Origin of the sequence: Comamonas sp. JUb58 (genome assembly GCF_004364775.1) — a bacterium.
Lineage (GTDB): Bacteria > Pseudomonadota > Gammaproteobacteria > Burkholderiales > Burkholderiaceae_C > Comamonas.
On sequence record NZ_SOAL01000020.1, the window covers coordinates 56686 to 113353 of the forward strand.

Annotated in this window: 51 protein-coding genes, 8 tRNA genes and 1 pseudogene (2 of these 60 running past the window's edge); 19 read left to right on the forward strand and 41 right to left on the reverse strand. The window is 62.5% G+C overall.

Annotated elements, in window-relative coordinates; genetic code table 11:
- Positions 1-684 carry the beginning of a ligand-gated channel protein gene (locus tag EDF71_RS19745; protein WP_243854371.1) on the reverse strand. 1398 nt of this gene lie to the left of the window's left edge, so only the first 684 of its 2082 coding nucleotides appear in the window; the start codon lies at positions 682-684; its stop codon lies off the left edge, out of view.
- Between the two features lie 363 nt (positions 685-1047).
- Positions 1048-2373, reverse strand: a complete 1326-nt coding sequence (locus EDF71_RS19750; protein WP_133858264.1) for a DUF445 domain-containing protein — start codon at positions 2371-2373, stop codon at positions 1048-1050.
- 139 nt (positions 2374-2512) lie between these two features.
- On the opposite strand from EDF71_RS19750, the gene EDF71_RS19755 reads away from it, so the two are divergent.
- Positions 2513-2764 (forward strand): DUF3297 family protein, encoded by a 252-nt coding sequence (locus tag EDF71_RS19755; protein ID WP_133858265.1) that lies wholly within the window; start codon positions 2513-2515, stop codon positions 2762-2764.
- Positions 2765-2916: 152 nt separating this feature from the next.
- Here the strand turns inward: EDF71_RS19755 and hmpA are convergent, their stop codons facing one another.
- Positions 2917-4092, reverse strand: a complete 1176-nt coding sequence (hmpA, locus tag EDF71_RS19760) for an NO-inducible flavohemoprotein (RefSeq protein ID WP_133858266.1) — start codon at positions 4090-4092, stop codon at positions 2917-2919.
- Positions 4093-4233: 141 nt separating this feature from the next.
- Between hmpA and norR the strand changes: the two genes are divergently transcribed.
- A complete protein-coding gene (norR, locus tag EDF71_RS19765; RefSeq protein ID WP_133858267.1) occupies positions 4234-5841 on the forward strand; it encodes a nitric oxide reductase transcriptional regulator NorR in 1608 nt (535 codons plus the stop codon).
- Between the two features lie 86 nt (positions 5842-5927).
- On the opposite strand, the gene EDF71_RS19770 is transcribed toward norR, so the two are convergent.
- The 3 genes from EDF71_RS19770 to EDF71_RS19780 form a co-directional block, all read right to left on the reverse strand.
- A complete protein-coding gene (locus tag EDF71_RS19770) occupies positions 5928-6344 on the reverse strand; it encodes an FKBP-type peptidyl-prolyl cis-trans isomerase (RefSeq protein ID WP_116927672.1) in 417 nt (138 codons plus the stop codon).
- An 83-nt stretch (positions 6345-6427) separates the two neighbouring features.
- Positions 6428-7564, reverse strand: coding sequence for an aminotransferase class V-fold PLP-dependent enzyme (locus EDF71_RS19775; RefSeq protein ID WP_133858268.1), 1137 nt, complete (start codon positions 7562-7564; stop codon positions 6428-6430).
- 107 nt (positions 7565-7671) lie between these two features.
- Complete coding sequence (locus EDF71_RS19780) at positions 7672-8400, reverse strand: YggS family pyridoxal phosphate-dependent enzyme (protein WP_133858269.1); 729 nt, start codon at positions 8398-8400, stop codon at positions 7672-7674.
- 83 nt (positions 8401-8483) lie between these two features.
- On the opposite strand from EDF71_RS19780, the gene EDF71_RS19785 reads away from it, so the two are divergent.
- The 4 genes from EDF71_RS19785 (at position 8484) to EDF71_RS19800 (ending at position 12489) form a co-directional block, all read left to right on the forward strand.
- The gene (locus EDF71_RS19785; RefSeq protein ID WP_133858270.1) at positions 8484-9527 is read left to right on the forward strand and encodes a type IV pilus twitching motility protein PilT; all 1044 of its coding nucleotides are present in this window, start codon (positions 8484-8486) and stop codon (positions 9525-9527) included.
- Between the two features lie 141 nt (positions 9528-9668).
- Positions 9669-10277 carry a cyclic nucleotide-binding domain-containing protein gene (locus tag EDF71_RS19790; RefSeq protein WP_166656591.1) on the forward strand — a complete coding sequence of 203 codons (609 nt, stop codon included), beginning with the start codon at positions 9669-9671 and terminating at the stop codon, positions 10275-10277.
- Between the two features lie 72 nt (positions 10278-10349).
- Entirely contained in the window at positions 10350-11486 is a 1137-nt protein-coding gene (locus tag EDF71_RS19795) for a PilT/PilU family type 4a pilus ATPase (RefSeq protein ID WP_133858272.1), read from the forward strand.
- Positions 11487-11562: 76 nt separating this feature from the next.
- Positions 11563-12489: an NAD(P)-dependent oxidoreductase gene (locus EDF71_RS19800; protein WP_133858273.1), complete on the forward strand. Its 927-nt coding sequence runs from the start codon at positions 11563-11565 to the stop codon at positions 12487-12489.
- A gap of 282 nt (positions 12490-12771) precedes the next feature.
- Here the strand turns inward: EDF71_RS19800 and EDF71_RS19805 are convergent.
- From EDF71_RS19805 to EDF71_RS19815, 3 genes and pseudogenes are all read right to left on the reverse strand, one after another.
- Positions 12772-13368, reverse strand: a pseudogene (locus tag EDF71_RS19805) (BON domain-containing protein); the annotation flags it as partial.
- Positions 13368-13967 (reverse strand): SIS domain-containing protein, encoded by a 600-nt coding sequence (locus EDF71_RS19810; protein ID WP_133858274.1) that lies wholly within the window; start codon positions 13965-13967, stop codon positions 13368-13370. The gene EDF71_RS19810 and the pseudogene EDF71_RS19805, both read right to left, overlap by 1 nt.
- 187 nt (positions 13968-14154) lie before the next feature.
- Positions 14155-14601 carry a YraN family protein gene (locus EDF71_RS19815; protein WP_133858275.1) on the reverse strand — a complete coding sequence of 149 codons (447 nt, stop codon included), beginning with the start codon at positions 14599-14601 and terminating at the stop codon, positions 14155-14157.
- Between EDF71_RS19815 and rsmI the strand changes: the two genes are divergently transcribed.
- A complete protein-coding gene (gene rsmI / locus EDF71_RS19820; protein ID WP_133858276.1) occupies positions 14592-15524 on the forward strand; it encodes a 16S rRNA (cytidine(1402)-2'-O)-methyltransferase in 933 nt (310 codons plus the stop codon). The genes EDF71_RS19815 and rsmI overlap by 10 nt on opposite strands.
- Before the next feature lie 21 nt (positions 15525-15545).
- On the opposite strand, the gene EDF71_RS19825 is transcribed toward rsmI, so the two are convergent.
- Positions 15546-16811: an Hsp70 family protein gene (locus tag EDF71_RS19825; protein ID WP_133858277.1), complete on the reverse strand. Its 1266-nt coding sequence runs from the start codon at positions 16809-16811 to the stop codon at positions 15546-15548.
- A gap of 343 nt (positions 16812-17154) precedes the next feature.
- On the opposite strand from EDF71_RS19825, the gene panC reads away from it, so the two are divergent.
- Positions 17155-18003 (forward strand): pantoate--beta-alanine ligase, encoded by an 849-nt coding sequence (panC, locus tag EDF71_RS19830; RefSeq protein ID WP_133858278.1) that lies wholly within the window; start codon positions 17155-17157, stop codon positions 18001-18003.
- Positions 18004-18064: 61 nt separating this feature from the next.
- On the opposite strand, the gene EDF71_RS19835 is transcribed toward panC, so the two are convergent.
- From EDF71_RS19835 to EDF71_RS19845, 3 genes are all read right to left on the reverse strand, one after another.
- On the reverse strand, positions 18065-18454 hold the full coding sequence (locus tag EDF71_RS19835; protein WP_133858279.1) for a hypothetical protein: 390 nt from the start codon (positions 18452-18454) through the stop codon (positions 18065-18067).
- Positions 18455-18530: 76 nt separating this feature from the next.
- Positions 18531-19013 (reverse strand): DNA-directed RNA polymerase subunit alpha C-terminal domain-containing protein, encoded by a 483-nt coding sequence (locus tag EDF71_RS19840; RefSeq protein ID WP_133858280.1) that lies wholly within the window; start codon positions 19011-19013, stop codon positions 18531-18533.
- 157 nt (positions 19014-19170) lie between these two features.
- Complete coding sequence (locus tag EDF71_RS19845; RefSeq protein WP_133858281.1) at positions 19171-19461, reverse strand: hypothetical protein; 291 nt, start codon at positions 19459-19461, stop codon at positions 19171-19173.
- 166 nt (positions 19462-19627) lie between these two features.
- Between EDF71_RS19845 and EDF71_RS19850 the strand changes: the two genes are divergently transcribed.
- The 3 genes from EDF71_RS19850 (at position 19628) to EDF71_RS19860 (ending at position 21046) form a co-directional block, all read left to right on the forward strand.
- Positions 19628-19957, forward strand: coding sequence for a helix-turn-helix transcriptional regulator (locus tag EDF71_RS19850; protein WP_208301097.1), 330 nt, complete (start codon positions 19628-19630; stop codon positions 19955-19957).
- Between the two features lie 179 nt (positions 19958-20136).
- Positions 20137-20463 (forward strand): helix-turn-helix transcriptional regulator, encoded by a 327-nt coding sequence (locus tag EDF71_RS19855; protein WP_133858283.1) that lies wholly within the window; start codon positions 20137-20139, stop codon positions 20461-20463.
- 91 nt (positions 20464-20554) lie between these two features.
- Complete coding sequence (locus EDF71_RS19860; RefSeq protein ID WP_133858284.1) at positions 20555-21046, forward strand: NUDIX hydrolase; 492 nt, start codon at positions 20555-20557, stop codon at positions 21044-21046.
- A gap of 49 nt (positions 21047-21095) precedes the next feature.
- On the opposite strand, the gene EDF71_RS19865 is transcribed toward EDF71_RS19860, so the two are convergent.
- The 22 genes from EDF71_RS19865 to EDF71_RS19970 all read right to left on the reverse strand — a co-directional run bounded on the left by EDF71_RS19865 (position 21096) and on the right by EDF71_RS19970 (position 41901).
- Positions 21096-21171 (reverse strand) — tRNA-Phe (locus EDF71_RS19865).
- A gap of 127 nt (positions 21172-21298) precedes the next feature.
- Positions 21299-21374, reverse strand: a tRNA-Phe gene (locus tag EDF71_RS19870).
- A gap of 52 nt (positions 21375-21426) precedes the next feature.
- Positions 21427-22122 carry a response regulator gene (locus EDF71_RS19875; protein ID WP_133858285.1) on the reverse strand — a complete coding sequence of 232 codons (696 nt, stop codon included), beginning with the start codon at positions 22120-22122 and terminating at the stop codon, positions 21427-21429.
- A gap of 39 nt (positions 22123-22161) precedes the next feature.
- The gene (locus tag EDF71_RS19880; RefSeq protein ID WP_133858312.1) at positions 22162-24429 is read right to left on the reverse strand and encodes an ATP-binding protein; all 2268 of its coding nucleotides are present in this window, start codon (positions 24427-24429) and stop codon (positions 22162-22164) included.
- A 20-nt stretch (positions 24430-24449) separates the two neighbouring features.
- The gene (locus EDF71_RS19885) at positions 24450-25046 is read right to left on the reverse strand and encodes a DUF4390 domain-containing protein (RefSeq protein ID WP_133858286.1); all 597 of its coding nucleotides are present in this window, start codon (positions 25044-25046) and stop codon (positions 24450-24452) included.
- 10 nt (positions 25047-25056) lie between these two features.
- Entirely contained in the window at positions 25057-26466 is a 1410-nt protein-coding gene (rsmB, locus tag EDF71_RS19890) for a 16S rRNA (cytosine(967)-C(5))-methyltransferase RsmB (RefSeq protein ID WP_133858287.1), read from the reverse strand.
- Positions 26467-26745: 279 nt separating this feature from the next.
- On the reverse strand, positions 26746-30963 hold the full coding sequence (gene rpoC, locus EDF71_RS19895) for a DNA-directed RNA polymerase subunit beta' (protein WP_133858288.1): 4218 nt from the start codon (positions 30961-30963) through the stop codon (positions 26746-26748).
- 19 nt (positions 30964-30982) lie between these two features.
- A complete protein-coding gene (rpoB, locus tag EDF71_RS19900; RefSeq protein ID WP_021025385.1) occupies positions 30983-35095 on the reverse strand; it encodes a DNA-directed RNA polymerase subunit beta in 4113 nt (1370 codons plus the stop codon).
- Between the two features lie 270 nt (positions 35096-35365).
- Positions 35366-35737: a 50S ribosomal protein L7/L12 gene (gene rplL, locus EDF71_RS19905; protein ID WP_133858289.1), complete on the reverse strand. Its 372-nt coding sequence runs from the start codon at positions 35735-35737 to the stop codon at positions 35366-35368.
- Between the two features lie 37 nt (positions 35738-35774).
- Positions 35775-36293 carry a 50S ribosomal protein L10 gene (rplJ, locus tag EDF71_RS19910; RefSeq protein ID WP_021025387.1) on the reverse strand — a complete coding sequence of 173 codons (519 nt, stop codon included), beginning with the start codon at positions 36291-36293 and terminating at the stop codon, positions 35775-35777.
- Between the two features lie 242 nt (positions 36294-36535).
- A complete protein-coding gene (gene rplA / locus EDF71_RS19915; RefSeq protein WP_133858290.1) occupies positions 36536-37231 on the reverse strand; it encodes a 50S ribosomal protein L1 in 696 nt (231 codons plus the stop codon).
- Between the two features lies 1 nt (position 37232).
- Positions 37233-37664 (reverse strand): 50S ribosomal protein L11, encoded by a 432-nt coding sequence (gene rplK / locus EDF71_RS19920; protein ID WP_021025389.1) that lies wholly within the window; start codon positions 37662-37664, stop codon positions 37233-37235.
- Positions 37665-37766: 102 nt separating this feature from the next.
- On the reverse strand, positions 37767-38360 hold the full coding sequence (gene nusG, locus EDF71_RS19925) for a transcription termination/antitermination protein NusG (RefSeq protein ID WP_021025390.1): 594 nt from the start codon (positions 38358-38360) through the stop codon (positions 37767-37769).
- On the reverse strand, positions 38360-38743 hold the full coding sequence (secE, locus tag EDF71_RS19930; RefSeq protein WP_021025391.1) for a preprotein translocase subunit SecE: 384 nt from the start codon (positions 38741-38743) through the stop codon (positions 38360-38362). The genes nusG and secE overlap by 1 nt, the downstream gene beginning before the upstream one ends.
- Before the next feature lie 88 nt (positions 38744-38831).
- Positions 38832-38907: transfer RNA gene (locus EDF71_RS19935), tRNA-Trp, on the reverse strand.
- Positions 38908-38920: 13 nt separating this feature from the next.
- Complete coding sequence (tuf, locus tag EDF71_RS19940; RefSeq protein WP_116926819.1) at positions 38921-40111, reverse strand: elongation factor Tu; 1191 nt, start codon at positions 40109-40111, stop codon at positions 38921-38923.
- 66 nt (positions 40112-40177) lie between these two features.
- Positions 40178-40252: transfer RNA gene (locus EDF71_RS19945), tRNA-Thr, on the reverse strand.
- Positions 40253-40291: 39 nt separating this feature from the next.
- Positions 40292-40365: transfer RNA gene (locus EDF71_RS19950), tRNA-Gly, on the reverse strand.
- Between the two features lie 53 nt (positions 40366-40418).
- Positions 40419-40504: transfer RNA gene (locus tag EDF71_RS19955), tRNA-Tyr, on the reverse strand.
- A gap of 153 nt (positions 40505-40657) precedes the next feature.
- A tRNA-Arg gene (locus EDF71_RS19960) sits at positions 40658-40734 on the reverse strand.
- A gap of 340 nt (positions 40735-41074) precedes the next feature.
- Positions 41075-41150: transfer RNA gene (locus EDF71_RS19965), tRNA-Arg, on the reverse strand.
- A gap of 106 nt (positions 41151-41256) precedes the next feature.
- Positions 41257-41901, reverse strand: a complete 645-nt coding sequence (locus EDF71_RS19970; RefSeq protein ID WP_133858291.1) for a TetR family transcriptional regulator — start codon at positions 41899-41901, stop codon at positions 41257-41259.
- A gap of 221 nt (positions 41902-42122) precedes the next feature.
- Between EDF71_RS19970 and EDF71_RS19975 the strand changes: the two genes are divergently transcribed.
- From EDF71_RS19975 to EDF71_RS19990, 4 genes are all read left to right on the forward strand, one after another.
- Positions 42123-43451 carry an efflux RND transporter periplasmic adaptor subunit gene (locus EDF71_RS19975; RefSeq protein ID WP_243854372.1) on the forward strand — a complete coding sequence of 443 codons (1329 nt, stop codon included), beginning with the start codon at positions 42123-42125 and terminating at the stop codon, positions 43449-43451.
- Between the two features lie 15 nt (positions 43452-43466).
- A complete protein-coding gene (locus EDF71_RS19980) occupies positions 43467-46685 on the forward strand; it encodes an efflux RND transporter permease subunit (protein WP_133858292.1) in 3219 nt (1072 codons plus the stop codon).
- Positions 46678-48117 carry an efflux transporter outer membrane subunit gene (locus tag EDF71_RS19985; protein ID WP_133858293.1) on the forward strand — a complete coding sequence of 480 codons (1440 nt, stop codon included), beginning with the start codon at positions 46678-46680 and terminating at the stop codon, positions 48115-48117. Before EDF71_RS19980 ends, EDF71_RS19985 begins: the two co-directional genes overlap by 8 nt.
- Positions 48118-48311: 194 nt before the next feature.
- Positions 48312-49205 carry a c-type cytochrome gene (locus EDF71_RS19990; protein WP_133858294.1) on the forward strand — a complete coding sequence of 298 codons (894 nt, stop codon included), beginning with the start codon at positions 48312-48314 and terminating at the stop codon, positions 49203-49205.
- Positions 49206-49234: 29 nt separating this feature from the next.
- Here the strand turns inward: EDF71_RS19990 and EDF71_RS19995 are convergent, their stop codons facing one another.
- Entirely contained in the window at positions 49235-49804 is a 570-nt protein-coding gene (locus EDF71_RS19995) for a DUF2946 family protein (RefSeq protein ID WP_133858295.1), read from the reverse strand.
- 129 nt (positions 49805-49933) lie between these two features.
- Between EDF71_RS19995 and EDF71_RS20000 the strand changes: the two genes are divergently transcribed.
- The 4 genes from EDF71_RS20000 (at position 49934) to EDF71_RS20015 (ending at position 53310) form a co-directional block, all read left to right on the forward strand.
- Positions 49934-50536, forward strand: a complete 603-nt coding sequence (locus EDF71_RS20000; RefSeq protein ID WP_133858296.1) for a LemA family protein — start codon at positions 49934-49936, stop codon at positions 50534-50536.
- A gap of 4 nt (positions 50537-50540) precedes the next feature.
- Positions 50541-51482, forward strand: a complete 942-nt coding sequence (locus EDF71_RS20005) for a TPM domain-containing protein (protein ID WP_133858297.1) — start codon at positions 50541-50543, stop codon at positions 51480-51482.
- Complete coding sequence (locus EDF71_RS20010) at positions 51482-52000, forward strand: TPM domain-containing protein (RefSeq protein ID WP_133858298.1); 519 nt, start codon at positions 51482-51484, stop codon at positions 51998-52000. Before EDF71_RS20005 ends, EDF71_RS20010 begins: the two co-directional genes overlap by 1 nt.
- Positions 52001-52119: 119 nt before the next feature.
- A complete protein-coding gene (locus EDF71_RS20015; protein WP_208301098.1) occupies positions 52120-53310 on the forward strand; it encodes a DUF1624 domain-containing protein in 1191 nt (396 codons plus the stop codon).
- A 19-nt stretch (positions 53311-53329) separates the two neighbouring features.
- On the opposite strand, the gene EDF71_RS20020 is transcribed toward EDF71_RS20015, so the two are convergent.
- The 5 genes from EDF71_RS20020 to EDF71_RS20040 form a co-directional block, all read right to left on the reverse strand.
- A complete protein-coding gene (locus EDF71_RS20020; protein ID WP_133858300.1) occupies positions 53330-53719 on the reverse strand; it encodes a transcriptional repressor in 390 nt (129 codons plus the stop codon).
- A gap of 119 nt (positions 53720-53838) precedes the next feature.
- A complete protein-coding gene (locus tag EDF71_RS20025) occupies positions 53839-55173 on the reverse strand; it encodes an OprD family outer membrane porin (protein ID WP_208301099.1) in 1335 nt (444 codons plus the stop codon).
- 32 nt (positions 55174-55205) lie between these two features.
- Entirely contained in the window at positions 55206-55616 is a 411-nt protein-coding gene (locus tag EDF71_RS20030) for a pseudoazurin (protein WP_243854373.1), read from the reverse strand.
- Between the two features lie 51 nt (positions 55617-55667).
- Positions 55668-56471, reverse strand: a complete 804-nt coding sequence (locus EDF71_RS20035; RefSeq protein ID WP_133858302.1) for an ABC transporter ATP-binding protein — start codon at positions 56469-56471, stop codon at positions 55668-55670.
- Positions 56468-56668: the 3' portion of an iron ABC transporter permease gene (locus tag EDF71_RS20040; RefSeq protein WP_243854374.1), read on the reverse strand. The gene runs 792 nt beyond the window's last position; the window shows 201 of its 993 coding nt (coding positions 793-993); its start codon lies off the right edge, out of view — the gene reads right to left on this strand; the stop codon is at positions 56468-56470. Before EDF71_RS20040 ends, EDF71_RS20035 begins: the two co-directional genes overlap by 4 nt.

Consider the following 56668-nt stretch of genomic DNA (forward strand, 5'->3'; position numbering starts at 1 on the left):
GCCGGCCAGGTAGAAGTTGCTCTGGTAAATATCGCCGGAGGACGAGGATTCCTGCTGCGTGGTCTCGGCGCTCAAGGTGCCCGTCCACTGCTTGGCCACCTTGCGCGTGATGATGTTGACCACACCGCCCATCGCGTCCGACCCGTACAGCGAGGACATGGGGCCCCGCACCACCTCGATGCGATCGATGGCGCTGAGCGGCGGCAACCAGCCTTGTTCAATGCCGGCGCCATCGCTGTTGGGCCGGGTCTCGCGCGAGTTCTGCGGCTTGCCGTCCACCAGAATCATCGTGTAGCTTGAGGCCATGCCCCGGATGCTGATGTCGCTGGAGCTGCCGCCGCCGGTGATGACCACGCCGGGCACATCGCGCAGCGCATCGGTCACATCGCGGTAGGCCTTTTTCTCCAGCTCCTGGCGCGGAATCACAGTGATCGAGGCCGGCGCGTCTTCCACCGCCTGCTCAAAGCCCGAGGCCGTCACCACCACGGTCGACAAGGTCTTGTCGGCCTCCGCCTCGGTCTGCGCCAGCGCAGGGCTGGTAGCCAGCATGGCAGCGGCCACCAGGGCCGTGGCGTGCCATGCATGGGGCACGGCAAGGCGCGGCATGAGGCCGGCTTGCAACAGCGAAGAAGGGTGGGCAGCACAGGCTGCAGCGAACGCTGCAGAAAGGGGGCGGGCGGTCATGAAAAAGCTCCAGTTCAGATCGGTGGATGGCGCATGGCTGCGCCGCCTGAACGCTCGTGACGCTCAGGCAAAGCGCAGGCCCAGGGCCGGCGTTTATTCGCGGGGTTTGGCGGTGTCAGTCACGGCGCGGCAGGCAGCAAGTGCTTGCGGCTGGGCCGTCCTGGCGTGCATGCCGGGCTGTGCGGCATGGAGATGGCGGGGAGCCATCTGGCTTGGCAACGAAAAGGGACGATGGACTATCAACAAATGCGAATGCTTCTTATTATATCTATCGATAAAGAAGTGTTGACTAATGTGAAGGCCAGGTGAAGCAATTCAGCGTCTGAACGTTGTGCTTATGCCTAAGAGGCGGTTGAACGTGGGCTACACCGAACCACCGCCCAGGTGGTTCACCAACCAGCCCAGCCAGAACAGTGCAAAGCCGATCAGCCCGCCCACCAGGGTGCCGTTGATGCGGATGTACTGCAGGTCGCGGCCGATATTCCACTCGATCAGCTCGCCCAACTCGCGCGCATCCCAGCGCTTGACGGTGTCGGCAATATGGGTGCCGAAGAACTGCGAGATCTCGGGCGCCAGCTCCTTGACCCAGAGCTCCATGCGGGTGTTGAGCGAACTGCGCAGCGCCTGGTCGGCCGCCAGCGACTTGCCCAGCCACAGGCCCATGCCCCGCACATTGCGCGCCATGGCGGAATGCTCGTTGGCCAGGTCAGCCTGCAGGCTGGCGCGCAGGCTTTGCCACAGCTCTTGCACATACTGGCCCACGGCAGGGTCGTGCTGCAAATAGCGGCGCACTTCCTCGCCCTTGGCATGCCAGGCAGGGTCCTCGGCCAGGCGCTCTACCCACTCCTGCATGGTCTGGTCAAACTTGGCGCGCAGCACATGGCTGGGGTTGTCGGCAATGGCATCGAGCAGGTGCTCCAGGCTGCTGGCGATCATCGCCGAGCCCTTGTCGCTGAGCCAGCCCGTGGGCAGCATTTTTTCTTTGAGCGGGTGCTCGGTCTTGAGCCAGTGCGCAATGGTCTGCGCAATCAGGGTGCGGGTCTCGGCCTCGTGCAGCAGCTCAACCAGCTTGTCCAGCGCCTGCGCCAGCAGCACCTGGTGGCGGCCGTTGTGCGTCAGCACCGTCAGCACCTTGGACAGCGACTGCGACAGGTCGATCTGGCCCAGCAAGGTGCGCAGCGCCAGCTTGATGAAGCGCTCCACCTGCGCATCCTGCACGGTGGCCAGCGCGGCGGCCGCCAGGCGCGCCACTTGGTGGCCCAGCAGCTCGGCATTGGCCGGCGCCTTGAGCCACTGCGCCAGCTTGTCCGCCGGCTGGTGCGTGCGCACCAGCTGCACCAGCGAGTCGCCATCGAGAAAACGCTCGCGCACAAAGACGGCCAGGTTCTCGCCAATGCGGTCCTTGTTGCGCGGGATGATGGCCGTGTGCCGCGAGATCCAGGGAATCGGGATGTGCTTGAACAGCGCCGCCACCGCAAACCAGTCGGCCAGCGCGCCGACCATGCCCGCCTCGGTCATCGCCCGCAGGCAGCGCAGCGCCAGCTGCCAATGGCGCGACTGCGCAAACGGCTGGCCCAGGCACCAGCTGGCCAGCAGAAACATGCAGGCCACCGCCAGCAGCAGCAGCAAGGGGGTGAGCTTGGCGCGGCGCAGCAGACGCTGCTGCTCATCGGTCAGTAGCAAAGGCATGGCGACCACTGTAGCGGCAAGCACCTGGGCTTGCCAAGTCAGCCAACTGCGCGGTTTCCCTCAAGCGCGCACAGTGCCCGCAAAGTGTGGACAATGTCGGCCTGTGCGGCCCAGGGCCGCGTTCTTTTCTGCACCAACCATGACCGATACCACTGCCCGCCCCGAACTGCCCGACCACCTGTCCATCGACCCCAAGAGCCCGCACTTTGTGCGCGAGGTTTTCAACCACGACATCGGCATCCGCTTCAACGGCACCGAGCGCGTGGATGTCGAGGAATACTGCGTGAGCGAAGGCTGGGTCAAGGTGCCCGCCGGCAAGACCGTGGACCGCAAGGGCAAGCCATTGCTGATCAAGCTCAAGGGTAAGGTCGAGGCCTATTACAAGGACTGAGTTCTGGCCTGATCAGCCCCGCCGTGCTGCGCTGAAGCGGCCCGGTAAAACGAAAACCCGACCCAGGCTCGCCTTGCATGGCGAGCAGGGATCGGGTTTTTTGCATGCGGCGGCCGATGCCGCAAGCGCCTTAGCGCGTCAAAGGCTTGCGATCAGGCCAGCGCTTCAGCAGGGCCAAAGAACTCATAGCGCACCTGGGCATCGGGCACGCCCAGCTTGCGCAGCGAGGCCTTGACCGAACGCATAAAGGGCTTGGGGCCCAAGAAGTACACATCCGCATCGCGCGAGGCCGGCAGCCACTGGCCCAGCAGGTCCTCGGTCAGATGGCCCTGGGCAGCAACCGCCTCGCCCTCGGCCACCTCGTCATACACATAGAGCGGCTGCAGCTGGCTGTGCGCCTGGGCCAGCGCATCAATCTGCGGACGGAAGGCATGCACGGCACGGCCCCGGGCGCAGTGGATAAAGGTGATGGAGCGGTCGGTCTGCAGCGCGGCTTCGAGCATCGGCAAGGTGGGGGTGATGCCCACGCCGCCGCTGATCAGCACCAGCGGGCGCTCGCTGGCCTGCAAGGTGAAATGGCCGGCCGGTGCAAACAGCTCCAGGGTGTCGCCCACCTGCAGATCGTGCAGGTAGTTGGAGACCTTGCCACCGGGCTCGCGCTTGACGCTGATGCGGTAGCTGCGGCCATTGCTCGGGGCCGACAGCGAGTAGTTGCGGCGCTGCTCGGTGCCACCCACGATGGCGCGCAGGCCGATGTACTGGCCCGGCTGGTGGGCGATCACGGCCTTGCCGTCCACCGGCTCCAGGTAGAAGGAGCTGATCTCGGCGCTCTCTGCCACCTTCTTCACCAGCTTGAAGCTGCGCGCACCGCGCCAGCCGCCTTCTGCGTGGGCGATGTCGTCATAGGCCTTGGCCTCGGCAGCGATCAGGATGTCAGCCAGCTGGGTGTAGGCAGCGGCCCAGGCATCGATCACCGCATCGGTGGCAATCTCGGCGCCCAGCACCTCGCGGATCGCGCGCAGCAGGCAACTGCCAACAATCTGGTACTGGTCCGGCTGCACCTGCAGCGCCACATGCTTGTTGATGATCTGTGCGGGCAGGTCGCCCAGGTTCTCCAGCTTGTCGATGTGCTTGGCGTACATCAGCACGCTATGGGCCAGTGCGCGGGGCTGGGCGCCGCTTTGCTGGTGGGCCTGGTTGAACAGCGGGCGCACCTCGGGGTACTCGCCCAGCATCATTTGGTAGAAATGCGTGGTCAGCGCTTCCCCGCCGGTCTCCAGCAGAGGTACGGTGGCCTGGATGATCTGTTTTTGGCTATCGCTCAGCATCTAACTCTCCTTGCATGTGGTTAGTCTTAACAATGCATGCAACGTGCCAACACCGTGTTTGTGGAATATCAATACCTTGCACAATGCATGCAGTCATACTGACAACTGGTAATTGCTGTGTTTTTGACACCCCGAGTCGTTTTGACATCTTCCAAAATCCTCAACGCCGTGATTCCGCTGGTGGCCGATCTGGCCCAGGAACTGCCCGAGCGCGAGCGCCTGCGCCGCCTGCTGGCCGCCTTGCGCACCCTGCTGCCAGCCGATGCGGTGGCACTGCTGCGCCTCAACGGCGAATGGCTGGAGCCGGTGGCCATTGATGGCCTGGTACCCGATACCTTGGGCCGGCGCTTCAAGGTGGCCGAGCACCCGCGCCTGGCCCAGCTGCTGGCCGCTGGCCAGGCCATGCGCTTTGCACCTGACAGCCCCCTGCCCGACCCCTATGACGGCCTGATCACCACCCCGGGCGAGCTGCATGTGCATGACTGCATGGGCTGCGTGCTGCAGACCGGCGGCCTGGCCTGGGGCTTGTTGACCCTGGATGCGCTGGAGCCCGACCGCTTTGCCGATGACAATGCGCTCGAACTGCTGCAGGCCTTCAGCAATCTGGCTGCCGCCACGGTAGCAACGGCCGAGCGGGTGCAGCAGCTGTCCCAGGCCGCGCGCAGCGCCAGTGCGCCGGCGCCGCGCAGCCCGGGCGCGGATCGCAGCCGCCAGATCCTGGGCACCAGCCCGGCTATCCGGCAATTGCAGAGCAGCATTGCGCTGGTCGCCGCCAGCGACCTCTGCGTGCTGATCACCGGCGAGACCGGCACCGGCAAGGAGCTGGTGGCCCAGGCCGTGCATGCGCAATCCCCACGCGCGGCGCAACCGCTGGTCAGCATCAACTGCGCCGCGCTGCCGGACAACCTGGTCGAGAGCGAGCTCTTCGGCCATGTGCGCGGCGCCTTTACCGGCGCTGTGAGTGAGCGGCGTGGCAAGTTTGAACAAGCCCAGCACGGCACCTTGTTCCTCGACGAGGTCGGCGAGCTGTCGCTGTCGGTGCAGGCCAAGCTGCTGCGTGTGCTGCAAAGCGGCCAGCTGCAGCGCCTGGGCTCGGACCGCGAGCACCAGGTCGATGTGCGCGTGATCGCCGCCACCAACCGCGACCTGGCCGCCGAGGTGCAGGCCGGCCGCATGCGCGCCGATTTCTACCACCGCCTCTGCGTCTACCCGGTCGTCGTGCCGCCGCTGCGTGCGCGGGACAGCGACACCCTGGTGCTCGCCGGCTGCTTTCTGGAAGAGAATCGCGCACGCCTGCAACTGGGCGGCCTGCGCTTGGATGCCGCTGCCCAGGCTGCCCTGCTGCGCTACCCCTGGCCCGGCAATGTGCGCGAGCTGGAGCACTGCATCAGCCGCGCCGTGCTCAAAGCGCTGAGCCGCACCCTGGGCCAGCGCAAGGACAGCAGCAAACCACGCATGCTGAGCATTGGCGAGGAAGACCTCTGGGACGGCGCCGCCGCCGCACCCTTGCCGCCAGGCCAGCAGGCAACCGGCCTTATCGCGCCGCTGCCCGCTGCCGACGTGGCCGAAGGGCCTGCCGCCAGCGCCGAGACATTGGGCCTGCGCGCCCAGGTGGAGCGCTACGAGCGCCAGCTGCTCAGCGCCAGCCTGGCCCGCCACCACGGCAACTGGGCCGCAGCGGCGCGCGAGCTGCAGTTGGACCGCGCAAACCTGCAGCGGCTGGCCAAGCGCCTGGGGGTGGAACGCTGAGCGGTGGGCGAACCCCGCGCCCTAAAAACAAAATAGCCTCCGCGTCAGCAAGACGCGGAGGCTTTTCAGCTTGTTGGAAGCAGGTTTTACTGGCCCTTGATGCCCAGCAGTTCCACTTCAAAGTTCAGCGTGGCATTGGGCGGGATCACGCCACCAGCGCCACGGGCGCCATAGGCGATCGAGGCCGGGCAGGTCAGCTTGGCCTTGCCGCCAACCTTCATCAGCTGCACGCCTTCGGTCCAGCAGGGGATCACGCCTTGCAGCGGGAACTCGATCGGCTCACCGCGCTTGTAGGAGCTGTCGAACTCCTTGCCGCTGTCGGGGAAGGTTCCCTTGTAGTGCACCTTGACGGTGTCGCTCGCCTTGGGGCTGGCGCCGGTGCCGTCCTTGATGCTTTCAAACACCAGGCCGCTCTTGGTCGTCACAGGCTTGCTCTGTGCCTGGGCAAAGCCGGCGGTCAGGGCGATGGCAGCGAACAGGGCGCTGGCAGTCAATGCTTTCATTGCGAAATCCAATCCAATGTTTCTCAAACAAAACCCGCATTCTGCACCTGGATGGCAGGCGCAGAACGCGTTAAAAACACAAGTTAACCCTTGATACCCAAACCATCGAGCGCCTGGCGCAAATGGCCCACGGTGCGCTCGACGTTGTGCCATTTGTCGAGGCCAAACAGGCCGATGCGGAAGGTCTTGAACTCCGGCCCTTCGTCGCACATCAGCGGCACGCCGGCAGCGGTCTGCAGGCCCACGCTGGCAAATTTCTTGCTGTTCTGGATCTCCGGGTCGGTGGTGAAGCTGACGACCACGCCGGGTGCCTCAAAACCAGGCGCCGCCACGCTGGGAAAGCCCCGCGCCTTCAGCAGTGCGCGCACCTCTTTGCCCAGCTGGGTCTGCTCCTCGCGCAGCTTGTCCAGGCCATAGGCCTCGGCCTCCTGCATCACCTTGCTCAGCTGCACCAGCGAATCGGTGGGCATGGTCGCGTGGTAGGCGTGCTGGCCCTTTTCGTAGCCTTCGGCAATCTGCATCCACTTCTTCAGATCGCAAGAGAAGCTGCTGCTCTTGGTGTCTTCGATGGCCTTGCGGGCACGCTCGGACAGCATCACCATCGCGCAGCAAGGCGGGCCGCTCCAGCCCTTTTGCGGCGCAGTGATCAGCACATCGACTCCGGTCTTTTGCATGTCCACCCAGATGGCGCCGCTGGCCACGCAGTCGAGCACCATCAGCGCGCCGACCTCATGCGCGGCGGCGCTGATGGTCTGGATGTAGTCGTCGGGCAGCACAATGCCGCTGGCGGTCTCGACATGGGGTGCAAACACCACCTGGGGCTTTTCCTTGCGGATGGTGGCCGCCACTTCTTCGGCCGGGCAAGGTGCCCAGGCATCCTGCGGGCCGCTGCCTTGGGGGCGGGCCTTGCAGATCACCGCGCTGCCGCCCAGGCCGCCTTCTTCAAAGATCTGGGTCCAGCGGTAGCTGAACCAGCCATTGCGCACAATCAGCACCTTGGCGCGGTTGGCAAACTGGCGGGCCACGGCCTCCATGCCAAAGGTGCCGCTGCCCGGCACGATCACAGCCGTGTGCGCGTGGTAGGTGGTCTTGAGGATGCGCAGCACCTCGCCCATCACACCGATGAAGCGGTGCGACATGTGGTTGAGCGCGCGGTCGGTGTAGACCACCGAAAACTCCAACAGGCCATCGGGGTCAACGTCGGGTAGCAATCCTGGCATGGGGGTCTCCTGTCTATTTGAGGGGGTACACAGAACAATCGGGGGCCAGCTTAGCACGCAGCTTCAAGCGCTGCAGCCGGGCTGGCGGCTAGGCCGATGGGTGCTGTTCAATGGGCGCTGCTGTAGTCGCGCTGGCCAAAGATGCCGCTGCCCACGCGCACCATCGTTGATCCGGCTTGCACGGCGGCCTGCAGATCGGCCGTCATGCCCAGCGAGATGGTGTCCCACTGCGCCAGCTGCGGCAGGCCCAGCGCGGCGATGTCATCGAACACGGCCTTGACCCGCTGGTGCACCGCCAACTGGGCGGCAAAATCGGCCACCACATCGGGGATGCTCATCACACCCCGCAGCTGCAGCTGCGGCAGCTGGGCCACCTGCTGCACCAGCGCCGCCACGTCGCCTGGGGCGACGCCGGACTTGGTGATGCCGCCATCGACATTGACCTGGATGCAGATCTGCAGCGGCGCCCGCTGCGCGGGCCGCTGAGCGGACAGGCGCTCGGCCGTCTTCAGCCGGTCCACCGTATGCACCCAGTCAAAGTGCTCGGCCACCAGGCGCGTCTTGTTGCTCTGGATCGGGCCGATGCAGTGCCACACCAGGCCCTGGTCCTTCCAGGCGTCCTGCTCGGCAAAGTAGCGGATCTTCTCGACCGCTTCCTGGATGTAGTTTTCGCCAAAGGCGCGCTGGCCAGCTTGGGCCGCCTCGGCGATGGCATCTACGCCAAAGGTCTTGGAGACGGCCAGCAGCTGCACGCTGCCCTCGGGCAGGCCGCAGGCCCGACAGGCGTTGTCGATTTGCAGGCGAACCTGCTGAATTTTTTCGGGAATCGTGCTCATAATGTAAAAATATGCACGGCCTTGGAACGTGTTGACAACGAGGCCTTGCACTCAAAGCGTACCAAAACAACGAGGGAACTGCAGTGGATATCACCCAATTGCTGGCATTCAGTGTCAAAAATAAAGCGTCGGACTTGCACTTGTCTGCAGGCCTGCCGCCCATGATCCGGGTCCACGGCGATGTGCGCCGCATCAATGTCGATCCGCTGGACCACAAGCAGGTCCATGCCATGGTCTACGACATCATGAGCGACGCCCAGCGCAAGCAGTATGAAGAATTCCTCGAAGTCGACTTCTCGTTCGAGATCGAGGGCCTGGCGCGTTTCCGGGTCAATGCCTTCAACCAGAACCGCGGCTCGGGCGCCGTGTTCCGGACCATTCCGAGCAAGATCCTGACCCTGGAGCAGCTCAACGCCCCCAAGATCTTTGCCGACCTGGCGCTCAAGCCGCGTGGCCTGGTGCTGGTGACTGGGCCGACCGGCTCGGGCAAGTCCACCACCTTGGCAGCCATGGTCAACTACCTCAACGAAACCGAGTACGGCCACATCCTGACGGTGGAAGACCCGATCGAATTCGTGCACGAATCCAAGAAATGCCTGATCAACCAGCGCGAAGTGGGTCCGCAGACGCTGTCGTTCAGCGCCGCACTGCGCTCGGCACTGCGTGAAGACCCGGACGCCATTCTGGTGGGCGAAATGCGCGACCTGGAAACCATCCGCCTGGCAATGACGGCCGCAGAAACCGGCCACTTGGTGTTCGGCACCCTGCACACCTCCAGCGCCGCCAAGACCATTGACCGGATCATCGACGTCTTCCCCGCCGAAGAAAAGGAAATGGTCCGCGCCATGCTGTCCGAATCGCTGCAGGCCGTCATCTCCCAGACCTTGTGCAAGACCAAGGACGGCCAGGGCCGCGTGGCTGCGCACGAGATCATGCTCGGCACCCCCGCCATCCGCAACCTGATCCGTGAGGCCAAGGTGGCGCAGATGTACTCCACCATCCAGACCAGCAACAGCATGGGCATGCAGACCCTGGACCAGAACCTGACCGACCTGGTGCGCCGCAATGTGATCAGCCCGGCCGAGGCGCGTGCGAAGGCGAAAACGCCAGAAAACTTCCCCGGTTAAGAGCCTAAACAAGGTCAAAGCTTTCCAGGTTAAGAACCTAGACAAACGGCAACTGACAAACGGTTGCACGAAGGGCACCAGCGGTCATTGCCAGTACCGCTGGCGCCCTTTATGCTTTGCGGATCAAAGGAGACATGGGCCATGAACCGCTTGCATTCCGCATCCCCGGCTGACGAGCCCGCCGAGGCTGATACGGGCTTCTTCCTCCATGGCTTCCAACAGGCCAGCACGTCTGAGGCCCCCTATGTGCTCTGGAGCCAGCGCCGCAAGGCCATCAACGCCCAATTGCTGGCCCCGGCCGACCCGGCCACCGCACTGCGCATGGTCTGGGCCCAGGATGCAGCGCTGTCCCTGCTGCAATCCCCCTTTATCGACCAGATGGTGCAGTACCTGGAGTTCTACCAGGTGCCGGCCGAGCAAACGCTGATCCAGCAAGGCGAGCTGGGCGATTACATGCTGATCGTGCTGAGCGGCCAGGTCCGCGTGGACCGGCTTTTGGCCAGCGGCCAGACCGTGCATCTGGCCGATACCCACCCCGGAGAAGTGCTGGGCGAAATGTCTCTGTTTGACAGCAGTCCCCGTTTTTCTTCGTGCACCACCACCACCGACTGTGCACTGGCTGTGCTGAAGGCCGATACACTGGATGCCATGATGGAGTTGGACGCGTCCACGGCCGCCTATTTGCTGGCCTTGTTCACGCGCAAACTCTCCACGCGGCTGCGGCAGACCAGCGCCCGGATAGAGCCCTGAGCCTTTCAGGGCGGCCGTCCCAGGGCGCTTCTGTTGCATCAGCAACAATAACGGAGCCCAGAGAGGATTGTCATGGAACGGGATCAGGCCAGTAAGTTCATCAACGACCTGTTGAAGCTGATGGTGCAGCGCAATGGCAGCGATTTGTTCATCACCGCTGACTTTCCACCAGCCATCAAGATCGATGGCAAGGTCACTAAGGTCTCCAGCCAGCCGCTGTCGCCCACCCACTCGCTGACCCTGGCCCGCTCGATCATGAGCGACAAGCAGGTGGCCGAGTTCGAAAAAACCAAGGAATGCAATTTCGCGATCTCGCCCTCGGGCATCGGGCGTTTCCGGGTCAATGCCTTCATGCAGCAAGGCCATGTCGGCCTGGTGCTGCGGACCATTCCCCTGACCCTGCCAACGATTGACGGCCTGGGCGTGCCCCAGGTGCTCAAGGACCTGGCCATGGCCAAACGCGGCCTGTGCATCATGGTCGGCGCCACCGGCTCGGGCAAGTCCACCACCCTGGCGGCCATGGTCGACTGGCGCAACGAAAACTCCTACGGCCACATCATCACCGTCGAAGACCCGGTGGAGTTTGTCCATCCGCACAAGAACTGCATCGTGACCCAGCGTGAAGTGGGCCTGGACACCGACAACTGGGAAGCGGCGCTGAAAAACACCTTGCGCCAGGCGCCTGACGTCATCCTGATGGGCGAAATCCGCGACCGCGAAACCATGGAGCACGCGGTGGCCTTTGCCGAAACCGGCCACTTGTGCCTGGCTACCTTGCACGCCAACAGCGCCAACCAGGCGCTGGACCGCATCATCAACTTCTTCCCCGAAGAGCGCCGCGCGCAGCTGCTGATGGACCTGTCGCTCAACCTGCGCGGCATCGTGTCGCAGCGCCTGCTGAGCAAGCAGGACAGCAAGGGACGCGTTGCTGCGGTCGAGGTGATGCTCAACTCGCCCCTGATCTCGGACCTGATCTTCAAGGGTGAGGTCAACGAGATCAAGGAGATCATGAAGAAGAGCCGCAACCTGGGCATGCAGACCTTCGACCAGGCGCTGTTTGACCTGTACGAGGCCAATCTGATCACCTACGAAGACGCACTGCGCAACGCCGACTCAGTCAACGACCTGCGCCTGCAGATCAAGCTGGGCAGCCAGCGCGCCAAGCGCAGTGATCTGGCCGAGGGCACGGAGCACCTGACAATCGTTTAAGCTGTCAGCGTTTTGGGTTTTCAGCTACACGGCACCCAGGCCCGCCTTGGGTGCCGCTCTTTTTGGAGTCACCGCAATGGCATCGAGTATTCAAGCGCGCAGCTATGACAGCACCCCTTCCCTGAACGTCGCCTTTTTGGGCCTGGGCGTCATGGGCTACCCCATGGCGGGCCACCTGGCCCAGGCAGGCCATGCGGTCACCGTCTACAACCGTACCGCGCAAAAGGCGCAAGCCTGGTGCGATGAATTTGCCAGCTCCAAGGCGCCCCGCCATGCAGCCACGCCGCGCGAGGCCGTCGCCGATGCGGACATCGTGTTCTGCTGCGTGGGCAATGACGACGACCTGCGCTCGGTCGTGCTGGGCGCCGATGGCGCGCTGGCCGGCATGAAGCCCGGCGCCATTTTTGTGGACCACACCACCGCCTCGGCCAATGTGGCCCGCGAGCTCTATGCCGCCGCCCAGGCCCAGGGCCTGCACTTTATCGATGCGCCCGTCTCTGGCGGCCAGGCCGGTGCGGTCAACGGCCAGCTCACCGTCATGTGCGGCGGCGATGACGCCGTGTTCAACACCGTCAAGCCGGTGGCCATGGCCTTCTCGCGCGCCTTCACCCTGCTGGGCAGCAGCGGCGCGGGTCAGCTAGCCAAGATGGTCAACCAGATCTGCATCGCTGGTGTGGTGCAAGGCCTGTCCGAAGCCATCGCCTTTGGCATGAATGCCGGCCTGGACATGCCCCAGGTGCTGGATGTGGTGAGCAAGGGCGCCGCGCAAAGCTGGCAGATGGAAAACCGGGGCAAGACCATGGTCGAGGGCAAGTTCGACTTCGGCTTTGCTGTGGACTGGATGCGCAAGGACCTGGGCCTGGTGCTGGACGAGGCCAAGCGCAATGGCTCGCGCCTGCCGCTGACCGCGCTGGTGGACCAGTTCTATGCCGATGTGCAGCAATCGGGCGGCAACCGCTGGGATACATCGAGCCTGATCACCCGCCTGGGCAAGAAGGCCTGATCGCCTGCCCCGAACGCAAAAAAGGCCGCGAATGCGGCCTTTTTGTTGTTTGATGCCCGAGTTTCAGGGCTTGGTCGTGAACCCATCGTTGAGCGGCTGCACGGGCGTGGTGCTGACAGGCGAGGTGGTCACGCCGCTGGACACAGGGGCTGCCGCAGGCGCTGCCGGTGCGGCCGCTGGCGCGGGCACCACAGTCGCAGGCTGGGTGGTGATGGCGGATGCGCTGCTGTCGTTGACGACCGGGGCGGCATTGCCGGTGCTGCGGTTGTTGCTCAGCGACTTGAGTTCTTCTTCGCTGATCACCTCGAACACGCGCACCACCTTTTGCACATTGGCCACGCCACGGGCGATTTCAGCGGCGCGCTTGGATTCGCGCTCGGTCACGCGGCCCATCAGGTAGACCACATTGCGCTCGGTTACCACCTTGATGGCGCTGGAGCTCAGGTCCTTGGCATCGATGATGCTCGCGCGAACCTTGCCGGTGATCAGGGTATCGCTGGAGCGCTGCGACAGGCTGGAGTTGAACATCACGCCCACGTCGTTGACGACGGAGCGCACGTTCTGCGCAGCCTTGGCGGCCTCTTCAGCCTTTTGCTTGAAGGCCTCGTTGGGCGCTTCACCGGTCAGCAGCACCTGGCGGTTGTAGCTGGTGACATTGATATGACCGTCATTGCCGGCACGTTCGCGGATGGCGCTGGCCACACGCATCTCAATGCTTTCGTCCTCCACCTGGATGCCAGCGGTGCGGCGGTCGATCGCCATCACCGTGCCACCAACGGCGGCGCCGCCGATCACCAGCGGAATGCAACCCGAGACGGTCGCAGCGACCGTTCCAGCAGCCACCAGACTCAGGGTCAATCGCTTCCAAGACACAGGCATCATTCCTCTTCTCCTAACAATTGGGTATCGATTCCGTCAATCAGGCAGTGCAGCACCAGCTGGTGCACCTCGCGCACGCGGGTGCTGCGGTCATGGGGCACGCGCATCAACACATCGGTTTCGCTCAAGGCATTGGCCAGCAGGCCGCCAGTACGACCGGTCAGCACCACGGCCGACATGTCGCGCTCATGCGCCGCTTCGATCGCACCCAACAGCGCACGGTCATGGCCATCGGCACTGATGACCAGCAATAGATCGCCAGGCTGGCCCAAAGTTCGCACCTGGCGCGCCAGACCTTGGGACAGGGCTTCGGCCGTCAGGCTGCTGCCCAGCTGGGCCTGCGCCAGCGCGCCGTTGTCCAGCACCAGGGCGGCCAGTTCGGGGCGCTCGCGCTCCATGCCACTGACGCACATGGCGGCAAACTGCGCCGCCTGCGCCCAGGACAGGCCATTGCCGCAGCACATCACCTTGTTGCCGCTGGTCACACAGGCGAGCAGCGCGTAGACCGCGCTGGCGACGCTTTCGCTCATCTCCTGTGACACCTGGTAGTGGAGATCGGCGCTATCGATAAAGTGCTGTTGGATGTGTTGCTCAAGCATGGAGGCCCGATGATAACCTTGGCAGGTTTCCCCCTCGGGCCGGGATGACGACTTTTCTCAGCGCCAATGGCCATGTAACGTCCAGCAACGGCGGGCTTTAGGACCCTTTGCAAGACCCTCGTACCGTGGGATGGAGCGGATCGCCCGAGTCTGGGTTCAGACCAGCCTGCGAATATTGCAGAGACCTCTAGCCCCCTTCGGGCACATCAAAGGCGGCTCGCAGCCAGACGATCTCCTGCTCGACCAGCACCGCATCAAAACGGCAGGCCGGCTGCTGGCGCAGACTGGCCAGGTAGTGCCGGGCTGCCAGGATGATGCGCCGCTGCTTGGCGCTGCCGATGCTGCCGCCCGCACCGCCAAAGCCGCTGTGCTGGCGCTGGCGCACCTCGACAAACACGACGGTGCCATCGCGCTCCTGCATCACCAGATCGATCTCGCCACCGCCGCGCCCGGGCGTGCGGTAATTGCGCGCCAGCAGGCGCAGGCCCTGTTGTTGGAGATAATGGAGCGCGGCATCTTCTGCCTGCTGGCCCCGCAGCTTGCTGTTGTCGGCCCCTTCGCTGGCAGCCCTGGGCGATGCAGCAGGCGGGCTTTGGCCGCGCCATTTTTCAAGGATCTTCCACGGTGTCTGCATCTTTCACCTCCGCTTTGCAAGCAGCCCAGGCTGCAGCCGGCACCCAGCACTACCCTGCCTCCACTTTGTATGTGGTGGCCACGCCGATCGGCAACCTGGCCGACATCACCCTGCGCGCGCTGCATGTGCTGGAGCTGGCCGATGCCGTGGCCTGCGAGGACACCCGCCACACCCACAGCATGCTACGCGCCTACGGCGTTGGCAAGTCGGGCGGCCAGCTGATTGCGGTACACCAACACAACGAGGCCGAGGCGGCCGAGCAGGTCATCAGCCGCCTGCAGCAAGGCCAGCGCATTGCCTATGTGAGCGATGCTGGCACGCCCGGCGTGAGTGACCCGGGCGCACGCCTGGCGGCGGCCGTGGCGCGCGCAGGCCTGCGCGTCAGCCCCCTGCCCGGCGCCAGCAGTGTGACCGCATTGGTCAGTGCCGCCGGCGCGGTGGCGGGTGAAGGCTCCAGCAGCGGCTTTGCATTTATCGGCTTTTTGCCCACCAAGGCGCAAGAGCGCCAGCAGGCCGTCGCCCAACTGGCGCAAGACCCGCGCACCCTCGTATTGCTGGAAGCACCCCACCGCATTGCCGACCTGGCCCAGGCGCTGGCGGTGCTGCAAGACCGGCCCGTGACCTTGGGCCGCGAGCTGACCAAGCAGTTTGAAGACATTGCCACCATGCCTGCGGCCGATGTGCCCGCCTGGCTGGCGGCCGACCCGCACCGCAGCAAGGGCGAGTTTGCGCTGCTGCTGCACCCGCAAGCGGTGCAGACCGATGGCCTGGCCGATGCCCACCGCGTGCTGGCGCTGCTGCTGGCCGAGCTGCCGACCAAGACGGCCGTGAAGCTGGCCGCCGACATCACTGGCGCACCGCGCAATGCGCTGTATGACACGGCCCTGGCCTGGAAGCGCGATGCCGAGCAAAGCGACGACTGATCGCCGCTGGTGCGCTACGGTTTAAAGCGCCTGGCCGTGCACCAGGCCTGCCGCCACACCGCCAAACAGATCACCCTCGACCTGGGGCGTATCCGGAAAAGCCTGCGCCAGTGCCGCGCGCAGCGGCTGCAAGGCCGATGAACCGCCGGTCAGGTAGATCGCATCGATCTGCCCCTGCTGCAGGCCAGCGGCCTGCACACAGTCCAGCGCGCACTGCGCCACCTGGGCCAGCAAGGCCTGCAGGCATTGCTGCAGATCGGCAGGCCAGACCTCGGGGCTGAGGCCCGGCTCCAGCCAATCGACCTCCAGCTTTTGCACGCTTTGCTGGTTGGACAGACCGATCTTGGTCTCCTCAACCGCATTGGCCAAACGGTGACCCCAGTGCTCTTGCAGCAGGCATACCAGCCGGTCATGCAAGACCGTGTCGCGGTAGCTGCTGCGCAGCGCCTGCACCTCGCGCTGGCGCTGCGGGCTGTACAGCCACTGGATCAGGTGCCAGGTCGACAAGTCATGGAACACCGCGCTGGGCACCTCGCGCCCGCTGGGCCCCACATGCTGCAGGCCCAGGAGCGGCATGGCCGCCATCAGGCTCAGGCGCCGGTCAAAGTCGGTACCGCCAATGTGTACGCCAGTGGTAGCCAGAATGTCGCCGCTGCGCTCGGGCTTGTTGCGGCGCTCGGGGCCCAGGCGCACCACGGTGAAGTCCGAGGTACCGCCGCCAATGTCGACCACCAGCACCAGCGCTTCATTCGCAATGCGCTGCTCATAGTCCAGCGCCGCGGCAATCGGCTCCAGCTGAAAGCGCACATCCTTGAAACCTGCGGCCTGCGCGGCATGCTGCAAGGCATTCTGTGCGGCCAGATCGCGGCCCGCGTCTTCATCGACAAAATGCACCGGCCGGCCCATGACCACGGTGGCCGGCAAATGGCCAATCTGGCGCTGGGCCGTGGCGGCCAGCTGCTGCACAAACAGCGCCACGATGTCCTGGTAGGCCACCATCTTGCCGTGCACCACCGTTTTCTCCTGCATCAGCGCGCTGCCCAGCAGGCTTTTAAGCGAGCGCATCAGCCGGCCTTCGGTGCCTTCCAGATAGCGCGAGACGGCATCACGCCCGTAGTGGGTGCTGTGGTCCTCGGTGTTGAAGAACACGGCCGTGGGCATCGCTTGCGATGCGCCCTCGGCTTGCAACAGCGTGGAAGGGCCGGGCGCAGCCAGGTCGGCCTTGAACGCCATGGCGGAATTGGAAGTGCCGAAATCAATGCCCAGGATGGCGGGTGCAGATGACATAAAGACCAGGTCCGACGGGGGGATCGAACGAAAAAAATCAAGGCATGCCGGTTGCAAGATGCAGACCCGGTGCCGGTATAAAAAGGGAAAAGCCTCTGTACCCTAGCGGATGCAGAGGCCCAAATGCGACTGGCCTGACACGGAGTCGGTTGACCCAGGCGTGCGCTGCAAGAACCGGTACACCGGGTTTGCGCGCCGCGACCGGAAAATTATAGGGCAAGCGCATGCAGCGACCGCAGGCAAACCATAGACACCATAAATAGCCCCATACGAAGCCCATTTGCGTGCTGCTATGCTCGGCGCTCCCTGCAGTACCGCTGGCTCTCCCGCGCCTATGCCCACCATGCACATCGTCCATACCATCGCCGAACTTCGACAAGCCCTGGCCGAACGCGGCCGGCCCGCCTTTGTGCCCACCATGGGCAATCTGCATGCCGGCCATATCTCGCTGGTGCATGAGGCCAAACGCCATGGCGCGGTGACGGTGGCGAGCATCTTCGTCAACCGCCTGCAGTTCCTGCCGACTGAAGACTTCGACAGCTATCCCCGCACCTGGGAGAACGACTGCGACCAGCTGCAAGCGGCTGGCTGCGACATTCTGTTCGCCCCGCGCGAGAAGGACCTCTACCCCGAGCCCCAGCTGTTCAAGGTGCAGCCCGACCCGGCGCTGGCCGACATTCTGGAAGGCGAGTTCCGCCCCGGCTTTTTCACCGGCGTCTGCACCGTCGTGATGAAGCTGTTCAGCTGCGTGTTTGCCAGCACCGGCGGCGGCGCAGCCATCTTTGGCTGGAAGGACTACCAGCAGCTGATGGTCATCCGCCGCATGGTGGCGCAGTTTGCGCTGCCCATCGAGATCATCGGCTGCCCCACCGCACGGGCCGACGACGGCCTGGCACTGAGCTCACGCAATGGCTACCTGAGCGCGGCAGAGCGCCAGCAGGCCATGGCCTTGTCGCAAGCGCTGCAGGCCCTAGCCGCCGCCGCCCGCAACGCTCCCGGCGACCGGGCTGCGCTGGAAGCCCAGGCCATGCAGGCCCTGCGCGCCCAAGGCTGGGAGCCCGACTACCTGACCGTGCGCCAGCGCCACAACCTGCTGGCACCGGCTGCCGGCGATCTGGCCAGCGCGCCCTTGGTGGTGCTGGGTGCAGCGCGGCTGGGCAGCACGCGGCTGATTGATAACCTGGAGTTTTGAGAACCTGTCCAAAGGTGGGGCGCATCCGCGTTAACCCAGGACGCGCGCAGCACATCCCGGCTTAGCGGATCTTGCCGTTGCCAGGCGGCTCATAGCGCTGGCCGGGAAAGAACACCCGCTCGATCTCGCGCAGCGAGCCTTCACCCAAGGAGCGTATTTTGAGCAGCTCATGCGGGTAGGCATCGCGCAACTGCTCCGGGGTGGTGATATCGCCGCGTGCCAGGGCGCGGACGATGGCTACCGGCAGCGAGCCATTGAGGCAGGAGCCCGAGACAAAGGGCAGCTCTGGCATCGCATGCGTGGGGATATAGGCCTGGCCAGGCAAAAAGGCCTTCTCAATCTTCCGCAGCCGGAGCAGGCCGATGCCCTTGATGGCCAGCAGGCCCAGCGGATAGGCCTTGCGCACCGCCTCCACCGAATCGATCCCATTGCGCAGCAGAAGCCGTACCACGGGCGCAGGCAACTTCCCTTCTAAAGAAGTGGAAGGAGATGGAGCGGAGCCATTTGCCATATTGATGAAATCATAATCATCTTTGCTTAATTGTGTTTCTAATGGTTTTTCTTGATTTCATCGGTTCAAAGCGCTGGCCATCAAAAAAAGTGGCCTCCACCTCGCGCAGCGCCTTGATACCAAACCCCGTTATTTCGACCAAGCGCCGGGGATAAGCAGCCACCAGCTGCTGCACGGTTTTGATGCCATGGCGCCGCAAAGTGATCAAAACCCGCCGAGACACCAAGCCCTCCAGCGAGATCCCGTCCAAGTCATCCGTCTCGATCGGCGCCAGCACCGGCACCTCATAACGCCGCCCGGGAAAAAGCAGCTCCTCGATCTGCCGGAACCGCACCGGCCCCAGGTAGTGGATTTTCAGCAGTTTGGCGGGATACAGCTCTTCGACCTGCGCAAGCGTCGTGATGTCGTGCCGGGCCAGCAGCTTCCACAGGTCCGGCGGCAGCAGGTCCTGCAGAGGCTTATTCGCCCTAGTAGACGGTGGGGATGGGGGTGTAGTCATCTGTAACCATCGTATCTCCTAGGGCTTGCAAAATATTACATGCGGGGCTGAGATTAGATTTGTTGACATGTCTCATATACAGTCCCTAATGCCAGCAGCTTTTTGCGCCTGCGCCCCACCTGGGATGGCTGTGTCTGCCCTGTAAAAAGCTATGGCCTCATGCCTTCGACCTGTCCGGCTGCGCGTCATGGCGCTGGGCCACCTTGGCCATGTACAGCGTCCCCAGAATGCAGAGGCTCAGTGCTGGCCAGCCCACGACGAACAGTCCCAACAGCCCCTCTACAAAAAACAGCACACAAATCCCTATCTGCACCGAGCCAAACCGGCGCCGCGCCGGGGCTGTGGGCGTGGCGGCCCCAGACGTGGCGCTGCTCGGGCCCGCGCCCTCCTGGGGCACTGGCGCATCCGTAGGTGGGCGCAGTCGTTCAGGTTGCTGGGCATGTTGCATGGCAGGGGTTCCTTTCGTTCGGTGGCGTTGCCCTCGTCTCTGTGAATAGCGAAATTACATTGGATTCCACAAATTGAATTCTGGCCCATTCCATTCCAACACACAACCATATCTGTTGGATTTCAACTAGACAGATATGATCAATAAGAAGCCTGGCGAAAAGCCCTTGACCCAACTCCTGGGGCAGCGCATTGCCGAGCTGCGCAAGTCGCGCCAGTGGACGCAGGCACAATTGGCTGAGCGGCTGCAGGTAGAGCCCGAGACCATCAGCCGCTTTGAACGCGGCGCCTCCGTCCCCTCACTCCACACGCTGGAGAGCCTCGCAGCCATCCTGCGCGTCAGCATCGCCGACCTGCTCGCCCAAAGCTCCACCGCCCCCGATGACCAGGCCATGCGGATCAGTGCATGGTTGTCGGAGCTGGATCCAGCAGACCGCGCCTTTGTCACCGGCATCGTGCAGCAGCTTTGTGAGCGGCTGCGATCGCATGGTGGGTGACGGAGCGCGTTTCCATTCACGGCGATATCGGTTTCCTCACATAGCGCAGCAGACTACCCGCTGTAGCTGAACCTCGAGCACACGCTGCCACCAGCTCCCACAAACTGCATCTCTGACAGGCTGATTGATGTCACGTATTTCGTGACGACAGCTTACCACGAAGTCACGAGACTCGTGACATGCTTTCCACCCCTTCCTCAACCGCTACCGTTCTGGGCCGCCGCATGCGCGCCCGACGTGAGGACTTGGGCTGGTCGCAGGAAAAGGTCGGCGTACTGATCGGCATTGATGAATCCGCAAGCCGTGCACGCATCAGCCGCTATGAACTGGGCACGCATGAGCCGCCGATCAAAACAGCGCGGCTGATTGCCGAAGTACTGCAGGTGCCGTTGGCCTATCTGTACTGTGAGGATGACGACTCCGCCCGGCTCTTGTTGTCCCTAGGAACGATGAGCAAAACCAAGCGGGCTAAAGCGCTGGCGCATTGGCTGGCAGAGATCGCCTGAATCGTTGAAGCCGAGCCTGGCAGGTGGCGTGCAAGCGCCAGCTTCAGCACCGACGCGCAATACACAAGCAACCCCGGATATAGAAATAAGTATGGCTACAACCCCATGGCGACCACCCCAGCACATCAAAGTCAAAGCCATCGGCCTGCACTGGCGTGACGGCCAATTGCTGGCCAGCGAAGTCTTTGATGACGCAGGCCGTTTGACAGGGGTGCGCCCCCTCGGCGGTGGCGTGGAGTTTGGCGAGCGCTGGCAACAAGCGCTCAAGCGAGAGTTCCAGGAAGAGCTGGGCGTTGAGGTGGAAGTACAAGGCCCACCCCTCGTGATGGAGAATCTCTACACGCACCAAGGCGCTACCGGCCATGAGGTGCTGTTCATCGCCAATGTCGTGTTTGATGCAGCGCCGTTTGCACACCTAGACGACATCCGCTTCCGCGAAAACAACGGCACCTGGTGCACAGCGCGCTGGTTTGATGTGGCGGCGCTGGACATGCCCGGCTGCCCTGCACTCTACCCCGCTGGCCTCAAGCAAGCGCTGCTCGCATCGGCAGAGAGGCCGGCATCGCAGCCTGCCATGAGGTAGCGCCAGACGCAAAAAAGCCCATCACAGAGGATGGGCTTCAGAATGCGTTTGGTGGCCTGGCGCGGAATCGAACCACGGACACGCGGATTTTCAATCCGCTGCTCTACCAACTGAGCTACCGGGCCAACACAAGCTAGCATTATAGCCTGCGCTGAGAGCCCTATCGGCAATTTAGGGGAATTGCGGCACATGTGATGCGTGCCAGATACAAGAAAGCCTCTGCACCATGTCTGATGCAGAGGCTTGTTGTTTTGGTGGCCTGGCGCGGAATCGAACCACGGACACGCGGATTTTCAATCCGCTGCTCTACCAACTGAGCTACCGGGCCCACGAGTGGAATTATAGCCCGAAAAAAAGGGCGCTTTTTCAAAAAACTGAAATCAGTTCTTTTTATTGCGCGTCAGGTCCACGCCCAGCTGGCGCAGCTTGCGGTACAGGTGGGTGCGCTCCAGACCGGTCTTCTCGGCCACGCGGGTCATGGAGCCGCCTTCGCGCGCCAGGTGGAACTCGAAGTAGGCTTTCTCGAAGCCATCGCGTGCTTCGCGCAGCGGACGATCCAAGTCAAAGCCCTGGTGCGCATTGGGTGCGGCATCGGGCGATGCAGAGGTGGCCACGCTGGCAACCACCGGTGCGCTGTAGCCGGATGGGGTGAATGATGGCGCCACCTTGCCTGGCGCTGCGGGCGCCGCAGGTGCGGCGGCGGGTGCCGGCACATTGCGCTGCAAGCCCTGCTCCACTGCCTTGAGCAGCTTTTGCATGGTGATGGGCTTTTCCAAAAAAGAGAACGCGCCAATGCGCGTTGCTTCGACAGCGGTATCAATGGTGGCGTGGCCACTCATCATGATCACGGGCATGGTCAGCAGACCGGTCATCGACCACTCTTTGAGCAGCGACACGCCATCGGTGTCGGGCATCCAGATGTCGAGCAGCACCAGGTCGTAGCCGCTTTCGTTGCGCGCCAGGCGCGCCTGGGTGGCGTTCTCTGCCACGTCCACGCTGTGGCCCTCATCGTTCAGGATCTCAGACAGGAGATCCCGAATTCCCAATTCGTCATCGACAACCAGAATATTTGCCATATTTTTTGAAAATCAAGTGCAGCAGGTGTGAGAGAAATTCTAAATCATCAACTCTTTTTCGATAGAGAATGATAACGACACTTGGGCACCTAAGATTTTTTCCCCCTCGACTCGATTAGAGATTTCTACGCGAGCGCCATGCTCGTCCGCAATTTTTTTGACGACGGCCAGGCCCAGGCCGGTACCCCGGGGCTTGGTCGTCACGTAGGGCTCAAATGCCTTTTGTAATATATGTTCTGGAAAACCGCAACCGCAGTCAGCAATTGTCAAACGCACCCGCTTGCTGGTTCCGCTGAAGCGGGTGGAGATCCGCACCGCCGGTGCCGAGGCCTCCTTGCCCACCCAGGCCTGTTGCGTGGCATCCTGCGCATTTTGCAGCAAGTTGTGGATGACCTGCCGCAACTGCTGCGCATCGCCCATGATACGTGGGGCTGCACTGTCCAGCTCTGCCTCCACCGGTATCACAGCATTTTCCGCGCCATATAAATGCAGCACATCCATCACCAGCGCATTGAGGTCCACGGCCTGCAGCTCGGCCGCCGGTAGGCGGGCATAGTCGCGGAACTCGTTGACCAGGCGCTTCATCGCATCGACCTGGTCAACGATGGTGGTGACAGACTTTTTCAAAATCGCCTGGTCCTGGCCTTCGAGCTTGTTGCCCAGCTTGATCTCCAGCCGCTCGGCCGACAGCTGGATCGGTGTCAGCGGGTTCTTGATCTCATGGGCCAGGCGGCGTGCCACCTCGCCCCAGGCCTGGGCGCGCTGCGCCGAGACGATCTCGGAGATGTCGTCGAACACCAGCAGGCGGCGGTTGTCGGGCAAGGTAGCACCGCGCGCCACCAGGTTGATGCTGTTCTGGTTGGGCAGTTGGCTGTCGCCATGCAGTTCATAGGGCTGCTGCCAGTGGTCCAGGTAGTGATCGTCGGTCACATCGTGCAGGCGGGCAAACTGCTGGTCAACCTCTTGCGCAAAGGCTTGCAGGCCAGGCAGATCGCGCAGCGGGCGGCCTTCAAACGCGGCCAGTGGCGCACGCAGAATGCGGGTGGCGCCGGGGTTGCTGGAGCGGATGACGCCCTCGGCATCGAGCACGATGACGCCGGCGGTGAGGTTGTCCAGAATGGTCTGCAGACTCTGGCGCGCCTCGTCGGTCTGGCGCATGCCGCGCTCCACCGCACGGCGGGCATCCAGCAGCTGCTGGGTCATCTCGGCAAAGGAGCGGGTCAGGCCGCTCAGCTCGTCCTTGCTGGGCAGCACCGGTTTGGGTCGCAGATTGCCCGATGCCACCTCGCGCACCCCTTCGGCCAGCACCAAAAGCGGGCGCACCAGCTGGTTGCCCAACAAGGCCGCCAGCACCACGGCGCCGAACACGGCGAGGAACAGGCTCAAGGTGAGCGTGCCGATGTACATGCGGCGCAGGCCATCACGCGCCAGCGCGCGCTCCTGGTATTCGCGGTTGGCCTCCTGCACCTTGAGGGCGTTGATCACTAGCGCGGCTGGCAACGGCATGGTGGCCTGCAGAAAGCGGCCATCGGGGATCACGCCCACATCGCCATTGGCGACCTGCACCAGGGTCTTGACGCGCACCTTGGAGGGGTCGCCGGTGATGGCGCCATTGATGTCGGAGACCTCTTCCAGGCCATCGATCTGAAAGGCGCGCTGCTGCTGGGTGGCGGTGCGCAGCAAGGCGGCCGAGGGCTTGTCGGGGTTGAGCACAAAGCGTGACTGGCCGGTGCTGGCAATGGCCTGCGACGTGGCCGACCACAGCACCACGTCATCGGCACCGAGCTGGTCCTTGATGCGTTCGAGCACCAGGCCGGAGGCGGCATCCGAGATCTGCGACAGCTGGCTGCTGGCAGTGCGGGTGCGCTCGGCCATGGCGTTGGAGGTGGTGTCGAGCGTGATGCGCGCAAGGTTGACGCCGGCATCCAGCGCGCCTTCAACCTTCACATCGAACCAGCTCTCGATCGAGCGCGAGACGAACTGGTAGGAGACGAAATAGATCACCACACCGGGCAGCACGCCGACCAGCGCAAAGGTGGCCGCCAGCTTGAGCAGCAGCTTGCTGCCAAAGCGCCGGGCCATCAGGCGCCGCACCAGGATGGCCACGCCCCAGAGCACCACCATGCTGAGCACGCAGGCCACACCGATGTTGACACCCAGCAGCACGCCGTAATAGCGCTCGTACAGCACGCGGTTGTTGGTGGCGAAAGACAGCAAGAAGAGCAGCACCAGGCCAATGCCGATCATGGCCGACAGGCCCACGATCACCGACCAGCGCGCACGGCTGGGCGTGTAGGCCACGCGCATGGACGATGATTTTTCGATTTTCACTGCGCGCTCGCCTCGGGCAGCGGCAGCTGGCTTCTGAGCTGCAGGTTCAGGCCACCATTGCTGAATGGCGCAAACTGGAAGATGCGCGGCAGCTGGGTGCTGTCGAGCCGGAAGTTGAACTTGACGAGGTACTCCCCATCGTTGGAGAGCTCATCGGCGCTGGCGATCTTCCAGTTGCGCACGCGCTTGACCACAAGCATCACCTCGTCGAGGCTGTCAAAGCTCTGGCCCAGCGAGGTCACTGCGCCGGCATCGGTCAGCGGCATGCTGGAGACATGCAGGCGCCAGCGGCGCGTCAGCGGTTGGTAGCTCACGCGCAGGTAGCGGGCGGTTTTCTTGACGGTCTTGTCGCGCCAGTACCAGCGCTCGGAGATGATCTCGGCCTCTTGCACAAAGTACAGGGCCACGCCTTTGTTCAGTGCGTCTTCGATCTGGTCGGGCAGCGCAAACTGCAGAGCCACGGTGGCAAAGGCACCATCGGCATTGCGCACCAGCTGCAGCTCGACCTTTTTCTCATTCTCCGACGCCATGCCCGGTGCCGCTGCGGCAAAGCACAGCATCAGCGCAAGGAGGAAATGGTGGATCAATCGCATACAGACGGGCTCAACGAAGCGGCTTGTGCAGCAGCGCGTAGTAGAAACCGTCGTGGTCGCGCGCCAGGCTGCCCAGGCTATTGTGACCGGCCTCGCGCAGCTGTGGCAACAAATGCCCTGGCGCAGGCAGGCGTTGGGCATCGGGGTGGCGGCCCAGGAACTGCGTCACCTGGCCCTCGCCCTCTTCATGGAAGACCGAGCAGGTGCAGTACAGCAGGCGGCCGCCGGGTACGACCAGCGGCCACAGGGCCTCCAGCAGCTGCCGCTGAATGGCGGCGAGTTGTGCGATGTCGGTGGCGCGGCGCAGCCAGCGCACATCGGGCTGACGGCGCACGATGCCGGAGGCCGAGCAAGGTGCGTCCAACAAAATTGCATCAAATTGCTGCATACCGTGGCGTGCTTGCACCGCCGGCAGCCAACTGGCCACTTCGCTGCCGCTGGCCACCACCACATCGGCCTGCAGCGACAGCCGCGCCAAGGTATCGCCAATGCGTTCGGCGCGCTTGGCATCGATCTCCAGCGCCACCATGTCGATGGGGCGCTGGGCTGTGGCGGTCTCCAACAGATGCGCGGTCTTGCCGCCGGGCGCGGCGCAGGCATCGAGCACATGCAGCGCGCGGCCATCGTGCGGCTGCAAGCCATCGAGCAGCAGCGGCGCGGCCATCTGCGCGGCGCTGTCTTGCACCGACACCCAGCCTTGCGCAAACTGCGGCAGCTGATCCACCGGCACGCCACGCGTCAACACCAGGCCGGCCTCGCCCACACCGACCACCGCCTCGATGCCCGCTTCATCGAGCAGCGCCAGGTAATCGGCGCGGCTGCAGCGCTGCAGGTTCACGCGCAAGGCCATCGGCGCCTGCGCATTGTTGGCCGCCACGATGGCCTGCCAATCTTGCGGATAGTCTTGCTGCAGGCGTTTGAGCCACCACTGCGGGTGGTTGTACTGCGCGACAGGCTCCTGGGCCACGGCGCGCAGCAGGTCATCGCGCTCGCGCAAAAAGCTGCGCAGGCAGCCGTTGATGAAGGCCGATTGGGACTTGGTGGCCGAGCGCTTCTTGGCCGCATCCACCGCCTGGTTCACCACGGTGAAGGCGTCGTAGCGCGGCACCTCGGGCAGCAGCAAGGCCAGCGATGTGCACAGCAAGGCATCGACGGCGCTGGCAGGCTTGCGCGGTGCCAGCTCGGCACGCACGGCTTCTGCGGTGCCCAGCACGCGCAGCACATCCATCAGCAAGGCCTGCACGCCGGCGCGCAGCGCGGGCTCCACACCGCCCAACACGGCGCGGGCGGATTGGCCCTGGCGCACTTCCTGCAAGGCGCGCGCCACTGCCACCAGCTGGGCGGACAGGCTGGGGCCCGTGTTGTTGGAGGCTGCCGTGGCGGCCCGGGAGGGTTGTCGTGGACGGGAAGGAAGATTCATGCCGAAGGAGTGCAGCGGCCTGGGTGCCGCTGCGGTTCAAAAGGAATACTAATCGATATGCCCCAGGAGGCCTCTGCGCTTGCAGAGCCTGCCTGGTAAAGACGCTGTGCAAAGCGCCCTGCTCCCAACGCGGGATGGATCAGAGAGCTTTGCACAGAGCCATCATCAAGGCCAGTCAGCAGCCGAACTGCCATTAAAAAACCCGTAATTCCGCGGCGCGAAATTACGGGTCTTGCTCAGCCCAACCTGACCGGTTGGCACCGGTCAGGGATTGGCGGCTTAGTCAGCAGCAGGGTCGGCAGCGGCTTCGGCTTCTTCCGACACACCGGCCAGGTCGGCCGCTTCTGCATCGGCGATGGCGCGGCGCTCGGCCTCGTCCATCTCGTCCTTGGCCTTGCGTGCCTGGTGGTAAGCCAGACCGGTACCAGCGGGGATCAGACGACCCACGATGACGTTTTCCTTCAGACCACGCAGCTCGTCGCGCTTGCCCATGATGGCAGCCTCGGTCAGCACGCGGGTCGTTTCCTGGAAGGAAGCGGCCGAGATGAAGGAGTCGGTCGACAGCGAAGCCTTGGTAATACCCAGCAACACGTTGGAGTAAACCGCTGGGATCTTGCCATCGCGCTGTGCAGCTTCGTTGGTGTTGAGCACTTCGGAGCGCTCAACCTGCTCACCCTGGATGTAGGTGGTATCGCCTGGGGCTTCGATGACCACGCGGCGCAGCATCTGGCGAACGATCACCTCGATGTGCTTGTCGTTGATCTTCACGCCTTGCAAGCGGTACACGTCCTGCACTTCGTCCACGATGTAGCGCGACAGCTCTTCGATACCCAGCAGGCGCAGGATGTCCTGCGGATCGGCTGGGCCGTCGACGATCAGCTCGCCCTTGTTGACCACTTGGCCTTCGTGCACCAGGATGTTGCGTTCCTTCGGAACCAGCTCTTCCCAGACCTTGCCTTCCAGATCGGTGATCTGCAGGCGCACCTTGCCCTTGGTTTCCTTACCGTAGGACACGGTACCGGTCATCTCGGCCAGCGCGCCCTTGTCCTTCGGCGTACGAGCTTCGAACAGTTCGGCCACACGTGGCAGACCACCGGTAATGTCGCGGGTCTTCTGGCCTTCCATAGGAATACGGGCCAGCACTTCGCCGGGGCCCACTTCCTGGCCATCACGCACCTGCAGCAGAGCGCCGACCTGGAAGCCGATCGTCACCGCGTGGTCGGTACCAGGAATCTTGACTTCCTGGCCGTTGGCATCTGCCAGCTTGACCTGCGGACGCACGACCTTGGCAGAACCACGGTGCTTCGGATCGATCACCACCAGGGTGGACAGACCGGTCACTTCGTCGACCTGCTTGGCCACGGTCAGACCTTCTTCCACATTCTCGAATTTCACCTGACCGGCGTATTCGGTAATGATGGGTCGGGTCAGCGGATCCCAGTTGGCCAACACGGTACCAGCCTTGATCTGTTGATCAGGCTTGATCGACAAGATAGCGCCGTAAGGCATCTTGTGACGCTCACGCTCGCGGCCGTACTCGTCCTGGATGACGATTTCGCCGGAACGGGAAATCACCACCAGTTCGCCCTTGTTGTTGGTCACATAGCGCATCTGTGGGTTGAAGCCCACGATACCGTTGGACTTGGCTTCCACGCTGGAGGCCACTGCCGCACGCGAAGCCGCACCACCGATGTGGAACGTACGCATGGTCAGCTGCGTGCCAGGCTCACCGATCGACTGTGCAGCGATCACACCCACGGCTTCGCCGAGGTTGATCATGCCGCCACGGCCCAAGTCGCGGCCGTAGCAGGTGGCGCACAGACCAAAGCGGGTTTCGCAGGTCAGTGCAGTGCGCACCTTCACTTCGTCCACGCCAGCGGCTTCCAGATCTTCGATCAGGTCTTCGTCCAGCAGGTCGCCAGCCTTGGCCAGCACAGCACGGGTCTCGGGGTGCAGCACTTCGTCCGCAGCGGTGCGGCCGAGGATACGGTCGCGCAGCGATTCGATCACTTCACCACCTTCAACCACAGCGCGCATCAAGGTGCCGTTGTGCGTGCCGCAGTCGAGCTCGGTGATCACCAAGTCCTGCGTCACGTCCACCAGACGACGCGTCAGATAGCCGGAGTTAGCCGTCTTCAACGCCGTATCCGCCAGACCCTTACGGGCACCGTGGGTGGAGATGAAGTACTGCAGCACGTTGAGGCCTTCGCGGAAGTTCGCGGTAATAGGCGTCTCAATGATCGAGCCGTCAGGCTTGGCCATCAGACCACGCATACCTGCCAGCTGGCGGATCTGTGCGGCCGAGCCACGGGCGCCGGAGTCGGCCATCATGTAAATCGCGTTGAACGATTCCTGATCGACTTCCTTGCCATGGCGGTCAATGACCTTTTCCTTGGCCAGCTGGGCCATCATGACCTTGGAGACTTCGTCACCGGCCTTGCCCCAGATGTCCACCACCTTGTTGTAGCGCTCGCCAGCGGTCACCAGACCGGAGACGTACTGCTGCTCGATTTCCTTCACTTCCGCTTCGGAGCGGGCGATGATCTCGGCCTTTTGCGGTGGCACCAGCATGTCGCCGATGGCGATCGAGATACCGGAGCGCGTTGCCAGACGGAAGCCGTTTTGCAGCAGCTTGTCGGCGAACACCACGGTTTCCTTCAGACCGCACTTGCGGAACGAGATGTTGATCAGCTTGGAGATTTCCTTCTTCTTCAACGTCTTGTTGATCGAAGAGAAAGGCATACCCTTGGGCAGAATCTCGGACAGCAGGGCACGGCCAACGGTGGTTTCCACCAGCTTGGTCGTAGGCTCGAACTCACCCGAAGCCTTGTTCTTGTTCCACTCGGTCAGACGCACGCTGATCTTGGTGGCGCGCTCGACTTGCTCGGCATCCAGTGCGCGTTGCACTTCGCCGATGTCGGAGAACACCATGCCTTCGCCCTTGCCGTTGATCTTCTCGCGGGTGGCCTGGTACAAGCCCAGCACCACGTCTTGAGAAGGAACGATCGAGGGTTCGCCCGAAGCGGGGAACAGCACGTTGTTGGAGGCCAGCATCAGGGTGCGGGCTTCCATCTGTGCTTCCACCGACAGCGGCACGTGAACAGCCATCTGGTCACCGTCGAAGTCAGCGTTGAATGCCGCGCAAACCAGCGGGTGCAGTTGCAGGGCCTTGCCTTCGATCAGGATAGGCTCGAACGCCTGGATACCCAGACGGTGCAGCGTAGGTGCGCGGTTGAGCATGATCGGATGCTCGCGGATCACCTCTTCCAGGATGTCCCACACCACGGGGGTGCCGGTTTCCACTTCCTTCTTGGCGGCCTTGATGGTCGTGGCGATGCCACGCGCTTCGAGCTGCGCGAAGATGAAAGGCTTGAACAGCTCCAGCGCCATCAGCTTGGGCAGACCGCACTGGTGCAGCTTGAGCGTTGGGCCCACGGTAATCACGGAACGACCGGAGTAGTCGACGCGCTTACCCAGCAAGTTCTGACGGAAACGACCGCTCTTACCCTTGATCATGTCGGCCAGCGACTTGAGGGCACGCTTGTTCGCGCCGGTCATGGCCTTGCCACGGCGGCCGTTGTCCAGCAGCGAATCGACCGCTTCTTGCAGCATGCGCTTTTCATTGCGGGCAATGATCTCTGGAGCCTTCAGCTCCAGCAGGCGGCGCAGACGCGAGTTACGGTTGATGACGCGGCGGTACAGGTCGTTCAGGTCGGAGGTCGCAAAGCGGCCGCCGTCCAGCGGCACCAGAGGACGCAGATCGGGAGGCAGCACAGGCAGCACTTCCATCACCATCCAACCGGGCTTGATGCCGGACTTCTTGAACGCTTCGAGCAGCTTGAGGCGCTTGGCGTTCTTCTTGACCTTGACTTCGGAGCCGGTCAGATCATTGCGCAGGCGCTCGATTTCCGAGTCGATCTCGATGCCTTCGAGCAGGTCCTTGATGCCTTCGGCGCCCATCTTGGCCACGAATTCATCACCGTACTCTTCAACGTTCTTGTCGTACTCGTCTTCCGACATGATGCTGAACTTCTTCAGCGGGGTCATGCCGGGGTCGGTCACCACGTAGGCTTCGAAGTACAGCACGCGTTCGATGTCGCGCAGGGTCATGTCCAGCACCAGGCCCAGGCGCGAAGGCAGGGACTTCAGGAACCAGATGTGGGCGCAAGGCGCGGCCAGGTCGATGTGACCCATGCGTTCACGACGCACCTTGGTCTGCGTGACTTCAACGCCGCACTTCTCGCAGATCACACCGCGGTGCTTCAAGCGCTTGTACTTGCCGCACAGGCATTCGTAGTCCTTGATCGGGCCAAAGATCTTGGCGCAGAACAGACCATCGCGCTCAGGCTTGAAGGTACGGTAGTTGATGGTCTCGGGCTTCTTCACTTCGCCGAAAGACCACGAACGGATCTTTTCGGGCGAAGCCAGGCCGATTTTGATGGCATCGAAATGCTCATCAGGCGTAAATTGTTTGAACAGGTCGAGTAGCGATTTCATAGACTCTTTCCCCCTTCAATTAAGAACGTTCCAGTTCGATGTCCAGGCCCAGGGAACGGATTTCCTTGACCAGCACATTGAACGACTCCGGCATGCCGGCTTCGATAGCGTGTTCGCCCTTGACGATGGATTCGTACACCTTGGTACGGCCCACCACGTCATCGGACTTCACGGTCAGCATTTCCTGCAGCACATAGGCGGCGCCATAAGCTTCCAGCGCCCACACTTCCATTTCACCGAAACGCTGACCACCGAACTGGGCCTTACCGCCCAGAGGTTGTTGCGTCACCAGCGAGTAAGGACCGGTGGAGCGGGCGTGCATCTTGTCATCGACCAAGTGGTGCAGCTTCAGGTAGTGCATGTAGCCGATGGTGGTGGGACGCTCGAAGCGCTCACCGGTGCGGCCGTCATACAGGTATGCCTGGGTGCGTGGCTCGGTCAGACCCTTGCGTGCCTGGATGTCATCCGGGTACGCCAGCTTGAGCATGTCCTTGATTTCCTGCTCGGAAGCACCGTCGAACACGGGCGTTGCGAAAGGCACGCCGTTCTTCAGGTTCTCCGCCATGAACATGATCTGGTCATCGGACAGTTGCTTGAGGTCTTCCTTGCGACCGCGGCTGTTGTACACCTCTTCCAGGAAGGAGCGCACTTCAGCGGCACGGGCTTCGGCCTGCAGCATGTCACCGATACGCTGGCCCAGGCCCTTGCCGGCCCAGCCCAGGTGGACTTCCAGCACCTGACCGATGTTCATGCGCGAAGGCACGCCCAGCGGGTTCAGCACGATGTCGGCGGTGGTGCCATCAGCCATGAAAGGCATGTCTTCCACCGGCACGATCTTGGAGACCACACCCTTGTTACCGTGACGGCCGGCCATCTTGTCGCCAGGCTGCAGACGGCGCTTGACGGCCAGGTAGACCTTGACCATCTTGAGCACGCCAGCAGGCAGCTCGTCGCCTTGCGTGAGCTTCTTGCGCTTTTCTTCGAAAGCCAGGTCGAAGTTGTGGCGTTGCTGCTCGATGGAGTTCTTGATGGACTCCAGCTGGGCTGCGACGTCGTCTTCGGCAGGGCGGATATCGAACCAGTGGAACTTCTCCACGCCGTCCAGATAGGCCTTGTCGATCTTGGTGCCCTTGGCCAGCTTTTGTGGGCCGCCATTGGCCACGCGGCCGTTGAGCAGCTTGGCAATACGGTCGAACGCATCGGCTTCCACAATACGCAGCTGGTCGTTCAGGTCCAGACGGAAACGCTTGAGTTCGTCGTCGATGATCTGCTGGGCGCGCTTGTCGCGCGTGATGCCTTCACGGGTGAAGACCTGCACATCGATAACGGTACCTTGCGAGCCCTGGTCCACGCGCAGCGAGGTGTCCTTCACGTCGGACGCCTTCTCACCGAAGATGGCGCGCAGCAGCTTCTCTTCTGGGGTCAGCGTGGTCTCGCCCTTTGGCGTGACCTTGCCCACCAGCACATCGCCGGGTTGCACTTCTGCACCCACGTAGATGATGCCGGACTCGTCCAGACGGTTGAGTTGTTGCTCGGACAGGTTCGGGATGTCGCGCGTGATTTCCTCGGCACCCAGCTTGGTGTCACGGGCCATCACCACCAGTTCCTCGATGTGGATCGAGGTGTAGCGGTCTTCCGCCACCACGCGTTCGGAGATCAGGATCGAGTCTTCGAAGTTGTAGCCGTTCCAGGTCATGAAGGCGATCAGCATGTTCTGACCAATGGCGATTTCGCCCAGGTCGGTCGATGCACCGTCCGCAATCACGTCACCCTTGGCCAGCTTGTCGCCGCGGCGAACCACAGGACGCTGGTGGATGTTGGTGTTCTGGTTGGAACGCTGGTACTTGATGAGGTTGTAGATGTCCACACCCACTTCACCGGCCACGGCTTCTTCGTCGTTCACTCGGATCACGATACGGGTCGCGTCCACGTAGTCAACGATACCGCCACGGGTAGCCGTCACGACGGTGCCCGAGTCGACCGCAGCAACGCGCTCGATACCGGTACCGACCATGGGCTTTTCAGGGCGCAGCACAGGCACGGCCTGGCGCGACATGTTGGCACCCATCAATGCGCGGTTCGCGTCATCGTGTTCCAGGAACGGAATCAGCGACGCAGCCACCGACACGATCTGTGCGGGCGACACGTCCATGTACTGCACGCGCTCGGCGGACAGCAGGGTCGATTCACCGTTTTCACGGGCAGAGACCAGGTCACCGGTCAGGCGGCCTTCGGCGTCGAGCTCGGCATTGGCCTGCGCGATCACGTACTTGCCTTCTTCGATGGCAGACAGGTAGTCCATCTGGTCGGTCACCTTGCCGTCGATCACGCGACGGTAAGGGGTTTCGATGAAACCGTACTCGTTCAGACGCGCGTACAGAGCCAGCGAGTTGATCAGACCAATGTTTGGACCTTCAGGCGTTTCGATTGGGCAGACGCGGCCGTAGTGGGTCACGTGCACGTCACGCACTTCGAAGCCTGCGCGTTCGCGGGTCAGACCACCTGGGCCCAGAGCGGAAACACGGCGCTTGTGCGTGATTTCAGCCAGGGGGTTGGTCTGGTCCATGAACTGCGACAGCTGCGAGGCGCCGAAGAATTCCTTCAGGGCGGCCGAGATCGGCTTGCTGTTGATCAGGTCGTGCGGCATCAGGGGCTCTTGCTCAGCCTGGCCCAGACGCTCCTTCACAGCCTTTTCGATACGTGCCAGACCGGTGCGGTACTGGTTCTCAGCCAGTTCGCCCACGCAACGCACGCGGCGGTTACCCAAGTGGTCGATGTCATCGACTTCACCCTTGCCGTTGCGCAGATCCACCAGGATCTTCACGACTTCGAGGATGTCTTCGTTGGACAGCACCATGGGGCCGATCGCGGTGTCGCGGCCGATCTTGGCGTTGAACTTCATACGGCCGACACGCGACAGATCGTAGGTGTCTTCGTTGTAGAACAAACGCTGGAACAGCGCCTGCACGGCGTCCTCGGTTGGAGGCTCACCAGGGCGCATCATGCGGTAGATGGCAACGCGTGCAGCGAACTCGTCAGCGGTTTCATCGGTACGCAGGGTCTGCGAGATGTAGGCGCCGTGGCTCAGTTCGTTGGTGTAGATGCAAGCCAGATCCTGGATGCCGGCGGAGCGCAGCTTCTTGAGCAGCGCTTCGGTCATCTCTTCGTTGGCCTTGGCGATGATTTCACCGGTGTCAGGGTCAACGATGTTCTTGGCAGCGACGCGGCCGAGCAGGAAGTCTTCAGGCACGCTGATGAACTTGGTGCCCGATTGTTCCATCTCGCGGGTGTGGCGCGCGGTGATGCGCTTGTCCTTGGCCACAACCACCTTGCCCGACTTGTCAGTGATGTCAAAGCGCGCGACTTCACCCTTGAGGCGATCAGCCACAAATTCCATTTGCGCGCCGCTGTCCATCAGGCGGAAGTTGTCGTTCTCGTAGAACGTCGCCAGGATGGACTCGGGCGTCATGCCGATGGCCTTCAGCAGAATCGACACCGGCATCTTGCGGCGGCGGTCCACACGGAAGAACAGCAGGTCCTTAGGGTCGAACTCGAAGTCCAGCCAGGAGCCGCGGTAAGGGATGATGCGTGCCGAGAACAGCAGCTTGCCCGAGCTGTGCGTCTTGCCCTTGTCGTGTTCAAAGAACACGCCTGGCGAACGGTGCAGCTGCGAGACGATCACACGCTCGGTGCCATTGACAATGAATGAACCTTTGTCCGTCATCAGGGGCACTTCGCCCATGTAGACTTCCTGTTCCTTCACTTCCTTGACCACCTTGGATTGGGGTGTGGAGGATTCACGGTCATAGATAATCAACTGCACCTTGGCGCGCACAGCGGACGAGAAGGTCAGACCACGGGTCTGGCATTCGCGCACGTCGAAAGCGGGCCTGGCGAGGTTGTACTCGACAAACTTCATCTCCACAAAACCGTTGTGCGAGACGATGGGGAAAGCCGAGTTGAAGGCAGCTTGCAAGCCTTCATCAGTACGCTTTTTGGGGGCCGAGTCTGCTTGCAAAAATGCGGTGTAAGCATCTTTTTGCATTTGCAGCAGGTAAGGCACTTCGAGCACGCTATCGCGGCTGCCGAAACTTTTGCGGATTCGCTTGCGTTCGGTGTAAGAATAGGCCATGAGATCTCCGGGCAAAGACATGAGTCCTGGGTCTTCGACGACACCCCCGCGAGGGGGTTGCAGCTTGGTGGGTTGGCCACTACCAACCATGGCAGACGGTGGTGCATTGCACACCACCCGAACCAAGGGGTTTTCTAGTGTCGGATGTTAGAAAACACTAAAAATCAGCCATCAACGGCCAGTTTTTGGTGTGCTCTAGCGAACGAGATTCCAGAAGCGCCAAAGGCTGGAGCACCTTTTCGGGTACTCCAGCCTTGAAAAAGCCCTCAATTACTTGAGTTCAGCCTTTGCACCAGCGTCCACCAGCTTCTTAGCAGCGGCGTCAGCGTCAGCCTTAGGCATAGCTTCCTTCAGAACCTTAGGAGCGCCGTCGACCATGTCCTTGGCTTCCTTCAGACCCAGACCGGTGATTTCACGCACGGCCTTGATCACGCCAACCTTGTTAGCGCCGGCTTCCAGCAGCACCAGGTTGAACTCGGTCTTTTCTTCCACAGCAGCAGCAGCACCGCCACCAGCAGCAGGAGCGGCCATAGCAGCAGCGCTCACGCCAAACTTTTCTTCAATTGCCTTGACCAGGTCGTTCAGTTCCAGAACAGTCATGCTGTCCAGGGAGGTCAAGAATGCGTCTTTATCGAATGCCATTTTGATTTCCTAAATATATCGGTTGGTTTTGCCGCGCTTAAGCTGCAGCGACTTCGGCGACTTCTGCGCCTTCGCCCTTTTTGGCCGCCAGGGCGCCCAGCACAACGGCCGTACGCGAGATTGGCGACATGAGCAAGCCACACAATTGGGCCAGCAGCACTTCCTTGGAAGGCACGCTTGCCAGTTGCTTAACGCTGTTAGCGTCCAACGCCTTTCCTTCGAATGCACCACCGCGAATCACCAACTTGTCGTTGGTCTTCGCGAAATCGGCCACTACCTTGGCAGCGGCGATTGCATCTTCAGAGAAACCGTAGATCAGCGGGCCGGTCATCTGGTCAGCCACCACTTCAAAGCTGCTACCAGCAACAGCGCGACGAGCCAGGGTGTTCTTCAGAACACTCAGCGTCACGCCTTGCTTGCGTGCTTCCACACGCAGCTTCGTCATGTCAGCGACCGTGATGCCGCGGTATTCCGCGAACACAAGCGTTTGAGCTTTAGCGGCGAGGCTGGTCACTTCATTGATGACCGCTTCTTTCTCACTGCGATTCAGACTCAAGGTCTACTCCTTCAAATGCGCATTAGGGGCAAGCCCCACCTGCGCGCTCTTGTTGCAGCGACCAACTGTTTTGGAAATTCATCCATCTGCAGCGGGATCGCCATCTGCGTTGGCAAAAAGATTTAAGTGATCCAATCACACCAACGGTCTTGGATGGCCTGGCACGGCGTTTTTCTCAAAACCCCTTGCCAGCCCACCACACCAGACCGGTGCAAGCACCAGTCTGACGATTTTTTTAGCAATTACGCTGCGATGGACTGTGCATCGACGCGCACGCCGATACCCATCGTCGACGACACTGCCACCTTGCGCAGGTACAGACCCTTGCTGGTAGCTGGCTTTGCCTTGTTCAGAGCGTCGATCAGAGCAGCCAAGTTGCCTTGCAGCTTGTCGTTCTCGAACGAACGGCGGCCGATGGTCGAGTGAACGATACCAGCCTTGTCAACGCGGAACTGCACCTGACCTGCCTTGGCGTTCTTCACAGCCGTAGCGACGTCGGGAGTCACGGTGCCAACCTTGGGGTTAGGCATCAGACCGCGCGGGCCCAGGATTTGACCCAGGGTACCAACGACACGCATTGCGTCAGGAGCGGCGATCACGATGTCGAAAGGCATGTCACCAGCCTTGACCATGGCGGCCAGCTCGTCCATACCAACGATATCGGCACCAGCGGCCTTGGCTTCTTCAGCCTTGGCGCCTTGTGCGAACACGGCCACGCGGGTGGTCTTGCCGGTGCCGTTAGGCAGCACGACAGCGCCACGAACCACTTGGTCCGACTTCTTTGCGTCCACGCCGAGCTGGATAGCCACGTCGATGGATTCGTCAAACTTGGCCGTTGCTGCGTCCTTGACGATTGCAACTGCATCAGCGAATGCGTACAGCTTGGTGGTGTCCACCTTGCCTTGCAGGGCCTTTTGCTTCTTGGTCAACTTTGCCATCTTAGAGGCCCTCCACCGTAACGCCCATCGAACGGGCGGAACCAGCCAGCGTGCGCACAGCGGCATCAACGTCAGCAGCGTTCATGTCCTTCAGCTTGGTCTTGGCGATCTCTTCCAGCTGAGCGCGGGTGATCTTGCCGACCTTGGTAGCCAGAGGGTTCGAAGAGCCCTTGTCCAGCTTGATCGCCTTCTTGATCAGCACCGTTGCGGGTGGGGTCTTGATGACGAACGTGAAGCTCTTGTCCGCGAAAGCGGTGATCACCACAGGCAGTGGCAGACCTGGCTCAACACCTTGGGTCTGGGCGTTGAACGCCTTGCAGAATTCCATGATGTTAAGACCACGTTGACCCAGTGCTGGACCAATGGGTGGCGATGGATTGGCTTTACCAGCTGGCACTTGCAGCTTGATGAAGCCGACAATTTTCTTTGCCATTTATAGCTCCTTACGGGTAAAAACGCCCGCACTGCATAGCGCGGGCTCCCCGGGGGTTAAGACTCTGTTTAGGCACCGAGTCCGTAAGTGCATGAAAATCAATCAGGTTTTTTCGACCTGCGCAAATTCCAGCTCAACCGGAGTTGAACGGCCAAAGATCATAACAGAAACGCGAAGTCGACTCTTTTCGTAGTTTACTTCTTCGACGGATCCGTTGAAGTCCGTGAACGGACCTTCCTTGACGCGAATGAATTCGCCCACGGTGAATTCGATCTTGTGGCGCGGCTTGTCCGAGCCTTCTTCCATCTGCAGAACGATCTTCTGAACTTCTGCTTCGGAGATGGGAGCGGGACGGTTCTTGGCACCACCCACAAAACCTGTCACCTTGCTGGTGTGCTTGACCAAGTGCCAGGTGTCGTCGTCCATGACCATCTCGACGAACACATAGCCTGGGAACAGACGGCGCTCGGTGGTCTTCTTCTGACCATTGCGCACTTCCACCACTTCTTCGGTGGGCACCAGGATGCGGCCAAACTTGCTTTGCATGTCCGAGCGGTGAATGCGCTCCAGGATGTTGCGCTCAACCGCCTTCTCCATGCCCGAGTAGGCATGCACGATGTACCAGCGCAGATCGGGATTAGCAGCGCTCATAGGCGCCTCAGCGCCTGTGTTGGTTGTTTCGTCCGTGTTCGACATTACTTCCTCCAGCCCAGAACCAGGTCATACAAGACCCATTCCAGCGTTTTATCAGTCATCCACAAGAACAAAGACATGATGACCACGAACGCAAACACGTAGGCGGTCATCTGCAGCGTCTCTTTACGCGAAGGCCAGACGACCTTCTTGACTTCACGCCAGGAGTCCTTGGCGAAACCAACAAATTGCTTACCTGGTTCAGACACCAGAAAAACGGTGACAGCCGCAATCAGGGCCACAATCAGCACGGCCCACTGGGCAATCGCACCTTGTTTGGCCAACAGGTAAAAGCCGGCGATACCGGCGATAACCAATGCAGCTACGGCGAACAGCTTGAGCTTGTCCGCACCAGAACTAACAGTTTCAACTTGTGTAGCAGCCATGTCGACAATTCAGAGATGAAAATAGGCATCACTCAAGACGCCGAAGCCCGCCTTGTAATCAGGCGGGCTTGGTTGACCACTTATTCAGTGGCAGGGGCAGTAGGAATCGAACCTACAACCTTCGGTTTTGGAGACCGACGCTCTGCCAATTGAGCTATACCCCTACGAAATCAATACTTACGCAATGATCTTGGCAACCACGCCAGCGCCCACGGTACGGCCGCCTTCGCGAATAGCGAAACGCAGACCTTCTTCCATAGCGATGGGGTTGATCAGCTTGACGGTGATCGACACGTTGTCGCCAGGCATAACCATTTCCTTGTCAGCTGGCAGCTCGATGGCGCCGGTCACGTCCGTGGTACGGAAGTAGAACTGAGGACGGTAGTTGTTGAAGAATGGGGTGTGGCGGCCGCCTTCGTCCTTGCTCAGCACATACACTTCAGCGGTGAAGTGGGTGTGTGGCTTGATCGAGTTAGGCTTGCACAGCACTTGGCCACGCTCCACGTCTTCACGCTTGGTGCCCCGCAGCAGCAGGCCAACGTTGTCACCAGCTTGACCTTGGTCCAGCAGCTTGCGGAACATTTCCACGCCGGTAACGGTGGTCTTGACGGTGTCCTTGATACCGACGATTTCGATTTCTTCGCCGACCTTGATGATACCGCGCTCGATACGGCCGGTCACCACGGTACCACGACCGGAGATGGAGAACACGTCTTCCACGGGCATCAGGAAAGCACCGTCCACAGCGCGCTCTGGCGTTGGGATGTAGGTGTCCAGAGCTTCAGCCAGACGCAGGATTGCGGGCTCACCCTTGTCGGATTGGTCGCCTTCCAGAGCCAGCTTAGCCGAGCCGCGGATGATGGGGGTGTCGTCACCTGGGAAATCGTACTTGTCCAGCAGTTCGCGGACTTCCATTTCCACCAGCTCCAGCAGCTCTTCGTCATCAACCATGTCGCACTTGTTCAGGAACACGATGATGTAAGGCACGCCCACCTGGCGAGCCAGCAGGATGTGTTCACGGGTCTGGGGCATGGGGCCGTCAGCAGCCGAGCAAACCAGAATAGCGCCGTCCATCTGAGCAGCGCCGGTGATCATGTTCTTCACATAGTCGGCGTGGCCAGGGCAGTCCACGTGAGCGTAGTGGCGGTTAGCCGTTTCGTACTCAACGTGTGCGGTATTGATGGTAATGCCGCGTGCCTTTTCTTCAGGAGCAGCGTCGATTTCGTCGTACTTCTTGGCTTCGCCGCCGAACTTGGCAGACAGCACGGTTGCGATAGCAGCCGTCAGCGTGGTCTTGCCGTGGTCCACGTGACCAATGGTGCCCACGTTCACGTGCGGCTTGGTGCGCTCGAATTTTCCTTTTGCCATTCTAGACTCCGAAAAAACCTAAACCTAATGGGATATAGCGCAACAAGAACCGTGCGCACTTAAATATGGTGCCCATGGGCAGGATCGAACTGCCGACCTCCCCCTTACCAAGGGGGTGCTCTACCACTGAGCCACATGGGCAATTTTTTCAAATTGCAACAGGATCGCTTTACTGCAGACTGGAGCGGGAGACGGGAATCGAACCCGCGTCATTAGCTTGGAAGGCTAGGGTTCTACCATTGAACTACTCCCGCATCAACCGCGCCATAAGCGCAATTGCTGCAAAGCTTTCTTCTTCAACCATTTCTGGTGGAGGGGACTGGATTCGAACCAGTGTAGGCGTAAGCCAACAGATTTACAGTCTGCCCCCTTTAGCCACTCGGGCACCCCTCCGAAGAAGAACTAGATTGTAGCATCATTTTTGGCTGTTTTTAGAAACTTCCGATTTCTCGCAAATTTCTTTCAGGGACGCAACCCGCACAAACCCGAAAACAATGCTTCTCTCTATATAAAAAGCCCCGAGACCTAAATCTCGAGGCTCTTAACTGGTGCGGCTGGCAGGAATCGAACCCACGACCCCTTGGTTCGTAGCCAAGTACTCTATCCAGCTGAGCTACAGCCGCTAAGCTGCGTATTGTAGGCTTTTTTTGGGCACCTTGACCGAATCGACCATGTTTTTTCAAAAAATCGTGCTGAAACCGGGTGATCCGTGGCGACAGGAGCGCACATGGCGCCTCTTGGAAGCCTGGCGAGACAGATCGCAGCGCCCAAGCAGGCAGCACGCACAGGCTAGCGCATCTCTAAGCAGGCATCCTCTGGGATGAACGCAGCAAGATCTGCAGCTCGGCAACATCGACAAGCATAGAGCTGCACGCGAGCACAGCACCCAACAGGCAACAAAAAACCCGCGCTGCGACGTCACAGGCGGGTTGATGCTGCTCAGATGGAGCAAGAAAGAGCGGTTGGTGCGGCTGGCGGGGATCGAACCCACGACCCTTGGCTTCGGAGGCCAATACTCTATCCACTGAGCTACAGCCGCACAAGCTGCAGACGCAAAGCGCTGCAGATCAACCCGCTGATTATGGCATGGCTTGGATGCCCTGGCCGTTCAGTTGTCGCCCGGGCATCGCAGCAGGGACTAGCCTTCAAAGCCCTGAGCTGGCTGCGGGCAGCTTGCTGGGACCAAAGCCCAGGCCGGTCAGATAGGCTTCCACTGCTTTTTCACCCATGCTGCGCAGCGGAAAGTTGCCTTCATTGAGCACCCAGCCGTGGATCAGCCCCACAAATAAAGAGTGCAAACCCAGCGCTGCCTCTTGCGGCGTCATCTGCATCTGTACCTGGTCCTGCTGGGAGGCCTCTTCCAGATCAGCGGCAAATTTGCGCTGGGAGCAGGCAAAACTCTCGACATGGCCTTCGCGCACGCTCTCCAGCTCGCCCACGTACTCCAGCTTGAACAGCGCCGTGTCAAACACCTTGCGGCGGCGTTCGTCCCCATCCATACTGTCAAACACTGCATAGATTGATCGGCGGATTCGATCAAGCGGGGCCAGCTCGCCATATTTGTCGTCACAAATTTCCTCGAAGGGCATGCAGATGCGATCAAGCATCGATGTAAAAACATCGACCTTGTCTTTGAAGTGCCAGTACACCGCCCCGCGGGTAGCACCTGCCCGCTGGGCGATTTCGTTGAGCGAAGCGCGCGCCACGCCCTTCTCGAAGAACACCTGTTCTGCCGCATCCAGCAGCTTGACGCGGGTCTCATCTGCCTCTGCTTTAGTACGTCGAGCCATCGCTTGTATTCCGTTCTTGCAAGCACATGACCCCTGTTTGTCAACCCAAAGGCCATGCGTTATTTATCAAATTTCGACAATTATACATTTGCGCATGTATGTATAATCGCGCAGCAATTTCATGGGAATTGAGGACCATCCGCGCCCGGATGTGAGACAAGCCCAGCAAGGCCTCTTGGGGCCTCCATCTTTACCATTTCTCATCTACCGAAGGGACTTTCATGCAGCAGATGTATGAAGCAAACCAATCTACCGGGAACCGCCCAGCCTCCACCAGCCCCCGCCGCAAGACCGGCGTGCTGGCTCTGACGCTGGTTGCCGCCCTGGTCTTGACCGCCTGCGGCAACAAGAAAGACGAACAAGCAGCCCAACAAGGCGGTGCGCCCAAGCCGCCTGAGGTCAGCGTGCTGACGGTGAAGCTGGAGAGCATTCCTGTGGTCTCCGATCTGCCCGGCCGCCTGGAGCCCGTGCGCGTGGCCCAAGTGGGTGCACGCGTGGCAGGCATCCTGCAAAAGCGCCTGTTCACCGAGGGCTCGGACGTCAAGGCCGGCCAAGTGCTGTTCCAGATCGATAATGCGCCCTACCGCGCCAACTTGGAAAGCGCACAGGCGACTCTGGCCCAGGCCCAGGCCAGCCTGGCTCAGGCGGCATCCACCGCCCGCCGCTACAAGCCGCTGGTAGAAGCCAACGCCATCAGCAAGCAGGAATACGACGTTGCCGTGGCCAATGAAAAGGCTGCACTGGCCCAGGTCGCTGCCGGCAAGGCAGGCGTGACCAATGCCAACATCAACCTGGGCTATGCCTCGGTGACGGCGCCGATCTCCGGCCGCATTGGCCGCTCGCTGGTGACCGAAGGTGCGCTGGTCGGCCAAAGCGGTGTGACCGAGCTGGCCGTGATCCAGCAGATCAACCCGCTGTACGTGAACGTGACGCAGTCGTCTTCCGAGATCCTGCGCATGCGTGAGGCGCTCAAGTCCGGCAAGCTGGCCAAGGCCGGTGACAACGCCGCCAAGGTCATCGTCTACACCGACGACGGCAAGCCCTATGCCCACCCCGGCAAGCTGCTGTTCACCGATCTGACGGTGGACCCTGCGACTGGCCAGGTGAGCGTGCGCGCCGAGCTGCCCAACCCCGAAAACCTGCTGCTGCCCGGCATGTATGTGCGTGTGCACATCCAGGAAGCCCAAGTGGACAACGCCGTGCTGATCCCGCAGCAAGCCGTGACCCGCAATGAAAAGGGCAACACCGTGATGATCGTCGCCGCCGACGGCTCGGTCAGCCCCAAGCCTGTGCAGATCAGCCAGTCCAAGGGCACCAACTGGGTGGTGACCGATGGCCTCAAGCCGGGCGACCAGGTCATGGTGGATGGCTTCATCAAGCTGGGCATGGGCGCGACGCACGTCACGCCAGTGCCATGGAAGAACCCGAGCGACAAGGCGGCAGCGCCAGCGGCTCCTGCAGCAGGGGCAGCGCCCCAGGCTGAGGCACCCGCTGCGGACAAGCCCGCCGCCTCGCCAGAAGCTGCAGGCAACACCGCCGCCAGCAAATAAACAGGACACAGCGGAATGTCAAAGTTCTTTATTCACAGACCGATTTTTGCCTGGGTGATCGCGATCTTCGTGGTCCTCGCAGGTATCGTGTCCATTACCCGACTGCCGGTGGCGCAGTTCCCGAGCGTGGCACCGCCCACCATCACGGTGACGGCGACCTACCCTGGTGCCACTGCGCAGACCCTGACCGACTCGGTGCTACAGCTGATCGAGCGTGAGATCAACGGCGCCGAAGGCCTGATGTACATGTCGTCGTCCGCCTCTGCCACCGGCAGCGGCGAGCTGACCGTGACCTTCGAGCCCGGCACCAACCCCGACCTGGCCCAGGTGGATGTGCAAAACCGGCTGGCCCGTGCCACGCCGCGCCTGCCCAGCATCGTGCAATCGCTGGGCGTGCGCGTCGACAAGTCGATGAGCAACTTCCTGATGATTCTGACCTTCCAGTCGGACACCGGCGAGACCTCGCGTGACGAAATCTCCGATTACGTCAACCGCAATGTGCTGCCGGAAATCCAGCGTCTGGACGGCGTGGGCAAGGCCCAGCTGTTTGCGGCCGGTCGCGCGATGCGCGTCTGGGTCGATCCAGCCAAGCTGCAGGGCTACAGCATGTCGATCGCACAGATCAATGCCGCCATTGCCGCGCAGAACCAGCAGATCTCCGGTGGTGCGCTGGGTGATACGCCGAGCCTGCCGGGCACCAGCATGAACGCCACCATCGTCGTGCCTGGACAGCTGTCCACGCCCGAGGAGTTTGGCGAGGTGGTGCTGCGCTCCAACTCGGACGGCTCGACCGTGCGCCTCAAGGATGTGGCCCGCGTGGAGCTGGGCACCGAAAGCTATGCCTTCAACTCGCGCCTGAACGGCAAGCCGGCCGTGGCGCTGGCCGTGCAGCTGACCTCGACCGCGAACGCGATGGCGACCGCCAAAGAGGTCTACAACAAGATGGACGAGCTCGAACCCTTCCTGCCTGCGGGTGTGAAGTGGTCGGCGCCGTATGACACCTCCAAGTTCGTCAAGATCTCGATCGAAAAAGTGCTGCACACCCTGCTCGAAGCCATCGTGCTGGTGTTCATCGTGATGCTGATCTTCCTGCAGAACATCCGCTACACCCTGATCCCGACCATCGTCGTGCCTATTGCGCTGCTCGGGGCCTTTGCGGTGATGTACAGCGTGGGGCTGACCATCAATATTCTGTCGATGTTCGCCATGGTGCTGGTGATCGGTATCGTCGTGGACGATGCGATCGTGGTGGTGGAGAACGTCGAGCGGATCATGTCCGAAGAGGGCTTATCGCCCAAGGAGGCAACGATCAAGGCCATGGGCCAGATCCAGGGCGCCGTGGTCGGTATTACCGTGATTCTGGTGACCGTGTTCATCCCGCTGGCCATGTTCTCGGGCGCGACCGGCAATATCTACCGCCAGTTCTCGCTGGTGATGGCGATCTCGATCTTCTTCTCGGGCTTCTTCGCGCTGACCCTGACGCCAGCGCTGTGCGCCACCATGCTCAAGCCCATTCCCAAGGGCCATGCGCATGACAAGAAGACCGGCCTGCTGGGTCCCTTCTACAACTGGTTCAACCGCATGTTCGGCAAGGCCACCAAGGGCTACCAGAAGACCTTGATCGGTGTCGTCAAGCGCACCTTCCTGGCCTTCCTGGTCTATGCAGCGGTGATCGTCGGCGTGGTGTTTGGCTTCAAGGCGCTGCCAACGGCATTCCTGCCGGTGGAAGACCAGGGCTATGTGATCTCCTTGGTGCAACTGCCCCCGGGTGCCACCCAGGAGCGCACCAGCGAGACCATGAAGCAGCTGGAAGACTTTGTCCTGGCGCAGCCTGAAACGTCCAACATCGTGAGCATTTTGGGCTTCAGCTTTGCCGGTCAAGCGCAGAACATGGGTCTGGCGTTTACCGTGTTCAAGGACTGGTCCGAGCGCACGGCGCCGGGCTCGGATGCCTCGTCGTTCGCCGGCCGGGCCATGGGCGCGATGATGAGCCTGCGCGATGGTTTCATCTACACCCTGGTGCCACCGTCGATCTCCGAACTGGGCAACAGCGATGGCTTTACCTTCCGCCTGCAGGACCGCGGCAACCATGGTCATGCCGAGCTGCTCAAGGCCCGCAATGACCTGATCGCCAAGGCCAGCAAGAGCCCCATCCTGACGGGCATGCGCTTTGACGGTGTGGATGACGCGCCGCAGTGGCAGGTCGACATCAACCGCAATGCGGTGTATGCGCAAAAGGTCAACATGGCCGATATCGCGACGACCCTGTCGACCGCCCTGGGCTCGAGCAACTCGACCGACTTCCCGAACAAGGGCTATATGCAGCGCGTCACCATCCAGGCCGACGCCGCTACCCGCATGCAGCCTGAGGACGTGATGAAGCTGACCGTGCCCAATGCGGACGGCAAGCTGGTCGAGCTGTCCACCCTGGCCACGGCCAAGTGGATCACCGGCCCGATGCAGATGTCGCGCTACAACGGCTATCCCTCGATGAGCATCACCGGCCAGGCCAAGCCCGGCTACACCACGGGTGACGCGATGGCCGAGATGGAAAAGCTGTCGGCCGAGCTGCCACAAGGCTTTGGCTACGAGTGGACCGGCCAGTCGCTGGACGAAAAGAAAGCCGGCTCGTCGGCGATGATCCTGTACGCGTTCTCGATCCTGGCGGTCTTCCTCTGCCTGGCAGCGCTGTATGAGAGCTGGAGCATTCCGCTGGCCGTGCTGCTGGTGGTGCCACTGGGTGTGTTGGGCGCCGTAGGCGGTATGCACCTGCGTGGCATGCCCAACGACATCTACTTCCAGGTGGCGCTGATCACCGTGATCGGCTTGTCCGCGAAGAACGCCATCTTGATTGTGGAGTTCGCCAAGGACCTGCACGACCAGGGCATGAGCGCGCTGGATGCGGCGCTGGAAGCCGGTCACCTGCGCTTCCGCCCGATCCTGATGACCTCGCTGGCCTTCATCCTGGGTGTGGTGCCGCTGTACATCGCCTCCGGCGCCAGTGCCGTGAGTCAGCACGAGATTGGCACCGGCGTGTTCTGGGGCATGATCATCGGCACCTTCCTGGCCGTGTTCCTGGTGCCGGTGTTCTTTGTCGAGGTCTTCCGTCTGTTCGGCCGCAAGGGCGAGCAGGACAAGGGACCGCAAGGCAGCCCGCCCGCGCCGCATTCGCCTGATCGTGGACACGACGCTGTTCTGTCTGCCAATGTGGGGAAAGGAACCCACCATGAATAAGAAACTGATACCAACCGTTCTGGCTGCGGCCCTGCTGGCCTCGGGTTGCTCGCTGATTCCATCGCTGGACAAGCCTGCCACCCCGGTGGCTGCGCAGTACCCGGTGGCCACGGAACAGACGCAGCAGGCCGCTGCCGATATTCCCTGGCAGAACTTCTTCACCGATACGCGCCTGCAGCAGCTGATCCAGACCGCGCTGGACAACAACCGTGACCTGCGCGTGGCGGTGCTCAACATCGCCCAGGCCCGTGCGCTCTACCAGATCCAGGACGCCCAGCGCTTCCCGGAAGTGGGCGTCTCCGGCTCGGCGACGCGCCAGCGCAGCCAGATCACCGGCGCCTACGGCAATGCCTTCAGCGTGGGTGTCGGTATCCAGAGCTGGGAGATCGACTTCTTTGGCCGCATCAGCAGCCTCAAGGAACAGGCCCTCGCCCAGTACCTGGCCACCGAAGAAGGCCGCAAGTCTGCCCAGATCAGCCTGGTGGCCTCGGTCGCCAACGCCTGGCTGACCCTGCAGGCCGACGAGGAGCTGATCGACATCTCGCGCCGCACCCTGGAGACGCGCGAGGAATCGATCAAGCTGTCCAAGCTGCGCCTGGATGCCGGTGTGGCTTCGGAGCTGGACTACCGCCAGGCCCAGTCGCTGACGGAAAACGCCAAGGCGACCCTGGCTCAGCAACTGCGCCAGCGCGCGCTGGACGTCAACGCCCTGACCTTGTTGCTGGGCCAGACGCCACCGGCCGAGCTGCTGACCAGCCTGCAGGGCAAGCGCCTGAGCGATCTGCCCGTGATGGCCGATGTGCCAGCGGGCCTGCCCTCGGACCTGATGCTGCGCCGCCCGGACCTGCGCCAGGCCGAGCAGACCATGATCGCCGCCAACGCCAACATTGGCGCGGCGCGTGCGCTGTTCTACCCGGCGATCTCGCTGACCGCCAGCGCCGGCTTTGCCAGCTCCGAGCTGTCTGACCTGTTCGACTCCAAGTCCAAGGGTTTCACGATTGCGCCTTCGCTCTACCTGCCGATCTTCAATGCCGGCCGCAACCAGGCCAACCTGGAAGTCGCGGAAGTGCAGACCAAGATTGCTGCAGCGCAGTATGAGAAGGCCATCCAGACCGCGTTCCGCGAGGTCTCGGACGCTCTGGTCAGCCGCCAGACGCTGGCTGACCAGCTGCAATCGCAGCAGGCCCAGGTCGAGGCCGAGTCGGCACGCCTGAAGCTGTCGGACCTGCGCTACAAGAATGGTGTGGCCAGCTACCTGGACCTGCTCGATGCGCAGCGCTCGCTGTTCGCGCTGGAGCAAGCCGTGGTGCAAGTGCGCCTGACCCAGCTGCAAAACCAGGTCGGCCTGTACAAGGCGCTGGGTGGCGGCTGGACCGACGCTGCAGCGGCCGACACTGTCGCTCAGGCGGCCCCAACTGCTGGCAAACCATAGGTTCCTGCCCGCGACTGCGGCCCCACAATGGCTTGCCAGACCTGCTGGCAAGCCATTTTTTTATGCGCGCGCGGCGCAACTGTGGTTGATTACCTGCAGGTATTTGCCCGGAGGCCCTGCCAAAAAACCCGTCGATATAATGATTTTGGCCTCTGCACGATGAACAACAAGCCCACAGAGAATTTGAGGAAGCCATGAGCGACATCCAGCAAGAAGAAGCACATACAGGCCCCGTCAAATCACCCAAGCAATTTTTGTGGACGGTGATCTTTGCTTTTGTGATCCCGGTATTTGCCATCATTGGCTTGGTGACCTTTGTGACCTCGGCCAACAAATCCGGCCCCGGCGCGGCCGATAACGCAGGCTCCATCGAAAGCCGGCTGCAGAAAGTAGGCTCGGTCGAGATACGCGACGCCAACCGCCCCCTCAAATCCGGCCAGGAGGTCTACCAGGCCCAATGCGCCTCCTGCCATGCCACTGGCGCTGCCGGCGCCCCCAAGTTTGAAGATGCTGCTGCCTGGGCCCCGCGCATCAAGACCGGCCTCGAAGCGCTGGTGCACTCGGCCATCGCCGGCAAGGGCGCCATGGCCCCGCAAGGCGGCGGCGACTTTGAAGACACCGAAATCGCCCGTGGCGTGGTCTACATGGCCAATGCCGCCGGCGCCAAGTTTGATGAACCCCAGCGCCCTGCTGCTACCAGCGCCGATGCAAGCAGTGCTGCCCCAGCCACCGCAGCGCCAGCCGTTGCAGCCCCCGCAGCAGCCTCGGCCGCTCCTGCTGCAGCTCCTGCCGAACCAGCAGCGGCCGTTGCCGCAGCACCTGCAGCTGCCGCCCCCAGCGCCAGCGCCGCCGTCAATGGCAAGGCGCTGTATGACAAGGCCTGCTTTGTCTGCCATGCCGCTGGTGTGGCCGGCGCGCCCAAGTTCGGTGACAAGGCCGCCTGGGCGCCGTATATCGCCCAGGGCATCGACAGCATGGTGAAGATCGCCATCAGCGGCAAGGGCGCGATGCCCCCACGTGGCGGCTCCAGCGCATCGGATGAAGAAATCCATGCCGCGGTGCAGTACATGGTGGAGCATGCGCAGTAAGCAGGCTGCCCACCGCGCCCGCTAAAAGATCAGGCCTGGCCCGCCGCCTTCAGCGCAGCGGGGGAGCGCACAAAGCCATAGCGCTTTTCCAGCAGCACGCTGGCCACCTCGGTTGGCTCCGGCAACAGGCCCTGCTCCAGGGCCTGCGATACATCCAGCACATCCTGCGTGTGCACAATGCCCAGCCCTTGGGCAGTATGCAGATAGACAGCACCTTGTTCATCGGCCAGCACCGCCTGCACCTGCGCAGGCGCCAGCACCGCGCCGGTATGGGAATGCAGATGCAGGGCCTCATCGCGCCACTGCGCGCGCCAGACCCAGGGGGTCGCCTCCAGCTCCACAAACACCTGCTGCGGGCCGTTCTGGAAATACCAGCAGCCCTGCGGATCAGCCAGGTAGTTGCGGGCAATGAACTGCGCGAGCTTGTCGTGCTCCACCCGCGAGCCCTTGGCGCCTGGCAGACCACTGCTGAATGCACCGGCCGCCTGGGCCTGCGCATCACGCAGCCACCAGTTGCCGCGCGCGTCCAGCGCCAGCCAGCCCCAGCAGGCGGGCACGTTCGGCCATTTGGCCATGGCTTGTTTCACGATATCGTCCATGCGGCGATCCTACTGCATGTGCCAGGCCCGGCATGCCGGTGCTGCGCCCCTCACACCGTCAATAATCGCTGACAATGCGCCGCTGCCAGATAGGTAACAATGGCGGCTCTGAATTGGCAAGGAGCCCTCATGAACGCATGGAAACGATTTCTGGTGGTGGCAGCCGCAGCGCTGGCACTGACGGGCTGCGGCTATAACGATTTTCAACGGCTGGACGAAGAATCCACGGCCGCCTGGAGCGAGGTGCTGAGCCAGTACCAGCGCCGTGCCGACCTGGTGCCCAATATCGTGGCCTCCGTCGAGGGTGAGGCCAACTTCGAGCAGGACACCTTGACCAAGGTGATCGAAGCGCGCTCCAAGGCCACCTCGATCCAGGCCACGCCCGAGCTGGTGAACAACCCGGAGGCCTTCAACAAGTTCCAGCAAGCCCAGGGTGAGCTGTCCAGCGCGCTGTCGCGCCTGATGGTGGTCTCGGAGCGCTACCCCGAGCTCAAGGCCAACCAGGCCTTCCGCGATCTGCGCGTGACCCTGGAAGGCACGGAAAACCGCATCGCCGTCGCGCGTGACCGCTACATCGGCACCGTCAAGGCCTACAACATCAAGGCCCGCCAGTTCCCGACCAACCTGACCGCCAAGGTCTTTGGCTACCAGCCCAAGGCCAATTTCACGGTGCAGAACGAGGCCCAGATCTCCCAGCCGCCGACCGTGGACTTCTCGTCTGAGCGGAAGTAAGCGCATGGCCGCGATGCCCGCCTGGCACCCCCGGCTGGCCTGGCTGCTGGCCCTGGTGGTGGCCCTGCTGCTGCCCTGGATTACAGCGCCTGCGTTGGCTGCCGTGCAGCCGGTGCCGGCGCTCAGCGCCCATGTGATCGACCAGACCGCCACCTTGAGCGCGCAGGAACAGGCCCAGCTGGAAGCCCAGCTGACGGCGCTGGAGCGCGACACCGGCGCGCAGGTGGTGGTGCTGATGGTCGCCAGCACCAGCCCCGAAGACATTGCCGCCTATGCGCACCGCGTGGCCAGCACCTGGATGATTGGCCGCAAGGACGTGGGCGATGGCCTGCTGGTACTGGTCGCCAAGGACGACCGGCGCATGCGCATCGAGGTCGCCAAGACCCTGGAAGGCGCGATCCCCGATCTGCGCGCCGCGCGCATCATTGACGAGACGATGAAGCCGGCCTTCCAGGCCGGCAAGTTTGCCATGGGTATTGGTGACAGCCTGGCCCAGATCAGCGCGCTGATCAAGGGCGAGGCGCTGCCGCCGCCCCGCAGCACAGCCCCCAGCCGCAACCAGGCGTCGTCGGCCTTGCCGGATGACCCCGCGCAACTGCTGCTGTTCTTCTTCATCTTTGTGATGGTGGGCGGCAGCGTGTTGCGCAGCATGCTGGGCCGCGCACTGGGCTCGCTGGCCACCGGTGGTGCAGCAGGCCTGGTAGCGGCCTGGCTCACCTCCAGCGTGCTGCTGGGCATTGGCGCTGGCGTGGCCGCGCTCTTTGTGGTCTTGCTGGCCGGCACCATGCGCGGGGGCAGCTCGATTGGCGGGGGTGGCGGAGGCTTTGGCGGCGGAGGCGGCTTTGGCGGTGGTGGATTTGGTGGCGGCGGCGGTGGAGGCGGTGGCGGATTCAGCTCCGGCGGCGGCGGCAATTTTGGGGGCGGTGGCGCCTCGGGGAGTTGGTGATGGGCCATTGGTTGCAACGCTGGGGCAGGCAACTGCGCCACCGCTTTCTGGAGCGCGATGCCTCCCATGCCTTACCCGACGACGCCCGGCAGCGCCTGGCGCAGGCCATCGCGGCTTCAGAGGCCAGGCACAGCGGCCAGATCCGCGTCTATGTGGAAAGTGCCCTGCCCTGGAGCTATATCCGCCGCGATGCGCCAGCGCGCGAGCGCGCGGTGATGCAGTTTGGCAAGCAGCGCGTCTGGGATACCGAGCACAACAATGGCCTGCTCATCTACCTGCTGCTGACCGACCATGCGATCGAGATCGTCGCCGACCGCGCAGTATCGCGCTGCGTGAGCGGCCCGCAGTGGCAGGCGATGGTCGACAGCCTGGCCAGCGAGCTGCGCAGCGGCCAGTATGAAAAGGCCTTGCTGGCGGCCATCGGCCAGGTATCGCGCCATCTGGAGCAGCAGTTTCCGCGCGGCGCCGCGCCGTCAGCGCCAGACAATGAACTGGATGACCAGCCGCTGATCGGCTGAGCACAGCGCAGGGGAGGCGAATTTCGGCCTCCCGCCCCATCGGGCAGTGGATATAAATGATAATGCGCAATCAATATCATTTGATGCGCATTTCATCGCCCATCTCGCCCGCCTGCTCCATGTCCTCCGACACCCCCATCCTCCCCCGCATCCCTGCTGCCGGTTTGCCCGGCGCCAGCCGCCTGCAATCCATCGACGCGCTGCGCGGCCTGGTCATCCTCTTCATGCTGATCGACCATGTGCGCGAGACCTTCTACCTGCACCACCAGGTGCCGGACCCGATGGATGTCTCCGCCACTGCGCCCGAGCTGTTCTTCAGCCGCTTGCTTGCCCATCTGTGCGCGCCGGTGTTTGTGCTGCTCACGGGCCTGTCGGCCTTTTTGTATGGCAGCAAGTATGAGGATGGTCGCGCTGCGGCCTCGGGCTTTCTCTTCAAGCGCGGGCTGTTTCTGGTGCTGCTCGAAGTGACCGTGGTCAACTTTGCCTGGACCTTCCAGTTCCCGCCCACCAAGATCTTCTTGCAGGTGATCTGGGCCATTGGCCTGTCGATGCTGATGCTGTCGGCGCTGGTGTGGCTGCCCCGCCGGCTGATCATTCCGCTGGGCCTGCTGCTGGTCGCCGGCCACAACCTGCTCGACCACCTGCACTTTGCGCCCGACCATGCGCTGCACACACTCTGGGCCGTGCTGCATGACCGGGGCTGGATCGATGTGAGCAGCAGCCTGCGCCTGCGCACCTCCTACCCGCTGCTGCCCTGGATCGGCGTGATTGCGCTGGGCTATGCGATGGGCCCCTGGTTTGCCAAGGGTGCCGATGCACTGCAGCGCCAGCGCCGCCTGCTGACCTGGGGCCTGGGCCTGCTGGTCGGCTTTGTGCTGCTGCGTGCCGCCAATGTGTATGGCGACAAGCCCTGGGTGGTGGGCGACTCGCTGATGGTCAGCCTGATGGGCTTTTTGAACATCACCAAGTACCCGCCCTCGCTGCTGTTTCTGGCGCTGACCCTGGGCATCGGCCTGCTGCTGCTGCGCGCTTTCGAGCGCCGGCCACAGATGCGCTGGCTGGCACCGCTGACCGTGTTTGGCGCCGTGCCCATGTTCTTCTATGTGCTGCACCTCTATGTGCTCAAGTTCCTCTACCTGGGCGCGCAGGCGATCTGGGGCAACAACCAGGGCGAGGTATTTGGCTTTGATGCGATCTGGATGGTGTGGATCACCACGGTGGCCATGGGCTTTGCGCTGTACCCGGCGGTGAAGGCCTTTGCCGCCTTCAAGGCCCGCAGGCGCGATATCACCTGGCTCAAGTACCTCTAAGACGCCGTCTCAAGCTGCCTCAGGCTGCAGGGCCTGCGCCGCTGAGGCAGTCCTTGCACTGGCCGTACAAGGTGATCTCATGGCCCTCGACCAGAAAGCCCGGCGGCGCCATGCCCTTGAGATCGCCCGGGCAGGCCTGGATATCAAACACCCGGCGGCAGCTATTGCACTGGAAGTGGTGGTGGTGGTCATGCGTGGCCGGCTCGTAAAGCGGCAGGCCACCGGGCAAGGTCACCACGCGCAGCAGGCCCTCTTCCGTCATCGACTTGAGGTTGCGGTAGACGGTGGCAATGCCCAGCGCCGGCAGGGCCGCACCCGCAATCTCCAGCACCTCTTGGGGTGAGAGAGGACGGCCTTGCGATGCAAAGGCATCGGCGATGGCGGCGCGCTGGCGGGTAGGACGTTGCATGGTCTGACAGGGGGCGTTCCGGGGAACGGCTAAGGCAATCGAGGGTGCGCCCATCATAGCCGCTCGGGCCGCCGCCTGCAGGCAGCGCCGGCAGGCAGGCTCTGCCCTGCTCTTGCAACTCAGAAAATCTGCAAAGGCATCTCGGCCAGCAGGCGCACCTGGTTCACATTCAGCTCGCCCTGGGTTTTGTTGGCCCGGTGCACGCCATAGCGCAGCTGCAGCGCCAGCCCCTTGGCCTGGCCCTGCTGCACGGTGTAGCGCAGCAGCATGTCGCGCTCCCAGTGGCGGCCGCCACTGCCGGTGGCACCCAGGTAGTTGGCGTACACGCTGCCGGCGCGGCTGTAGTCAATGCCCGAGCCGCGTGTATAGGCCACGCCAGCGCGCAGGCCCGGTGTCAGCCACTGGCCCAGATCGGCCTCGTACTTGAGCTGCCAGGATGCCTCGTGCGGCGCATTGAAGTCCGACAGCTGCATCGCGTTTTCCAACCAGATGGAGCCCCGGTTCACATAGTCGAACGGCGTGTCGCCATCTACCTTCTGGTAGCCCAGGCCCAGCTGGTGCATGCCGGCCGCATAGGTGCCCATCAGGCTCCAGGTCAGGTTGTCCACCTTGCCGGCCTTGGCGGCACCGGTGTCTTTGTTGCGGTACAGGTTCAGGCTGAGCGAGAGGCTTTGCTTATCGGCCAGCGCCTTTTTGTAGAAGCCGCCCAGGTACCAGGTGTTCCAGACATCCTCGTATTGGCCCACATAGCTCGACAGGCTCAGCCCGCTCCAGGGCGTGGCCCAGCTGCCGCCGGCAAAGCTGAAGGCATCGCCTTGCACGCCCGAGTAATTGGCCAGCAGGGGCTGGCCGTTTTTGCGCGCATTGCGGTCGGCCCAGCGGGTAAAGCGGCCGGCCTGCAGGCTCAGCTGCGGAATATCGTTGCTGCTGATCAGCCAGCCCCGGTTGGTCTCGGGCAGCAGGCGCGTGTCGGACGAGTGGAAGATCGGGTTCTTGGTGCGCATCTCGCCCACTTTCAGCTCGGTCGATGACCAACGCAGCTTGAGCGCGGCACCGGCGCGGCCAAAGCTGTCCTGGAGGTCGCTGCCGTCCTTGGCGATATAGCGCGGGTTGCTGCGCACCTTGTCGGCGTCCGAGCCCAGGTTGATGCCGCCATAGGCATGCGCATCCAGTCCCAGGCCGATCAGCCCCTGCGTGTAGCCCGAGCTGAAGTTCAGCATCAGGCCATAGGCGGCTTCGGCGGCCTTGTCCGAACGCGCGCCGCCGGACACCACGCGGGTGCTGTCGCCGCGCCGGTAGTCCAGCTGCTCAACCACCATGCGGTTGACCATGCCCAGGCTCGCGCCCTCGACCAGGCCCTTGGCCTCGTCCTGCGCGCCCGCCTGCGCATGGCTTGCGGCCACGGCCAACACCGCCAGGCCGCTGCTGCGCGCCATCCATTTGAAATATGTCATTGTTTTGTGTCGCCCAAAATTGCGGTGGCCGTTCAGCGTGGCGCCGAAGCGCGGCTGACGATGTCCTTGAAGCGCTGCTGCGCGCGCTCAGGAACCTCGGCGGGTACCTGCAGGCCGGACAGCGGCGCATCGCCCACCTGCACCAGCATCACCATGCCCATTGCGTAATGGGGCAGGCATTGCACGCCATACAGACCTGCGGCATCGAAGCTGACTTCGATCTCCTCGTTGATCTTGCCCTTGAAGGGCTTGGCACCAGCGGGCGCCATGCCCGGTATGCTGACCGCATCATGCCCGCTGCTGCTGGCCAGGAACTTGACCTTGTCACCGGGCTTGATCTGCAAAAACTCAGGCTCATAGGTCATCGCGCCGGTGGCGCTGCGGTTGCGCATCTTGACTTCAAAAGTCTCTGCGCCCGCCTGGCTGCACAGCAAGGCGCTCAATAGAACAGGTATCCAGATTCGGGGTTTCAGGGTGGGCATATGGGCTCACAGTCAGGAAGAAGAAAGCGGACGAAAACGCAGCACCCGGCTGCCGTCCCAGGGGTCGACCAGCGCACTGGCCTCCACGCGGAATACCTGTGCCAGCAGCGCTGCATCGAGCACCTGATCGGGCCGACCCAGTGCGACGAGCCGGCCTTGCTGCATGACGGCCAGCCGGTCGCAGGCCAGGGCCTGGTTCAGGTCATGCAGGGCTACGACCTTGGTGACGGGCAGGCTGCGGATCAAGGCCATCAGCGACAGCTGCTGGTGGATATCGAGGTGGTTGCAGGGCTCATCGAGCAGCAGCACACCCGGCTGCTGCGCCAGCGCGCGTGCGATGTGCACACGCTGGCGCTCACCGCCCGAGAGGCTGTGCCAGGCACTGTGGCGGCGCTCCGCCATGCCGACGGCATCCAGGGCTTGCTGCACTGCGTCCCAGTCCTGCGCAGCAAAAGGCTGCAGCGCTGACAGCCAGGGCGTGCGCCCCAGCGCCACCGCATCCTCGACGCTGATGGCATCCTGCGTCTCGGCCATTTGCGCCACCAGGGCCAGCTCACGCGCGATGGCGCGGCGCCCCATCTTGTGCAGCGGCTGGCCATGCAGCAGCACTTGGCCGGCATCAGGCCGCAGCACACCGGCGAGCAAGCGCAGCAGGCTGGATTTGCCCGAGCCATTGGGGCCAATCAGGCCCAGCATCTCCTGGCGCTGCACCGGCAGGCTGAGCTGCTCGACAACCGGCCGGCCCTGCAGGCGCAGGCCCAGCGCGCAGGCTTGCAAGACCGGCTGATCCGCAGTGACCACAGGCTCCGCCGTCATCCGCGCCTCCGCTGGCTTTTGAGCAGAATGCAGGCAAACACCGGCGCACCCACCAGGGCGGTAATCACCCCAATCGGCAGCACCTGGCCCCGGATCAAGGTGCGCGACAGCACATCGGCCGCGATCAGAAAAACCGCGCCCATCATGGCGCTGGCAGGCACCAGACGGCGGTGGCTGACGCCGACCAGCATGCGCGC

Coding starts and splice junctions, on each gene's coding strand:
- hmpA (WP_133858266.1), bottom strand. CDS start 4,092: ATGCTGAGCGATAGCCAAAAACAGATCATCCAGGCCACCGTACCTCTG.
- EDF71_RS19840 (WP_133858280.1), bottom strand. CDS start 19,013: ATGACTACACCCCCATCCCCACCGTCTACTAGGGCGAATAAGCCTCTG.
- EDF71_RS19780 (WP_133858269.1), bottom strand. CDS start 8,400: ATGAGCACGATTCCCGAAAAAATTCAGCAGGTTCGCCTGCAAATCGAC.
- EDF71_RS19885 (WP_133858286.1), bottom strand. CDS start 25,046: ATGCGATTGATCCACCATTTCCTCCTTGCGCTGATGCTGTGCTTTGCC.
- EDF71_RS20020 (WP_133858300.1), bottom strand. CDS start 53,719: ATGCAACGTCCTACCCGCCAGCGCGCCGCCATCGCCGATGCCTTTGCA.
- rpoB (WP_021025385.1), bottom strand. CDS start 35,095: ATGGCCTATTCTTACACCGAACGCAAGCGAATCCGCAAAAGTTTCGGC.
- EDF71_RS20035 (WP_133858302.1), bottom strand. CDS start 56,471: ATGACGGCGGAGCCTGTGGTCACTGCGGATCAGCCGGTCTTGCAAGCC.
- EDF71_RS19775 (WP_133858268.1), bottom strand. CDS start 7,564: ATGCCAGGATTGCTACCCGACGTTGACCCCGATGGCCTGTTGGAGTTT.
- EDF71_RS19855 (WP_133858283.1), top strand. CDS start 20,137: ATGCTTTCCACCCCTTCCTCAACCGCTACCGTTCTGGGCCGCCGCATG.
- EDF71_RS19995 (WP_133858295.1), bottom strand. CDS start 49,804: ATGGACGATATCGTGAAACAAGCCATGGCCAAATGGCCGAACGTGCCC.
- nusG (WP_021025390.1), bottom strand. CDS start 38,360: ATGTCGAACACGGACGAAACAACCAACACAGGCGCTGAGGCGCCTATG.
- EDF71_RS19845 (WP_133858281.1), bottom strand. CDS start 19,461: ATGCAACATGCCCAGCAACCTGAACGACTGCGCCCACCTACGGATGCG.
- EDF71_RS19770 (WP_116927672.1), bottom strand. CDS start 6,344: ATGAAAGCATTGACTGCCAGCGCCCTGTTCGCTGCCATCGCCCTGACC.
- rpoC (WP_133858288.1), bottom strand. CDS start 30,963: ATGAAATCGCTACTCGACCTGTTCAAACAATTTACGCCTGATGAGCAT.
- panC (WP_133858278.1), top strand. CDS start 17,155: ATGCACATCGTCCATACCATCGCCGAACTTCGACAAGCCCTGGCCGAA.
- EDF71_RS20010 (WP_133858298.1), top strand. CDS start 51,482: ATGGGCCATTGGTTGCAACGCTGGGGCAGGCAACTGCGCCACCGCTTT.
- rplA (WP_133858290.1), bottom strand. CDS start 37,231: ATGGCAAAGTTGACCAAGAAGCAAAAGGCCCTGCAAGGCAAGGTGGAC.
- EDF71_RS19975 (WP_243854372.1), top strand. CDS start 42,123: ATGCAGCAGATGTATGAAGCAAACCAATCTACCGGGAACCGCCCAGCC.
- EDF71_RS19980 (WP_133858292.1), top strand. CDS start 43,467: ATGTCAAAGTTCTTTATTCACAGACCGATTTTTGCCTGGGTGATCGCG.
- EDF71_RS20005 (WP_133858297.1), top strand. CDS start 50,541: ATGGCCGCGATGCCCGCCTGGCACCCCCGGCTGGCCTGGCTGCTGGCC.
- EDF71_RS20025 (WP_208301099.1), bottom strand. CDS start 55,173: ATGACATATTTCAAATGGATGGCGCGCAGCAGCGGCCTGGCGGTGTTG.
- rplL (WP_133858289.1), bottom strand. CDS start 35,737: ATGGCATTCGATAAAGACGCATTCTTGACCTCCCTGGACAGCATGACT.
- EDF71_RS19860 (WP_133858284.1), top strand. CDS start 20,555: ATGGCTACAACCCCATGGCGACCACCCCAGCACATCAAAGTCAAAGCC.
- EDF71_RS20000 (WP_133858296.1), top strand. CDS start 49,934: ATGAACGCATGGAAACGATTTCTGGTGGTGGCAGCCGCAGCGCTGGCA.
- EDF71_RS19815 (WP_133858275.1), bottom strand. CDS start 14,601: ATGCAGACACCGTGGAAGATCCTTGAAAAATGGCGCGGCCAAAGCCCG.
- rsmB (WP_133858287.1), bottom strand. CDS start 26,466: ATGAATCTTCCTTCCCGTCCACGACAACCCTCCCGGGCCGCCACGGCA.
- EDF71_RS19985 (WP_133858293.1), top strand. CDS start 46,678: ATGAATAAGAAACTGATACCAACCGTTCTGGCTGCGGCCCTGCTGGCC.
- EDF71_RS20015 (WP_208301098.1), top strand. CDS start 52,120: ATGTCCTCCGACACCCCCATCCTCCCCCGCATCCCTGCTGCCGGTTTG.
- rplK (WP_021025389.1), bottom strand. CDS start 37,664: ATGGCAAAGAAAATTGTCGGCTTCATCAAGCTGCAAGTGCCAGCTGGT.
- EDF71_RS19795 (WP_133858272.1), top strand. CDS start 10,350: ATGGAACGGGATCAGGCCAGTAAGTTCATCAACGACCTGTTGAAGCTG.
- EDF71_RS19880 (WP_133858312.1), bottom strand. CDS start 24,429: ATGCGCGTGGCCTACACGCCCAGCCGTGCGCGCTGGTCGGTGATCGTG.
- EDF71_RS19750 (WP_133858264.1), bottom strand. CDS start 2,373: ATGCCTTTGCTACTGACCGATGAGCAGCAGCGTCTGCTGCGCCGCGCC.
- secE (WP_021025391.1), bottom strand. CDS start 38,743: ATGGCTGCTACACAAGTTGAAACTGTTAGTTCTGGTGCGGACAAGCTC.
- EDF71_RS19810 (WP_133858274.1), bottom strand. CDS start 13,967: ATGCTTGAGCAACACATCCAACAGCACTTTATCGATAGCGCCGATCTC.
- tuf (WP_116926819.1), bottom strand. CDS start 40,111: ATGGCAAAAGGAAAATTCGAGCGCACCAAGCCGCACGTGAACGTGGGC.
- EDF71_RS19990 (WP_133858294.1), top strand. CDS start 48,312: ATGAGCGACATCCAGCAAGAAGAAGCACATACAGGCCCCGTCAAATCA.
- EDF71_RS19800 (WP_133858273.1), top strand. CDS start 11,563: ATGGCATCGAGTATTCAAGCGCGCAGCTATGACAGCACCCCTTCCCTG.
- EDF71_RS19790 (WP_166656591.1), top strand. CDS start 9,669: ATGAACCGCTTGCATTCCGCATCCCCGGCTGACGAGCCCGCCGAGGCT.
- EDF71_RS19755 (WP_133858265.1), top strand. CDS start 2,513: ATGACCGATACCACTGCCCGCCCCGAACTGCCCGACCACCTGTCCATC.
- EDF71_RS19875 (WP_133858285.1), bottom strand. CDS start 22,122: ATGGCAAATATTCTGGTTGTCGATGACGAATTGGGAATTCGGGATCTC.
- EDF71_RS19825 (WP_133858277.1), bottom strand. CDS start 16,811: ATGTCATCTGCACCCGCCATCCTGGGCATTGATTTCGGCACTTCCAAT.
- EDF71_RS19970 (WP_133858291.1), bottom strand. CDS start 41,901: ATGGCTCGACGTACTAAAGCAGAGGCAGATGAGACCCGCGTCAAGCTG.